Source organism: Siphonobacter sp. SORGH_AS_0500 (genome assembly GCF_002838835.1).
Lineage (GTDB): Bacteria > Bacteroidota > Bacteroidia > Cytophagales > Spirosomataceae > Siphonobacter.
In genome coordinates, this window is the sequence record NZ_NHPP01000025.1 from 1 (window position 1) to 54,733 (window position 54,733).

Sequence of the window (54,733 nt, forward strand, 5' to 3'; positions counted from 1 at the left end):
CGGTTTTTTGTGGATGATGACGGCGTAGCTTATATGTATTTTGGCGGCTTGTGGGGGGGACAGTTACAGTCGTATCGGGCGAATACGTACGATGAAAAGCCATACCGAGCCCACGGGTAATGAACCAGCTCTGGGGCCGCGTGTAGCCCGGTTAACGGACGATATGCTGGAATTTGCGGAAGAAGTCAGGGAAATAAGTATCGTGGATGAAAAAGGAGAGGTACTGGTAGCCAGTGATAACGAAAGACGGTTTTTTGAAGCAAGCTGGGTACACAAGTATCAGGGGAAATACTATTTTTCTTACTCCACCGGAGATACCCATTTAATCTGCTATGCCATTGGCGATAACCCGTATGGCCCTTTTACCTACGCTGGAAAAATTCTGGAACCAGTGGTGGGATGGACCTCTCATCACTCCATCTGTGCGTTTGAAAACAAGTGGTACCTGTTTTATCACGATTCCAGTTTATCCAATGGGGTTACTCATTTGCGAAGTATTAAGGTAACGGAGCTTAGGCATGATGAACAGGGATTGATTCAAACCATTATTCCTTACGTAACCGAACGTAGCTAAGTAAAAAGTAGTCTATTTTTTGAAGAAAGGCGGAAGCCAACCGGGTTTGCGTCTTTCTTTAACCCAATAATCGTTCTACCTTTCGCCTCACATTCATCCGATTCTGTGCCTCTGCTTATGCTGCGACGATACCTCTGCCTGCTCTTATTAATAATTTCTGTCACTGGTTTTTCACAGCATAAGCCGACCTTAAAACTTTGGTATACAGAACCCTCTGGAAAAGTTTGGGAAAATGCCTTACCCCTCGGGAACGGCAGACTGGGGGCGATGGTGTATGGAAACGTGGGTACGGAAACGATTCAGCTTAATGAACATACCGTCTGGAGCGGTAGCCCCAATCGGAATGATAATCCTAACGCCCTCTCGGCCCTACCAGAAATTCGGCGGTTGATTTTGACCGGAAAACAAAAGGAAGCCGAGCAACTGGCGAACCAGTCGGTTTAACCAAAAATCGCATGGTCAGATGTTTCAGCCCGTAGGTAATCTAAACCTTAACTTCGACGGCCACGATTCCTTTACGGATTATTCCCGGGAACTGGATATCGAACAGGCGGTTGCCCGAACGTCTTACCGGGTTGGAGAGGTGACCTACACGAGAGAAATGCTGGCTTCATTTCCCGATCAGGTGATTGTGATGCAGCTAAGGGCCAGCAAGCCAGGAAAACTATCCTTCACCGCTTCTTTTTCTTCTCCGCACCCAAAAGCCGAACGTCACACCACTCCTGCCCGGGAACTAACCCTTTCCGGGATTACCTCCGATCATGAAGGCGTGAAAGGGCTGGTGAACTTTCAAGGCATGGCCCGGCTTAAAACCGTAGGCGGAACCCTTGCTCGAACGGATACTTCGCTTACGGTAACGGGAGCGAATGAAGCAACGCTTTATCTTTCTATTGCTACCAATTTCAACACGTACAAAGACCTCAGCGGCCAGGCAGACGCCCGGGCTGCTGCGTATCTGAATAAGGCTTTCACCCAATCGTATGCGGCCCTGCGTAAAGCACACGTTGCGACTTATCAAAAGTTTTTTAATCGGGTAACGTTTGATCTCGGAACGAGTGATGCCGCCAGCCAGCCTACAAACGAACGGCTCAAGAACTTTCGCTTTACGAATGATCCTCAACTGGTTACGCTGTATTACCAGTATGGACGTTACTTGCTGATTTCGTCTTCGCAACCCGGCGGACAACCCGCCAACTTGCAGGGTGTCTGGAATCATCGGATGAGGCCGCCCTGGGACAGTAAGTACACCATCAACATCAATACGCAGATGAATTACTGGCCCGCCGAAAAAACGAATCTGTCCGAAATGCACGAACCCTTGTTTCGGATGATTCGGGAACTGGCAGAAACGGGGCAGGAAACGGCTAAGGTGATGTATGGGGCGGGTGGCTGGATGGCTCATCATAATACCGACCTCTGGCGGATTAACGGGCCTGTAGACGGGGCCTTCTGGGGCATGTGGACGGCAGGCGGAGCCTGGCTGAGTCAGCACCTCTGGGAGCATTACCTCTATAGTGGCGACCAGAAATTTCTGGCTTCTGCGTATCCCATTCTGAAAGGGGCGGCCCAGTTTTACGCGGATTTTCTGGTAGAACATCCCAAGTATCACTGGCTGGTGGTGGCTCCGGGAACTTCGCCCGAAAATGCTCCCCAGGCTCACGGTGGGTCGTCGATTGACGCGGGCACTACCATGGATAACCAGATTGTTTTTGACGTATTCAGCACCGCGATACGAGCCGCTGAACTCCTGAAAAAAGATGCGGATTTTGTGGGAATGTTAAAACAGAAACGCAGCCAACTGCCTCCCATGCACGTGGGTCAATACGGTCAGTTACAGGAATGGCTCGACGATGTAGACGATCCCGAAGATAAGCACCGCCACGTTTCGCACTTGTACGGGTTGTTTCCTTCAAGCCAAATCTCAGCGTATCGTACCCCTGATCTGTTTAGGGCTGCCCGCACTTCTTTAGTGCACCGGGGCGATGTATCTACGGGCTGGAGCATGGGCTGGAAAGTAAACTGGTGGGCCAAACTACAGGACGGTAATCATGCCTATGCATTGATTCAGAATCAGTTAACGCCGCTTGGCGTTAACAAAGAAGGAGGAGGTACCTATACCAATTTATTTGACGCCCATCCCCCTTTTCAGATTGACGGAAATTTTGGCTGTACCTCCGGTATTACTGAGATGTTGCTGCAAAGTGCCGACGGGTCGGTTCATTTGTTACCTGCCTTACCCGATGCCTGGCCTCAAGGCAGCATTGGAGGACTGCGAGCCAGAGGTGGGTTTGAAATTCTTGCTCTGGAATGGGAACAGGGTCAACTAAAGAAAGTGGTTATTCGGTCTACACTAGGCGGAAATCTTCGAATTCGAACGCCCCAGGCATTGAAAGGGGCTGGTGGATTAAGCCTAACACAGGCGACGGGCTCTAACACCAATCCCTATTACTACACCGAGGAAATTCCAGCGGCAATAGTTTCGTCCCAGGCCCCACGTAATAGCCTTACCCTCAAACCAACATTCCTGTACGACATACCCACCCGAAAAGGTGAAGAGATTACGCTAGTTAGCCAGTAAGGTAGCGTATGATTGTAAACGCGGGTATCAGGTAGAGCAAAGCGAAAGTTTCTGGACAGGCAAACCTGACTTCACCAGAAACTTTCGCTTTGCTAATGAATCACTTTTTGTTTTCCTGCTTAAAAGATCAATCGTGCCTCGAATGAATGCCGGGTTGAAAGTTTAGATCATGGATTTATTTGACTAACTTTTGGACTTATTTGAGAATACTTGGCTCCTGTGCCTCTGATGATCGGGTATTGCCCAGAAGCAGGAGTCTATTCTTGAAAAACTGCTATTCCATTCCATAGATAAGCTCAACACCTGTGTTTATCTAGCAGCAAGTAGGCATGAAAATCTTGATACGTTTTTTCCTTCTAGTTACACTAGCTATCCTGAATAATGCTGGGGTGTTAGCCCAGAAATTACCCTTGGAATTCAAGAGTTATTCGAACAAAGATGGCTTATCCTCCAGTACAATCTACGGCTTGTGCAAGGATCATTTCGGTTTCCTCTGGTTGGCTACCGAAGATGGACTCAATCGTTTTGATGGAACGAATTTCAAAGTATACCGGCATGATGCTGAAAAATACAAGGGTTTAAAGGTCAATCACATTACGGTTCTTTTTGAAAGCAATAACGGCGATTTATGGATTGGGACCAACGGAGGTTCGCTTAGTTATTATGACCGTCTTTCCGACTCTATTATTCCGTTTGAAGAAGTAGGGGACAAAAAGAAAATACAGCCCGCTATTACCCACATCACGGCTGATGATAAAGGGAATATCTGGATTACCAGCTACGGAGCCTTGTATATCATCGATCCGATTACGAAAAAACTTCTGGTGCAAAAGCCCTATCAGGCAATCATGAAGCATTTTGAAGGGCAGACGTCACTCTACACCTTTCAGGATCGGAAGCATCAAATGTGGATAGGAACGGATCAGGGTTTGTGGTTGTATGACAAAAACTATACCCTCATCAGACACTACACGCATGAGGACGATAATCCCAACAGTTTAACGCATAACTACATTTCTGCGATTGTTCAGGATAGCCGTAATCAGATTTGGGTAAGCACCATTGGCGGCTTGAGTAAGCTGGAAGCAGAGGGGAGTGGGTTTAAGAATTTTAATGATTCCCCCGGTAAAAATTCGATCAGCAGTAACACCATTTACGCCCTGGCCGCCGATGACAATGGCAAACTCTGGTTGGGAACGGACGAAGGCCTGGACGTGCTGGATTTGGCTACGGAGAACATCGTCAGTTATGGCCCTGACAGCCGCGATCCCCATAGTTTGAGTAGTCGATCCATCCGGTCCATTCTGGTGGATGAGAAGGGAATTTACTGGATTGGTACGTATCAGGGCGGGCTTAACCAATATGACAAGAGTCAGAGCCATTTTAAATTAAAACAAAGCAATGCTTTTGATCCTTTCGGCTTAAAATCGTCCACCGTTACTTCCTTTGCGGAGTACCGAAACCGTGTTTTTGTGGGAACTGATGGGGGCGGACTGCATGAATATATACCGCAGAAGGACCTATTCAGACAAATTCAGTTACCCGATGACAGCAAAAACATAAGTCATGACTTAAGCGTGCTGGCTTTGGCAATGGATCGTAACCAGCAATTGTGGGTAGGTACTTATTTGAACGGACTATTTTGCTACCAGCCAGACACACAACACTATACTCAATTCAAAAAGGGAAACGGACCAAAAGATCTGAATAGTAATGCCATTTTCTGTCTGAAAGAAGATCGACAGGGCAACCTCTGGATTGGGACGAACGGTGGGGGAATTAACATCCTCAACGTCAAAACAAATACCATAGAAAAACTGGTTAGTCAGAGTGACAATACCGATGACATAACCAAACCTTCCAATAACTACATCCGGGCGTTTGAAGAAGATAAATCCGGACGAATCTGGGCAGGTACCTTTGGCGGCGGTATTTCGTTGTATAATCCCAAAACCAAAACCTTTTCCTTTTACAAAAAAAAGAACAGCGGTTTACCCAGTAACTATATTCTATCCATCAAAGAAGATTCTAAAGGTACCATCTGGGTTGGAACCAATGGAAATGGGTTAGCCTATCTTACCCCGCAAAGCAAGAAGTTTAAGGTATTATCAGAAAGCGACGGCCTGATTAATGGGGTAGTGCTGAAAATCATCGAAACCCCAACCGGCGAACTTTGGCTCAGTACGAATAAAGGTCTGAGCTGTTTCAATCCCCTGAACAAACGATTTAAAAATTATACGCACCACCATGGTTTACAGGGCGGAGCTTTTGTCCTGGGCTCTGGGTTACAGCTTTCTACCGGAGAGCTTTATTTCGGTGGACAGAGTGGCTTTAATCACTTTAAACGGTCGGATATTAAGATTAATAATCAAATACCGGAAGTGGTCCTGACGGAGCTGAAAATTGATAATCAGGCCGTTGTCCCTTCTCCTAAAGGACCTATCGATCAGTCTTTACTGACGGCCAGCGAAATCCGACTGGCCTACAAACAAAATTTCTCCATTCATTTCGAAGCCCTCAATTTCACCGTTCCCGAACACAATCATTACCGATACAAGCTGGAAGGAGTGGATAACCAATGGGTTGATGCAGGAAAAGAACACAGTGCCTATTACACAAACCTGAGCCCTGGTGAGTACACCTTTCAGGTCATTGCGTCGAATAATGATGGGCTTTGGAATACCGAAGGGAGATCCATTCGGATCAACGTAGCCCCTCCCTTCTGGCAATCCATTTACGCTTATGTATTTTACGTGCTGGTAGGCTTCGGTATTCTGTTTTTAATACGTCGCCGCAGCATTAATCAGTTAAAGCAGAAATTTGCCATTCAGCAGGAAAGACTTCAGGCCAGCCAGCGTCTGGAACAACAACGCAAAGAAGCCGAATACCTGCGGGAGTTCGATCGTATGAAAATTAAGTTCCTGACAAATCTTAGTCACGAATTCCGAACACCCATTTCGCTGATTGCGGGCCCTGCCGAAAAACTGTTAAAACTGAATATGGACGAAAGTGCCAGCAATCAGCTTAACCTGATTAATCGGAATGCTCGCAGGCTGAGTAATTTAGTAAATCAACTCCTGGATTTCAGGAAACTGGAAGAGCAGGAACTGAAACTTCACCTGAAGCCGGGCCAGATGGTGGCTTTTCTGAAAGACGTGGTAAACTCTTTCAACGACCTGGCCATCCGAAAGAATATCATTTTGTCTTTTTCCAGTGAAATGGAGGAAGCAACGCTCTATTTCGATGAAAATAAAGTCGAGCGAATCCTGTTCAATTTGTTATCCAATGCGTTTAAGTTCACCCCGGAGAAAGGGTCTATTCGTGTAAGCCTTGAAGAGTGTCTGGAAGAATCTACCGCTGAAGTGGCGTGTATAGCTGTGTCCGTCAAAGATTCAGGCATTGGCATTCCTGCCGAAGCTCAGAGCCGGATTTTTGAAAGCTTTTTCCAGCACGATACTGGTCCGGCTATCCTTAATCAGGGAACGGGCATTGGCCTTTCTATTGTCAAGGAATTTGTCAAAATGCATGATGGACACATCACTGTAGAAAGTGCCGTAGGACTGGGCAGTAAATTTACCTTTCGGCTACGGCTGAAACGCGAAGTAAGTCAGGAGCTTGCCGTGGTCAACGAGACCCTGGTTCCTGTCAATCAGGACTTAGTGCCTTTCCCTGTCGTGGAGAGTTCTGGTAAAAATTCGGATCAACCTTTGGTGTTGATTGTGGAAGACGATGAAGATTTCCGTTTTTACATCAAAGAAAACCTAAGAACGTTTTATCGGCTTTTTGAAGCAACCAATGGGAAGGAGGCTTGGCAACGAATTCTGTTTCATCACCCTGATATCATCGTCTGTGACATAAATATGCCCGAGATGAATGGTCTGGAGTTAACCCGAAAACTGAAAGCCGACAAGCGAACCAAGCATATCCCCATCATATTACTGACCGCTGCCATTGAAGAAAATGGGCCTTTGTCTGGTCTGGAGTCGGGAGCAACGGATTACATCACCAAGCCCTTTGATTTTGCCGTATTACAGGCAAAAATGAATAGCCTGATTGCCCTCAACCGGGTGTTTAAAGATACGTACACCAAGCAGGTCGTGATGACTTCACCCAATCCGGAAATTGTTCCAGAACGGGAACGTTTTCTGGAGAAAGTGCTGGCGTATATTCATGATAATCTGTCTAATCCTCAGTTATCGGTGGAAACCCTGAGCAGTCATTTATCCATGAGTCGAGCCTCTCTGTATAACCGATTACTTGAATTTACGGGTATGACTCCGGTTGAGTACATCCGATCCATTAAGCTTGAACGTGCCGCTTTGCTCTTAAACAAAAGCGACATGAACATTGCCGAGGTGGCTTATGAGATAGGTTTTGCTAACCCCAACTACTTTACCAAGGTATTCAAAGCTCACTTTAACATGACTCCGTCCGAGTACATCCAGAAAGAGCGGACGAGAGCGGAGGGTATTTATAAAATAACGAATGCTGCATGTTGCAAGTAATTATCGAACGCAGCCGCTGCCAGCGAAAAAGCTGGCAGCATTCTGTTACTTAGGCAAGTTACAATCTGCTGTTTTCCCTGGGAGTTAGTATTGCTGCCAGCGAAAAAGTTGGCCGGGCCACGCTGGCAGCATTGTGTTAAAGAGCAAACCAAAACGAACAATAGGCTATAAAAAAACAAGTGCTGAATGGATTTCCATTCAGCACTTGTTTTGATTAAGGAATAAACTCAAAGTAGAATTCTCTACAGGAAGCTTAGTGTTTCGGTGTGGGTTTTATAGGATTAATAACCAGGATTCTGTTTGCCGCTGACCAGTGGGTTATTATCTAACTCCGCAATCGGCAGGGGCAGTAATTCGTCTCTTTGCGACCGAAAATAAGCGAAGGGCTCCTGAGTGAAGTATCCTTTAGGACGCCAGCGGAGAATGTCAATACTCCGAATGCATTCAAAGGAGTGTTCAACCATTTTCTCGTGCATAACCGCCTTGATTACCTGGGCTTTCGTACTGGTTGGATACTGGCTTGTGGGGTACGCAGGCATCGCTACGCTTTTGCGAGCTCTGACCTGATTGAGGTAATTCACTGCCGCCGTCAGGTTTCCCAGTTCGGCTTCACATTCGGCCAGGTTAATCAGTACTTCCGCGTAACGGATAATCCGCTGATTATTACCACCGGGGTGGTAACTTGCCTTGGCTTTTCCCTCTTTGTAAAGGATCATGAATTTCCGAACGCTGACTTTTTTCCGAACGCCATTCACGGTGGATGAGTTACCATTTTGATCGGCATCCGTCAGCACATCCGCATCGTTGTTGTAACGGTCGCCAGTTTGGTAAAAACTGAAACTATACCGTGGATCGGTCTTGGCAGCTCCGGTCGCCGTGTTTTCAAACTCATTCAGCAGCTTGTCCGATGGAATCAGGTTTCGCCAGGCGACGGGGTTATACTCCTGATTCCGAATGGTTGACTGAGCGGAGTTCGGCGTATCATTACCGCCCCAGTTAAAGTCATTATCCCCTTTATCCACGTACACAACTTCAAATATGGACTCCGCGTTGAATTCAGTCTCTTCCTCGAAGTTATCCAGGTAACGATCCGTTAAGGTATACGCACCTGAGGTAGTGACCTTAAGCAGAGCTTCCTTGGCTCCGGCGTAATCATTGCGTTGCATCAGCACCCGACCCAGCAAGGCATTGGCAGCTCCGTTGGTGGCCCGTCCTTTATCCGTGGCAGATTTATTCGGTAACGTAGTGGCAGCCTGACGTAAATCTTCCACAATGAGGGTATACACGGCATTTACGTCTGCTCTGGCCTGGTAGTCTGCCGGCGTTTTCACGGGTGAGGTATACAAAGGTACGGCTCCCCAGAAGGTAACTAACTCAAAGTAAGCCCAGGCCCTTAGAAACTTGGCTTCTGCCACCACGCGGTCTCTTACGGCTGTATTATCCGTCACATTAGGCCCATTTTGAATCACGGTGTTTGCCCGGTGAATCACGGTATATAAACCATTCCACACCGAGTTCATCACGCTATTAGTAGGATCTGTATTTCCGCTCAGAATCTGAAAACGGGGCACCTCCAATTGACTACCTCCGGCGGCGGCGTCATCGCTGCGAAGGTCATGCAGGAAAAACCATTCCCGAGATACCAGTGAAATATTACGCACCGTCGCATAAATAGAGTTGGTACCCGCCAGAAGTTCGTCGCTGGTTTTAAAGTAATCGGTAGTTGACACCACGTTTTCGTTAATGGTATTCAACGCTTTATCATTACAGGAATAGAAGATGGGCAGAACAGCGATCACCCACATCGTCCGAATGGTTTGCTTGGATAATTTCATACGATTATGTATTAAAAAGTGGCCTGGATTCCTGCTTGAAATGATCGGGGAGTGGGGTATTGTCCGTAATCCACGCCATTCGTTAGCGTACCATTTTCGAACCAATCTCTGGGTCTAAACCAGAATACTTGGTAACGGTGAACAGGTTTTGGGCAGAAACATAGAGGCGTAATCTGCTGATGCCCAGTACACCCGTCTGCTTGGTCCAGGATTCGGGGGCGTTGTAGCCAATCATTACGTTTTTAAATCGTAAATAAGAGCCGTCTTCAATCCAGCGGGTGGAGGGCCGCACGTTCTGATTAGGGTCTCCGTTTACGGCTCTTGGCATGTCCGTGTTGGTGTTTGAAGGAGTCCAGGCATTCAACACGGCCACGTCGGCATTGAATAAGCGAGGCATCCCTTCCCGAATAATCCGGGCCGCATTAAAGATTTTATTTCCCTGTACACCCTGGAAGAACACGGTGAAATCAAAGTTTTTGTAGTTAGCTCCGTAATTGAGCGAGTAACTAAACTTCGGCAGGAAACTTCCAATGAAGGTGCGGTCATCGTCATTAATCACGCCATTGCCATCCAGGTCTTTAAATTTTAGATCTCCGGCAGCGGCTCCACTTTGCTTGGCGTGTGCCGTTACTTCGGCTTCACTCTGGAAAATACCTTCCACTACATATCCATAGAACGATTGCACGGGCTTACCCGCTACAGTATTCGTCAAAGGACCACCTCCGCCAAAATCAGCATCACCACCGGCAGTGATAGAGGCATTCTCATTATTTAAGCGTACGACCTGATTGCGAATCACGCTCAGTAAACCCGTTACATTCCAGGTGAAATCGCCCCGCGTTTTGCGATAGCTTGCCTGAAATTCAAAGCCCTTATTCTCCATTCCGGCTACGTTCGCCAGTGTACCTGCTCCACCAAACCCAAAGCTGGTTGGCGTAGGAACCGTCAGAATCAGGTTGTCCGTCTTACGCTGGAAGTATTCTGCTACGAAGGTTAAGCGGTTTTCCAGAAAGCCCATGTCCAAACCGATGTTTGCCTGTTTGGTTTTCTCCCAGGCCAGATTCGGATTGCTCAGCCCGTTATAAAAAGAGCCATTTCCATTGATAACGGTGCCGTTGAAGGGATAGGTAGACTGATTCCGCTGGATGGGCTGTAGGTAGGGGTAATTCCCCAGCAGCACCCCGTTAATACCCGTGATCCCATACCCTCCTCTGAGTTTCAGTTCAGAAATAGAGTTTACGTCTTTCATGAAGTTTTCCCGATCAATTCGCCAGCCTGCGGAAACGGCGGGAAAGTTCTCGAACTTATTACCGGGAGCAAAAACGGAGAGACCATCCCGGCGAAGCGAGGCGGCCAGCAGATAGCGTTCATTGAAATCATACGTGATCCGACCCACCATCGAGCGAATGAAGTTGGTTTCATAAATGCTGTTAGCCGTTACGTTGTTCGCTCCGTTCAGCGTTCTTACCACGTTCGTGCTCTGAGTACCGCTGGCCGTTTCATTCCGCACGTTCTGTCCCTGTGTTTCGTACACAAATGTGGCCCCCAGGTTATGGCCTTCGAATGATTTTTCGAAGGTTAACTGCTGGGTAAACAGTTGTGTATTGGTCAGCAGTCGCTGATTCTGAATGGAAGCCGTGGCGGCAATGGACGTTCCGCCGTCGTTGTGAATGGGCGTGTAGTTCTCGATGGCTACATTCGAATAATCCAGACCATAGGTGGAGGTGAATTTCAACCAGGGAGCTATCGTTACTTTCAAGTACGCGGTGCCCAAGATACGGGTTGTGTTATTGATGTTTTCTACGAGAAACGCCCGTTCAACCGGATTGACTGGATCGGAAGCATCAAAACTGTTTTGGGGACCCATAAAACCACCCAGATTGTTGGGATTATAGACAGGTAAGTAAGGCTGCATGCGAATGACGTTCACAATGGGCGTACGGTTGCCCTGAGAAACGTCGAATCGTTGTTTGGATTGGCTGATGTAGAGGTTTTCACCGAAGGTAAAGACCTTACTTAAGGTATGTTCCGAGTTCAGGCGATAGTTCAGACGCTTGAAATTAAGACCCTGGGCAATGCCTTGCTGATCGAAATAGCCCGCTCCGGTATAAAAACGCGAAACGCCATTACCGCCACTTAAAGAGACATTGTACTGCTGAAGGGGTTGATTTCTTCTGAAATATTCCCGTTGCCAGTTGGTGTTGGTCTGGGCAAACGTCTGGGAAGTGCCTTCGTAAACCGGTAGATTGAAGTTAGCCGATTCCAGCCGGGGGGTAGTGAACTGTTGGCTCCGTTCAGAGCTCTTTCGTACTGTAAATATTGCTGCGTATTCAGAAGATTAAACTCACGAGTTGGACTTTGAACCCCGAAATAAGCATCAAATGAAACCCTCGGACGATCTTGCAGTGCACCTTTTTTGGTAGTAATGATAATCACACCATTGGTAGCTCGGGAACCGTAAATTGCGGCGGAGCTGGCGTCTTTCAGTACTTCAGCTGATTGAATGTCGCGGGGATCGATGTTTGAAATAGCAGTGGGGAATCCATCGACTACGTACAGCGGATCAGAGGCAAAGCTGATGGAGCTAATACCGCGAATGGTCACAATGGGAGCACTGCCCGGCGATCCGTTATTGGTGACGTTTAAACCCGCTACCCGTCCCTGCATGGCCTGATCAATTCCTGCCACGGGTAATTCATTAAGGGCTTTGGAGGTAACAGAAGATACTGCTCCGGTAATGGCTCCCCGACGTTGAGTACCGTAACCTACTACGACTACTTCACTCAGCACTCGCTGATCATTTTTAAGAACTACGTCAACGGAAGACCGGGTACCTACCACGATTTCCTGACTGGCATAACCCACGTGCGTGATGACCAGCGTTGTATTATCATCAGGAATGGTTAATCGGAATTGTCCCTGTTCGTTACTAACCGTTCCCAGGGTAGAGCCTTTGATGGCTAGACTTACGCCCGGAATCACTTGTCCCTGCTCGTCTTTAACCGTTCCGGTAATCACCCGATCCATCCAGACTCTAGGCCCGGCTATCGCTTTATCAGGTATCGAAGCATGACGTAAATAGTCGGTTGCTGCACGGGACGGATGCATTTGTAACAGCAAACAAACCATTGGCGGAAACATCATCCATCGGACTGGATGTTCTCTAAATGTTACAGATTTACCCATAGCATTGGTTGAAATTTTGTGAAGTAATTGATTAGGAATAGAAGTCAGGTAGGGATCGCTAAGCGGTAGGTTGAGGTCCGCAAAGGCTCTCCCTTTCTGAACAATACACTGGAAGTTATGTGGGTGTTGGGCTGATAAAATGGTTGAACAAAACTAGAGGGAGAGAATAACCGGACGGTAGTAGAAATGTAAAAAAATATAGAAATAATGTAAATAATATGACTTAACGAGGGCTTATGTTTAACTAATTAAACATTTTTTCTGATTTTTTAAAGATTTCTATCCTAGCCTTTCTTGGGTTACTTCTACATTTGAGTCCGCTGACTTCTACGTTAAAACGAAGAAAAGACCAGTACCAAGCTTGACGGAAAAGTTACCCCGACGAGCAACCTCTATCACATCATCGTAGCGATTTTACAGAAACATGAGACAACCTATTTTGTCAGTTCTTTTTCTCTGCCTTTGGGGCCTGAATGTGGGAATAGCACAGAAGACAACTTTAGTAAATCCGATTTTGTCGGGCTTCTATCCCGATCCGAGTATTGTTCAGGTAGACAAAGATTATTACCTCATTAATTCTACGTTTTCCTACTTTCCTGGCATTCCGGTTTTTCACAGCAAGGATTTGAAAAACTGGAAGCAGATCGGCAATGTCATTGACCGCCCCTCGCAAATGGATTTCATGGGGGAACGGTTAACGCGTGGCCTGTTTGCCCCGGCGATCAGCTATCACAAAGGCACGTATTATGTAACCTGTACGGACATTGACCACGATGGTAACTTTGTGGTAACGGCGAAAAATCCGGCAGGCCCCTGGAGTAATCCGGTTCGTATTCCTCAGGTTCGGGGAATTGACCCTTCGCTGTATTTCGATGACAACGACAAAGCTTATATTCTCTATAACAGCGATGCTCCCGATAACAAACCTCAGTACTCCGGTCACCGAACCATTCGGATGTATGAGTTTGATTATCAGAATCTGAAAGTAGTAGGTGAAGAAAAGCAACTGGTAAACGGCGGGGTGGATATCAGTAAAAAGCCCGTGTGGATCGAAGGACCGCATATCCTGAAGCGAAACAACTGGTATTACCTCTACGCAGCCGAAGGGGGCACTTCGGTGAATCACTCCGAAGTAGTTTTCCGAAGTAAATCGGTTTGGGGCCCTTACGTACCTTACGAACACAACCCCATTCTGACGCAGAAAGGCTTACCCGAAGACCGGAAAGACCCCGTTACCTCGGCGGGTCACGCTCAGTTTGTGGAAGGCCCCGATGGAAAAACGTATTCGATCTTTCTGGCTGTTCGGCCCTACGAAGGCGATTTCTACAACACGGGTCGTGAAACCTTCATGCTCCGGTAGAATGGAAGGAAGACTGGCCGATCATCAACCCTAACCATAAGGAAATTCAGTATTCCTATCCGGTGAACTACGCAGAAAACAAGCCGAAAGATATGTTACCCCAGTCGGGTAACTTCGGCTATACGATGACCTTCGAAAAACAACTGGACCCTTCCCTGCTGTTCATGCGGACGGTAGATCCCAGCTCGTATACGCTTTCCAAAAAGCAGGGATTAACCCTGAAACTAAAGCCAGAAACCTGTATGGAAATGGGGAATCCTTCTTTTGTGGGTAAACGTCAGCAACACCTATATAGTACGGCAGAAACCGAACTGAGCTTTAGTCCGAAAGCGGAACATGAAAAAGCGGGGCTGGTGATTCTTCAGGATGAACATCATTTTTATTTCCTGAGTAAAGGCCAGAAAGATGGGAAACCAGTCATCCAGCTTTTCAAGAGTGTACCCCGTGAAAAATCGATGGAATTAGTAACGGAAGCACCCCTGAACACCACGGCTGACAAGGTAACCCTTCGCATTTCTTCGCAGGGCGATTCGTATAGCTTCTCGTATACAACGGATGGCAAAAACTGGCAAATGCTGAAAGATAAAGTGGATGGTAAGTTTCTGAGTACCAAAGTAGCGGGTGGATTCATCGGTTGTGTGTATGGCATGTACGCCACTTCTTCGGGCGAAAGTAGTACTAATACCGCTTCTTTCCGTTATTTGAAGTACGAAGGCAAGGACCCGATGTATAAGTAAGGGTAACTAAACTGCTTTGGGAATAGGTTACCTCACCCAAGCGATCCTCTATTCCCAAAGCAGTTTAGATGCGTTCTTTCAACATTTAATCTTTATCAGATAAACATGCGAAGAAGCTTTATTTTGCTGTGTTTGCTTTGTTCAGGTAGGCTTTTGTTCGCCCAGGCCCAGAATCCGGTCATCTTCGCTGATGTGCCGGATCTTTCCATGATTCGGGTAGGGGATACGTATTACATGAGTAGCACCACCATGCACATGAGTCCGGGTTTGCCCTTGATGAAATCCAAGGATTTAATTAACTGGCATTTGGTAGGTTATGCGTATGACCGATTGGGTGAAGTGGATGAACTGAATTTGAACAATGGTAAGAGCACTTACGGACGAGGTTCCTGGGCTAGTAGCCTACGATATCACAAGGGTACTTATTACGTTACCACATTTGCTCAGACAACGGGTAAAACCTATATCTATTCCACCCAAAACATTGAAAAAGGCCCCTGGAAAGAGGTTTCGTTCAAACCAGCGTATCACGATCATAGCCTGTTTTTCGACGATGACGGTCGGGTCTACATGATTTACGGTGGGGGTAAACTCAAGCTGATCGAACTCTCTTCCGATTTGTCGGGGGTAAAGCCGGGTACTACCGAACAGGTTATCATCGAAAATGCCAGCACGCCTTCGGGTACCGAAGGTGGATTACCCGCCGAAGGGTCCCAGTTATTTAAGGTGAATGGAAAATATTACCTGTTTAACATCACCTGGCCTAAGGGGAGCATGCGTACGGTTGTGATTCACCGGGCGGATAAAATTACGGGTCCGTGGGAAGGAAAAGTCTGCCTGCATGATTTAGGCGTAGCTCAGGGTGGCCTGATCGATACGCCCGATGGAACTGGTATGCCTATCTGTTCCGGGATTTTGGTGGCGTAGGCCGGATTCCGTATTTAGTTCCGGTTACCTGGGAAAACGGCTGGCCTGTATTGGGAGAAAATGGTAAAGTGCCCGAAAAGCTGGCCTTGCCCGCGAGCAAAGGACTGATTCCGGGTATTGTCGCCTCCGATGAATTCAGCCGCAAAAAAGGAGAACCGACCTTGCCGCTGGTTTGGCAGTGGAATCATAACCCCGAACCGAAGCTCTGGTCGTTCAGCGAACGCAAAGGGTTTTTACGACTGAAAACCGGAAGAATCGATACTTCCTTTACTCAGGCACGTAATACCCTCACCCAACGGACCATCGGGCCGGAATCGTCGGGAAGCACTGCTCTGGATGTATCACAGATGAAAGATGGTGATTTTGCGGGTTTAGGATTGTTACAAAAGGATTATGGGCTGGTCGGTGTGAAAGTTACGCAGGGGAAGCCTTCCGTAGTAATGGTTAAAATGAAAGATGGAAAACCCGTAGAGCTGCAAGCTATTCCCCTGAATCAGAAGGTAGTGTATCTGAAAGCCGAATGCAATTTCCGGGATCGGAAGGATACGGCTCACTTCTTCTACAGCCTTGACAACAAAAGCTGGACACGTATCGGGGAATCGCTAAAAATGCCCTATACCATTCCGCATTTTATGGGGTATCGGTTTGGCCTGTTCAATTACGCGACGCAACAAACGGGTGGCTACGCTGATTTCGATTATTTCCATATTAGCGATACCATTACTCAGCCCTAAATTCAGATTAGGTGGATCAAAGAACAGGAATTGGTTTAATCAGACAGAGAGCAAGCAAGTGCATTGCTCTGGATGACCACCGGGGTTTCAACGAATGAAGCTGTTTGTCATCTCGAACGTAGTGATAGAACTTGCATAGAACTGGGATAAGTTACTAATCCAGAGCAATCCGCAGGCTTAGGAAGAGCCTTCACTTCGCTCTGGATGACAGAAAGAGTAGGGCGGTGAAATGAAAATAACCCGTCTGTTCCTGCAAACGGAGGGAAAGCCAACGCAAGGCCGCCCTATTGGATTTAAACGGTCAGTCTCTATAACCATGCTTTGGATGGAGCTCTAAGCCTTTACTACTTGCTATGAAAAAGATCGGTATCATTTGGGCCGTAATGTTAGTACTGTTCTGCCGTGAGCATACGGTTGCTCAGGACCCTAACTTTCACATTTACCTCTGTCTGGGGCAGTCAAATATGGAAGGTCCTGCTGCCATTGAAGCTCGGGATACGACCGTAAATGCCCGGTTTCAGGTATTGGCAGCATTGGATTGTCCTCAGCTAGGACGGAGTCAGGGCCAATGGTATCCGGCTAAACCGCCTTTGTTTCGGTGTAATACCCGACTTTCCCCTGCCGATTATTTTGGTCGCACGATGGTTGCTCATTTGCCCGAAACCATCCGAGTAGGCGTAGTACCCGTGGCGGTAGCAGGAAGCAAGATTGAAATTTTTGATAAAGCTGAGTATCAGGCTTATCTGGACTCTTCAGCCGCGGAAAGACCGTGGATGATCAACATGGCGAAGGCTTATGGAGGGAACCCCTACGAACGTTTGGTGGAACTGGCCCGGCAGGCTCAAAAAGTCGGCGTAATTAAAGGCATTCTGATTCATCAGGGGGAATCCAACACAGGCGATAAAGCCTGGCCAGCGAAGATTCAGAAACTTTATGATAATCTGCTGGTGGATTTGGGATTGGCCCCGAATTCCATCCCCTTACTGGCGGGTGAAGTGGTCAATCAAGATCAGGGTGGAAAATGTGCCAGCATGAACGCGATCATCGCGACGCTGCCCCAAACGATTCCGAATGCCTACGTAATCTCATCGGCGGGCCTTCCGGCGGTTCCGGATAAACTTCACTTTACCTCCGAAAGCATCCGACAATTAGGCAAGCGGTACGCCGTGCAGATGCTGTCGTTGCAGGGGTATGGGGTGAGGGAATAATGACGTTGTTGTTTTGTATAAATATTTGGCAGTAAGGAGTTTATGGAGAATAGGTATGGCGTCCCTCATGCTTGACTGGTTATTCAGTCCGTATGTATTCCATGCCGGGCATCGCATGCCGGCCGCCCATCGTTGACTTCATACTGCTCCAGCCACCGCATTGCGGAGAGAGCTGCCATGGAAGGGTAGGCGGCTTGAGCACGGCATTCGGGTTTATGCCGTCGACAATGCCAAATGGCTAATAACCAATAGCTATTTAGTCGTGGAGAGGTCCAGCCTGCAAGGCTCACGGGCTATACTAGTCGGCCGTGTCTGCGGTACCAACCGTCTAGGTGAATGACGAGGTTTCAACCCATCAAATGAAACAGGCTTTTTGTAATAAAGGCTCTCTTTACTCTAAACCCCTTTAATCTATGAAAAACAATTACCTGAAGCCCCGGCTAATCCGATGGTTGTTCAGCGGATTATTAGCTGGCCTGATAGGGGCTTCCCCGGCCCAGCCACCGAGGGGACCGCTGGTGGTATCGCCCGAGGTTCATGCGGATCACACGGTTACGTTTCGCTATCTGGCCCCAACGGCCCGGGAGGTAAAGCTGAGTGGGCAGTTTGAAAAGACGGCTGTTCCGCTGACGAAAAATGACCAGGGCATCTGGAGCGTAACGGTAGGCCCGGTAAAGCCTGATATCTATCCCTACAGTTTTCAGGTCGATGGCGTGACCGTTATGGACCCGGCAAACGGGGCGTTTTTCCCGAATGAGCGATTCAAGGCCAGTCTGGTCGATGTACCGGGCGATACGCCGCTGATGCATGCCTTGAAAAACGTACCGCACGGCACGGTATCATACGAGTATTACCCCTCGGCCGAAGGCACGACGGGTTCGCTGGTGGTGTATACGCCACCGGGATATGATCAGAATCCCACGAAAAAATACCCGGTATACTACCTCATCAGCGGCACCACGGATACGGAGGAAACCTTCTACAAAGTGGGTCGAACAAATCTGATTCTGGACAACTTGCTGGCCGAGGGGAAAACCAAACCGATGATCATCGTGATGCCCTACGGCAACATTGCCGCTCGGGTAGCGGAACAAAAGGGTGGAGCCAAACCTGCGGATCCCATCGTACGCGACGATGCCGACGCCGTCAATCGGGCGAATGCTTTCGGCGACGATCTGATCCAGAACATCATTCCCTACATCGAGAAAACTTACCGAACCCTGGCGAATCGGGAAAACCGGGCCATCGGCGGATTCTCACGGGGTGGAGGACAAACCCTCCGGGCCGCCTTTGGTCACATGGATACTTTTGCCTGGGTGTGTGCCTACAGTTCGTACCTCTCACCCGCCGAAATGGAAAAGAGCTACCAGACCATTGCCAGTAATCCGGCCCAAACCAATCGGCAACTGAAATTACTGTGGGTAAGCGTCGGAAGTGACGATTTTCTCTACAAAGGCACCCTCGAATTCATGGATTATCTGAAGTCGAAGAACGTCAACTTCAAAAGCCGGATTACGGACGGAGGACACACCTGGATGAATGTCAAAGCTTACCTGGCAGAAACCGCTCCCTTACTCTTTCAATAGACGCAGCTTACCGCTATGAAAAAAGTCATCTATCTTCTGTCCCTACTGCTGGGATCGAGTTTTGCGGGAATGGCTCAGCGTCCGCCCTCCATCAGTTCTCCCGAAGTACATCCCGATCATCGCGTCACATTTCGCTATTTCTCCCGGAATGCCAAAAAAGTGACATTAAATGGGGAATTTCTGTCGGCTCCCGTAGCTATGACCAAGGATACGTCCGGCCTCTGGAGCGTAACCGTACCGCCAGTGAAGCCTGACGTGTATCCGTATAGTTTCTCGGTAGACAGCGTTCAGATCGCTGATCCCAACAATACTTACATTTTTGCCAACGAACGATTTAAACGAAGTATCGTCGATATTCCGGGGGATCAGCCGCTGGTGCATTCCTTGCAAAACGTACCTCACGGTAAAGTCAGCTATCGATACTATTCATCAGCAACGCTCGGGCGAACGCGGAACGTGCTGATTTATACGCCACCCGGTTTTGACCCTAACGGTAAAACAAAATACCCGGTGCTTTACCTGATTCACGGCGGTTCTGACACCGAAGAAACCTGGACGAAAGTCGGACGGGCTCACTGGATTGCCGATAATCTGATCGCTCAGGGAAAAGCAAAACCCATGCTGATTGTCATGCCGTACGGAAATGTTCGCCCCAGTCCCATGGCTGACTTCACAAAGGACCTGGTCAACGACATTATTCCGTTCGTGGAAGCCAATTACCCCGTTTACAAAGACAGTAAAAACCGGGCGGTAGCGGGCTTTTCGGTGGGCGGTGGTCAAACGCTCAACATTGGTCTGACGAATCCCGACAAGTTCGCCTACATCTGCTCCTACGCTCCGTATACCGCCACGGAAGAGTTTGCCAAAAACTTTACCAACTGGTCACCCAATGCGGAGCAACTGAATAAACAACTCAAATTATTTACCATCAGTGTAGGAACGGATGACTTTCTCTACGAACCAGTAAAACAGAACATTGCGATGTTTCAGGGGAAGAAACTAAAGGTTACGCCCCTTATCGTATCGGGCGGCCATACCTGGATGAATTGTAAATTATACCTCGCTCAAACTTTACCTCAGCTTTTTCAATAAACCCTCAGTTAGTTCTGGCAATGAACGGGTTAACCGAGGAAAGTTTTCTAGTAAACGATGTAACCTCTAAGAAACAAATCTATGATTCGGAACACAATCGCGGTCGTGCTGGCCTATGCGTTGGCTCAGACCGCCTGCTTTTCACAAACAACCGTAACGGAGGATTTTAAACCCTCCACTTTGAATCAACCCGGTCAGGAATACCCGCAGGTCAACTCGCAGGGGTATGCCCGGTTTCGCATCAAGGCCCCTCAAGCGGATAGTGTGCGAGTGAGTCTAGGCCTGGGCGGGAAAGGCGGAACGCTGCTTACCAAAAGCGACGACGGCTTTTGGGTAGGCACGACGGCCGGACCCATGGATGAGGGTTTCCATTATTACAACGTAACCATTGACGGTGGGAAATTCAATGACCCCGGGGCTAAGAACTATTACGGCTCGGTACGCTGGGAGAGCGGCATCGAGATTCCCGCCCATGATCAGGATTTTTACGCCCTGAAAGATGTTCCGCATGGCCACGTACAGCAGGTGCTTTTCCCGTCTAAAAGTACAAATACCTCCCGCCGGGCTTTTGTGTATACGCCACCGGGATACGAAAAGGAATCCTCAAAAAAATATCCGGTATTATATCTCCAGCACGGCTGGGGCGAAGATGAAACCGCTTGGAGTAATCAGGGACATGCCAATCTGATCATGGACAATCTGATTGCCGAGGGAAAAATCAAACCCTTTATCATTGTGATGACTTACGGCATGACGAATGAAGTGAAAATGGGCGGCATCCGTAATTTCAAGATTGAACCCTTTCAAACGGTGTTGGTCGATGAGCTAATTCCGTACGTAGATACGCACTTCCGAACCCTGGCTAACCGCTCCAATCGGGCGATGGCCGGACTGTCGATGGGGGGCATGGAAACGCATACCATCACCCTCAACAAACCCGAAGTGTTCGGCTATTACGGCCTCCTCAGCGGTGGATTGTATACGCCGGAAGAGTTAAAAGATCAACCCAAAGCCCATTTGCTTTTCATCAGTTGCGGCAGTAAGGAGCGACCCGAAGCCGTGAAAAAGGCTGCTGAGACTTGAAAAAGGCGGGGTACAACGCCGTTTCCTACGTCTCCGCCAATACCGGCCACGAATTCCAGACCTGGCGACGGAGCCTCCACGAACTGGCTCCACTGCTGTTCAAGAACTAACCTAATCCACTGACTACTTCCGGATCATTATCCTTCCGAAGGATCGGTTTATCTATCCATTCCTTATGAACCTTAAATTCCTATTCCTCAGTACCTTTTGGGTCGTAACCTGGGGTGCTGCCTTGGCTCAGCCTACGGTCAAAGAAGCCCCCAAAGGTTTTGATGTGGCCCGATCTGATATCGCTCACGGCAAACTGGATACCGTAAGCTATGATTCAAAAACGGTGGGCGTCAAGCGGAAAGCTTTGATCTATACGCCGCCCGGATACGCCAAAAACAAAAAATATCCCGTCCTGTATCTGTTGCATGGGATTGGCGGCGACGAGAAAGAGTGGCTAAACGGCGGCAAACCTCAGGTCATTCTGGATAACCTGTACGCCGAAAACAAACTCGAACCGATGATCGTCGTTATGCCTAATGGGCGGGCCATGAAAAATGACCGTCCGATTGGTAATATTTTCGATAAGGAAAAAGTAGAAGCGTTCAGTACCTTTGAGAAAGATCTACTGAACGATCTGATTCCCTTTGTCGAGAAAAAATACCCCGCTTTGAAGGACCGCGAACATCGGGCCATTGCGGGACTCTCGATGGGGGGCGGGCAATCGCTCAATTTCGGCTTGGGCAATCTGGACAAATTCGCCTGGGTCGGCGGCTTCTCTTCGGCCCCCAACACTAGAAAACCGGAAGAGCTGGTACCCAATCCGGAAGAAGCAAAAAAGAAACTAAAGCTGCTCTGGATTTCCTGCGGCGATAAAGACAACCTGATTACCTTCAGCAAACGCACGCACGACTATCTATTTGAGAAGCGGGTGCCGCACGTATACTATGTCGAACCGGGCGTACATGATTTCAAAGTCTGGAAAAACGGGCTGTACATGTTTTCCCAGTTTCTCTTCAAGCCCGTTGATGTAGCGTCCCTTTCCAAATACACGGTGCTGGGCACGTCGGCGACTACCAATATTCGTAACGCCTCGTATCCGCAGATTTTACCGGATAATCGGGTGGTGTTTCGGGTAAAAGCTCCCGAGGCTCAGAAAGTACAGGTAGACCTGGGCAAGAAGTATGATATGGTGAAAGATACCAGCGGATTCTGGACGGTGACGACGGATTCCGTAAGCCGGGGATTTCACTATTATTCCCTGCTGATTGATGGAGTGGCCGTAGCTGATCCGGCCAGCGAATCTTTTTACGGCATGAGCCGGATGGCAAGTGGTATCGAAATTCCGGACCCGGACGGCAGTTACTTCGCCCTGAAAGAAGTGCCGCACGGCGACATTCGGATGAAGCGGTATTTTTCACCCGTGACGAATAGCTGGCGGCGGGTTTACGTGTATGCTCCTCCGGGCTACGATAAGAATGCCGGCGAAACCTACCCGGTTCTGTACCTCTTGCACGGCGGTGGGGAAGATGAACGCGGCTGGGCGACCCAGGGTAAAACGGATCTGATTCTGGACAATCTGATTGCCGACCAACAGGCAAAACCCATGCTGGTTGTTATGCTGGACGGAAACGTGAGTATGGGCGGCGGACTGGCGGGCTTCAACGAAAATGTACTGAAAGCCTTCGAAAGTGAATTGAAGCAAGCGGTGATCCCCCTGATTGAAAGTAACTACCGCGTCAAAAGGAGCCGGGTAACCGAGCCTTGGCGGGTTTGTCGATGGGCGGTCTTCAAACGCTGTACGCGGGCGTGAAAAATACCGATCTCTTTTCGTATCTGGGCGTATTCAGCTCGGGCTGGTTTGCCAACAATCCAACGCTCTCCGACCCGCAATATGCCTTCATGAAAACCAATGCTTCAACCATCAATACCAACCTGAAACAGCTCTGGATTTCGATGGGGGGCCCCGAAGACATTGCGTTCCAGAATTGTAAAATCATGCGACAAAAGTTCGATGAGCTAGGAATCAAGTATCAGTACAGCGAATACCCCGGCGGGCATACCTGGCCCGTCTGGCGGCACGATCTGTACTCGTTTGTTCCTTTGTTATTTAAGTAAAGTGCTGCCCCTCCAACCCCGAAAATTCGCTGCTTTTGACTTTTTATAAGGGTACTGGCAGTGAAAAGAAAAATCCACCTCACCGGGTGGATTTTTCTTTTTGTTAAAAAGCTGTCTAGGATATAGAATCGAAGATCAGGGCTTTTGAAACTTTGAGGGATAAGGCACCCACCTGCCTTATCATAGGAACGAGACGGAATGGATTTAAACTAAACCCCTTATCTGTCATCTCGAACGAAGTGAGAGACCTTGGGTGGAATGGGGCGGGTTTAGTCAGTTAGCACCTGACCCAACAAGCTCGCAAAAGATCATAAGATTACTCGCTTTGCTCTGAATGACAGATGCTGATGATAATGTGATTATCATCAGCACTAAACTAGGCACCGCCTTGTCCCCGGATGAAATCCGGGGCTATTCATATTCAACCCCGCTGGGGTTGTTTTTATAATAGGTTTACAACCAATAACCCCGGAGGGTTCAACACGGATAGCCCCGGATGAAATCCGGGGAAGCAAGCAAGTAAGCTCCTCCGCTTCGCTCTCGCTGACAGATCGCTGCATAAACTTTTATTTTTAGACAGTCGCTAGGATTTGCAAACTACTGATCCGTTCGGAACGGAGAGGCGGGTAAGCCTTCTTTATTGTAAAGATTGGCGTGAACCGGGTTGTCGGCCCAGGCATAACGAACGTACTGTGGATTAAGCACTTCATCGCTCCAGACTACTACTTGATCCCCCTCAATCCGGGCTTGTGCCCAGACAAACTTCTTGTCACTACCCGCAATCGCGAAGTCACCCAGGGGTTCGCCGTCAATGGCCTGCAAGCCACTTCCGACGTTCGTGAAGCTGAGTTTTATTTTATTTCCCTGTATCGTGGCCGACTGAAACAGCGGTCCGGAAGCGACTATATTTTCGTGATAAACTGTTTTTAGGGCCGTTCGGGCCAGGCGTTCGCCCACGTCTTTTTTGTTATCGGGGTGAATATCATTCCATTCCCCCAAGTCAATCGCCACGGCCATCGCCGTATTCGGCACCGAAAGAGCTTTCAGTTGAGCTTCCCGCATCAGGGCCCAGTTACTCTCGCCGGGCAGGTATTGGTAATCCATGTAGCCGGGCAGTTGTACGTACAAAAAGGGTAGCGATTCCTGTTGCCACAGCCGCCGCCAGTTTTGAATCAGGGCGGGTAACAGTTGAGCATACGCCTGTGGTTGTCCGGCATTACTTTCGCCCTGATACCAGCAAAACCCTTTGATTGCGTAGGGAAGTAAAGGGAGCAACCATGGCATTAAACAAAGCCGTCGGCTGATTCTGAGCATTCAGGCCTCCCTGGAACTCCGCCCCGAGGGCTGGGGCTTGAACCACAGAGGCCAACTTTATACTGCCACGTTCCTTTCAGTTCTACGGTATCGGTTCCGGCGAAAAGGCAGTAGGGTTTATCCGGTACGAAACCACCTTTGCCTCCGGTATTCGTTACCCGAACCACGATGGTGTTTTTCCCTGCCTTTAGTATGTTTGCGGGGACAGGATAACGTCGCTGGGGGTATTGATAAGCCGTTTTTGCAATCAGAATACCATTGATGTACAGCTCATCCGCATCGACAATCCGACCCAGAAAAACCTTGGCGGCTTTCCCCACCATCGTCGCCGGAAGTTCCAGCTCCCGCCGATACCAGACGATACCGTTCAGGTCTTTCACTCCCTGATCTTCCCAATAGCCGGGAACGTTGATGGGCCGCCAGCCTTTGGAGGAGTCATTGACCTCGTACACTTCGGGGAGCTTCCAGACCCGCATCGGTCGGGGCTGCGGGGTCGTGACTCGCCGCATCAGGCTTTGAACGTAGGCTGTGTCTTTATTTTTTTGCAAAGTGGCGACTGCGTCGGGAAAGTTTCGCAACCCCTCTTCACTCATCCAGGCTTCAATGGGCGTGCCTCCCACGCTGGCATTGATGATACCAATCGGGACTTTATACTTTTCATGGAGTGTTTTCGCGAAAAAATAGGCAACTGCCGAAAAGGGCCGAACCTCCTCACCCACAGCGGCTTTCCATTGTCCCTGCGGCAACTCGGCCTGCGGGCTTTGAAGGTTGGTCAGCGTTGGTACCCAGAATTGCCGGATTTGGGGGTAATTAGCTGTTTTAATTTCCTGAGCGTAGGTAACATCATGAATATTTAATTGATGCACCATGTTACTCTGACCACTGCAAAACCAGACATCTCCCAGTAAAATATCCTGAATGGTAATCCGATTACTCCCGGCAATTTCCATCTGAAAAGGCCCACCAGCGGGTAGGGCGGGTAGGCCTATCTGCCATTTACGGTTCGATGATGTAGTGGTCTTATACGTTTTGTTTTGGAAACGTACGGTTACTTTTTCGCCGGGTTTGGCCCAGCCCCAAATCGTTAATGGAGTGTCCCGCTGGAGGATCATGCCGTCACTAATGAATTTCGGCAAACGAACCTGAGCGGAAAGCGAAAAGCCAATGAGAACAAGAAAATAAAAAAGGAAAGCTGATTTTTTCATGAAGGTATCGATGAACGAGAATGCTGGCGAGAGCAGCCAGATCACGGAAAGAGTATGGCTACTAAAATACAAGGTAGGCCCTGAGAATGCTAGAACTTTTCAGCTAAACTTTTGCTCAAAGTGTATAGGACTGTCTAAAATGTATAATTGTATAATCCTCATGCGAAGCATAGCTTCTGAAACCCTCTTCGACTGAAAACAGGAAAGCAAGATCAGTAGGTTTATTCGCTTTGGATGACAGGTTTGTAGGGGGAACGGCAGGTGAGAACCTGCCTCATTGAAGGAACGAGATGGAACCTCGCACCAGTGGGCCATGTCAGTCTCTATGGTTTAAACCCAAAATCCCTAATAAAGCCGCCTACCTCACAGGTTCCCCAGTAGCGACGCGACTGTATCTGGGTAAGAGGCGGTTTTTGGGTACCTCTGTATTCCTTACCTACGCCGTGGTTGGTGCCTTACCAAACAATGTTTGCGTACAAACGACTGGGGACTGGTGAGACACCAGCCATGGCGGAGAGAGTCAAAGGCGATACAGTCGCGTCTCCACTCTTTAAAAACCAAAAAGGCTTTTACTAGATTACAGAGTCTCCCACAGTCGCCGGCTCTAGCGGAGCGACTGCGAGAAAATGAAAGGGACAAATCCATAGACTTCAGTCCCACCGATGCCAGCTTTTTCGCTGGCATCATTCGTCTAACATCCAATTGTTGATATCCATTCCGCAGTCACTCGGCTAGAGCCGAGCGACTGCGGGAGCGACTCGGAGGCATCAGTAAGGTCCTCCGCTCTGCTTGACAGATTAAAATAGAAAATTTTTTAACGAATAGGATATGATGATGAAAAGGCAAATTATATCACTTAAAATAATGATCGATGAGTCACGTATATTTTTCAATTAAATCTTCATGATTCAGATCGCTCCTAAGAGATATATCAATAAAAGTGATGAATATTGCCTTTAAATAATAATCTATTATATCTGATTTTAATAAGATTGGTCATGAGATTTTGCTTATTATATTATTGAGTATAAGAAAATATAATGAGGATTTAAAATTCATAATTATTTATTATGTGAATCTTAAATTTTACATTCTTTAAATGCTCATTCATGCTTTGTAATTTTTAGTATATTTGAAGAATTTCTGCCGTGGAACAGGTAATTAATAAAATAATTTAAAAATGAGAGAAGCGTTTGTGGCTTATTACCGAGTCTCCACTCAAAAGCAGGGAAGGTCCGGGTTAGGACTTGAAGCCCAGAAGCAGGCCGTTGAAAATTTTGTGACTTCCAGAGGGGAGGTGCTTACCAGCTTTACCGACATCGAATCCGGAAAGAAAAATGAACGGCCCCAACTACAGGCCGCCATCGCCCACTGTAAATCTAATGGAGCCACCTTACTCATCGCGAAACTGGATCGATTGACTCGTAATGTAGCCTTTGTCTTTACCCTTCGGGATTCGGGGGTGAACTTCGTGTGTTGCGACATGCCAGAAGCCAATACCCTCACCATTGGTATCCTGGCTACCATGGCTCAGCACGAGCGAGAGCTGATTGCAGATCGAACGAAAAAAGCTTTGGCCGAAAAGAAAAAAAGGGGTTTTACTTTAGGTACTCCGGCTAACTTAACGGAACAAGCTAAACGCAAAGGAACACTCCATACGCAATTGAATGCCCAGGCCGATCAAAACAACCGCCGGGCCGGAGCGTTCGCGAAGAAACTACGGGATTTTGGGTATAGCTGGGCCGAAATTGCTCGCCAACTTAATGCGAATGGATTTACTACTCGTAAGGGGGAAGCTTTCAGATTGTGCAGGTTCAGCGGGTTGTTAAACTATTTAAATAACTCATTAATTAGCTTATAATGGTGCATAGTAATGACGTAGACGATAGAGGAATTGACTTTGCTTTACATTTAGGTTAAGAGAAATATATCAATGTTTAATCGAAAACCATTTTAGAACTAATACTTATTTTTAGGAGATCATTATTTGACATGATACTATTTGTCGTATTTGACGATGATAAATGAGATTTGTAAAGATAGAAATTATGGATTAAAAGAATTAGCTGACTTACTGATTACTATTTTTTATAAGATAATATCCTTATTGGAGTTATATCGGGAATTAACTTTAATAAATATAGAGCTTAATAATAATCGTGGATAGTTATAGGGTTAAATCAACTAGTATATGATTTTGAATTGGTATTGAATAAATTTTACTTACTATAGAGAATGCAGCAAGTCATTCCATTTTTTTAAATGACTTGCTACGTTTTATCTTACTACTTCTTCAATCCATGTAAAGTAGCATAACTAGATACGGTAAGGCGATGTACTCCAAGGATTCGTGCAATAGCACTGTACGAAAAGATTGCCGGTTCAGCAATCTCTTTATAAAAATATTCTGTTTTGCGATCCCCGAGTCTACCTGCTTCGAAATCAATAAACTTTTGAACCAATCGCTTGTTCTGGGCGAAGACTCGTTCAAAAATACTTCCATCAAAAATGAACCACTCGTAAATGTTGGAAGCAATTACGTGTTTAATTTCTATGTTCTTACCAGTGATGCGTTCCCGTAAATAATATAAATGTAGTTCCTAGAAAGCTTTCGTATTAAGCTTTCCAAGGCTTAACATTTCTGCCTTATTAGTGGGCTTTTTAATTTCCAGTATAACGCCTACTGAAGTGTGGGAAGAGTTTCCATTGTGAATGACTAAATCATTACGACCCTTCGTGTTGATATAATGGTTAGGCGAGTAATACGTGGCTTCTAAAAAACGAGAAACAATATTCTTATGAAACTCTTCAGATTCCAGCTCATGAACCTGATCTAGCACTTGGATCAGGTTCTTTTTGAATTTTTTAATATCAATTCGATTAGGCTTAACTTTTAGAAAGGCTTTGTTAATTACCTGGCGGGGTTTCAGTAAAGAAAAACTCATAATCGTTGATTTCTATTGGTGCGGATTTGGTCAATTATAAAGTCAACCAAAATAAGAAATATAATCAATGATTAGATCTATTTTATATTTAATATTAACCTGAGCTATAAGGGTTAACTTAAAAATATATTACTTTCTACTTACGAATGAGTGAAGTTCTCTATGGATAGAAGGATGAACGATACTCGACGTTGTTCCGAGTAGGCTAAATGAGAACTGACCCACTCGTCGATATACCGATGAGAAATAAGTTGTTTGAACTCTTCTACGAGATAGGTCCGAATTGTTCCGGTGGTTTGAGCAAGCTCTGCCCAGATTGTATTTCTGTTATTGAGTAGGTAAATTATATCTTCAAAATCTGTACTTAGCCTTCCATCGTTTCCTCCCCGGCTTTTGAAAGCTTCTAGCTTTGTAGCTAAGAAATAAACCGGATGGAAAATACGGATAGTAATGCCTTCATCAATAGAAACATGGATTGCTTGCTTGAAGCCTTCCGCGTACCATCTATTGCTAAAACCTAGTATTGCCCCAGATGTAGGCATAACGTCTACTACTATTCCTTGTATTTTATAACGGCATATAACGCCCGATTCCGTATCATGAACAAACCTTTTTTTGCGAAGCTTTTCTTCAATAGTAGCATATTCATTGTAATGAGCTAGCTCAATCAGAATGTCTACATCATTGGTTGGGCGAATTTCTTCTGCTGGACGATCTTTGTAAAGAGAAACGGTTGCTCCTCCCACAAAAAGTACTTCATCCCCTAACTCCTCCAGAGCCAAGTAGACCGCTTTGATTCTCGTTATATTTTGTTGATGGCTCATAAAATGGACTTTTCTAATTCTTCTTTAGCAATGAGTATTTCTCTGGCTTGGCCAACTCTGAGAATATCAATGCTGGCTAACATTTTGTAGAATATCTCGTCCTTTTGAATGGCAGCAGGAACTCCAGGGTATAAGGGTTTGATGGCTTGCCCCCTGGTATCTCCGTCCTCATAAGGCCAGACCAGCTCTTGGCTGCTTATTAATTTTTCTCTAAAATAAGGATGAGAGTGGGCAGTTTTTATTCCAGTAACTAGAGAGCCAGGATTGACGGGGAAGGTATAGGGAAGTCCAAATTGTAAAAACTCGTATAAACGTTGCCTGAATACCTTTTTTCGGTCTTCCTGATAAAGTCCTGAAAATGCACTTCTTCTTAAAGACTGAGATATCTCAGACAAGCTAATATCTAAAGCAACGCTTAAATCACGATATTGCCAGGGCTTGTTCTCGTTGGAGAGTAGTACTATCTTCAGGAGAATAGCAATATCGTGCGGTCTCATACCCTTGTGATCATTCATGATTCAAATATAGCACTTGTTTGCTGTTTGCAAATCGCGAACAGCAAACAAGTGCTATATTTTTATATATCCAAAATAAAAAGCAATTAAGGCAAAGGGATTAAACTTCAACTATTTTGAGCGGTCGTCATGTAAATTCTTAGATTCGGATACTAGTACTTAATGTATGGTATAAACTACATAGGTATCCTCTTGCCCCCTGCCTGTTTACTAAGGTCTGCGGCTTGCATAAACGTAAAAATTTCCAGGGTTTGTTCGGGCGTTACCGGAGCTTTTCCGGTTTTAAAAAATTGAATGATTTCATCAATTAGAGGTCGATAGCCACTGAATGGGCCTAAGGTAGCGATGCCTTTTTCTCCGAAGGCTGTTCCGGCGATGGAGGCAGTCCCTTTGCGAATGCCCCGAACGGTTCCAATTCTTCCGTCACTCCAAACGCCCGTGATTAAATCAGTGTCCGGTTCGTGTATTCTACTCACGCTTTTACAGCCCGAACCCATCAGGGTAAAGAGCATTTCAACGCCGTGAATGCCGTACCAGGCCATATCCAAATGGTTCTTGTCAATCTCGGCGGGGGTATACACATCCGCTCCCAGCACTTTACCTATCGTCCCTTTCACTACCTGTTGGACACTCGGCTCAAAGCGTAAAGCCGAGGAAGAAAACACCGGCGTTTGGTAATCCGAAGCTGCTTTGAAAATGGCCTGGGCACCGGCCAGGTTGGGAGCAATGGGTTTATCGATAAATACGGGTTTTCGGGCCTTCAGAACGGGTAATACCTGAGACAGGTGCGGCCTACCGTCGTTGGTTTCCAGCAGTACATAATCTACTTTCTCAAGTAAGGCTTCAATGGAATCGACTAATTCGACGCCTAACTTTTTAACGCCTTCGATGCTCCCGGCTTAAGCTTTAGGCCGAGGGTATATCCTTGCTACCTTCAGGATAAGCGGCTACGACTTTAAAGCCATCATACGAACCTTCATTAATCAACTTTGTAAAGATTTGACTGTGAGAGGTATCTAGCCCAATAATTCCGATACGGTTCGCCTCTGGTGGAGACGTTTTGTGGAAAAGAAAAGGCAGGCTGCAACCGGCAAGTGTACTGGTTTCGAGAAACTTTCGTCGGGTTAACATGAACGGTGAACGAATCTTTAGAAGTGAAAATATAGCGAAAATCTGGAGCTTTAAACGTGATCTGAATCTGCCCTGTCAGTTGAATTTTTGGATTCATTTGAGCCGTCGTCAGGTGGAATTTTACGGAAGAAAAGCGAGATTTAAAGCGTTTCTGTTAGCACAAAAACATAATTCTGATTACATTGCTTTGTTTCTTTTTGAAAAGGATGGAGTCAGATCTACGGATCGAAAGACACGTTCTGATGGAACGGAACTTCCCGTTCCGATCAGCTTATTGAATGAATAATTACGATGACTAAACTAGTCGAGTCACCCAAAGCTTCCAGTAAAAGTTTCGATCCTAAACGTAGCATTCTGAGTTATTTTGCTAATGTTGGTAATGCCATCATTCCTGAGCTAGGGAAGGAATTATCCATTAGTGTGCCCAAGGTTACTTCGGTTGTCAATGAATTGATAGCGGAAGGGCTGGTGCAGGATTATGGCAAAATTGAATCGTCGGGTGGTCGGAAGCCTAACCTGTATGGAGTGGTTCCTCATTCGGCGTTTTTTCTGGGGGTGGATGTAAAGCAGACGCATATCAACATAGGCTTACTGGACTTGCAGAAAAACCTGCTGAAAGTAACCGAACACCTTCCCTTTGTTCTGGACAACACGCAGGTATCCCTGGATACGTTGTGTGAGCATATCAATGCATTCATCGAAGAGTTAACCGTGCCACGGACGAAAATTTTAGGCATTGGCATTAATCTCTCGGGCCGCATTAATTACGAAACGGGTTACAGTTATAGCTTTTACTTCTTCGAAGAACGTCCGCTGAGTGAGGTCATTGAGAAAAAGTAGGAATCAAAGTTTTTCTGGAAAATGACTCACGGGCTATGGCCTACGGGGAATTTTGTACGGGCATAGTAGACCGGGAACAGAACGTATTTTTTCTCAACCTGGATTACGGCATTGGCGTGGGCATACTCATTGAAGGCCAGTTGTATTACGGCAAATCTGGTTATGCGGGCGAACTCGGACACGTGCCTATTTTTGATAACGAAATTATCTGTCATTGTGGTAAAAAAGGGTGTCTGGAAACCGAAGCTTCGGGTTGGGCTTTAACCCGCATGTTTCGGGAAAAACTCAATGAAGGATCAACCTCGGTGCTGACCCGCAAGGGATTATCGCCGGATCAAATTCAGATGCAGGACATCATCGCCGCCGCCCTCAACGACGATGTATTAGCCATTGAACTCATTGCCAAACTCGGCGAAAATGTGGGTCGGGGCATTGCTTTCCTTATTAATGTGTTTAATCCTGAGTTAGTGATTTTGGGCGGCAGTCTGGCTCAGACGCAGGAATACATTCAATTACCCGTTAAAACTGCTCTGAATAAATATTCCTTAAGTCTGGTGAATAAAGACACGGAGGTAAAGATGTCCAGTCTGGGCGAGCACGCCGGAATTATCGGGGCCTGTCTGCTGGTAAGGGATCGCGTTCTTTCGCTTATCTAAGCTCTCCTTATTAGTCATCCCGAATAATTTGCTTTGGGATTATCTTCCTGATGGAGAGAGCGTTGTTCGTCCGCGACTTTGTCGCGGATGGCTGAGAAAGGCGTCTGTGACACTCAGTATTACCAACGCTTTTTCGGGTAACGCTGATGAACCGTAAACGCCCTCAACGATCATCTTTAACAAATAGAGAGACAAGTGAAGGTTGTCTCTCTATTTTAGTAAAACTAGCTTCTCAGGTCTGGCTTACTTGGTAGATACGGAGCGGGAAGGTTCCATGTATACCCAGTCTACGTAGAACAGTTCCTTTTTCGGTGCAGCCTGCGGATTGACAAACACGAAGTATAGGTCATGGAAACCCTTCGTTGGCTTTACCTGAGCTAGCATTTCCTTCCATTCGGGTCGGGAAGAGCCCGCCGCTGGTACGGTTAAACTGCTTACCAATGGCCCCTGCGGGCTATCGAGCCGCAACTCAATGGTGCCGCCAGGTGCCTGACTCTGAATCCGATATTTAAGTTGCTGAATCCCATTAAGATCCAATTGATTGAAAACCACATAGGTCTGATGGTAAATCTTGCGAATGTAAGAGACAAAATCCGTGCTGGCCGTAGCAATAATCACGCCGACATTACCCCGGTCATTATCTTCCATCTGAAGCAGTGGATTTCTCAGGAGCAGATGCTTCCGAGTGGTAAGGGCTTCAATCCCATGAGCTCCCTGATCGGTATATTGAGCCAGGAAAACATACGCTCCTTCGGCGGATTTTCCTTCGTGTCCTGTCAAAGTAAGGCTACCATTCGAAGGAAGCTTTTTTTGCTCATCCCCCAGCGAAAGAATGTAACTGACCATTTCCTGAGCATCGGCTTTGGGTAGGTCAGGGTGAGGACTCATGGCATATTTACCCCAGACACCGCTACCACCCTTGATGACTTTTTCGGTAAGGGTTTCTAGCACTTTCGTTCCTTTATATTTTTGGGCAATTGCCTGCAAACTGGGGCCAATGGATGCGGAAGCCAAAGCATGGCATGATTTACAATCTGACGCTTCGAAAAGACTTTTCCCCTGGGCGTGAGCAGAAATCTGGTGCGTATTTCCGGTCAATACACTCGCAATATCTTTTCCGAAGGGTAAGTAGGTAAAAGAGATTTGCGTGCGTTTCGGATCAATCCGCTGGTCTTCCGGGTCTTTAATGCTGACCCGATAATCCAGTTTACTTTTATCCCAGTAAAAGCTCTGATTTTGAGCTGACTGAATCTGGACAGTAGGAGGAGTGTTACCTACTTTCACCTGAACGCTGGTCGTACTTTCCGCTCCTTTGGAATCGGTTACTGTTAGTAAAACAGGATGAATACCGACTTTCGTGAACACATGGGTCAGCTCTTTCCCCGGATAGGTTCTGGACCCCACCTTCCAGCTAAAACGCAGGCTGTCTTCGGGATCGTAGTCTTTAGAGTGGGCTGCTGAAAAGCTTACTTTCAAAGGGGCAGCTCCGACCGTCTGATTGGCCTGAATGTCAGCAATGGGTCGGCGATTACCTTCGGCGTATTCAATGCGGTAGAGTCCGGCATCCGCATTATTGGCAAACCAGTTGGTGCCGTAGGCAAGCAGGTAGATCGAACCATCCCGGTTAAACTGCATATCAATGGGAGCCACGTAGTTCAGATGGCTCAGGAAAGGCTCCATGCTTTGATAGTTACCCTTTTCGTCTAAAGTAACAGCCATAATCCAGCGACGAATCCAGTCGTAAATGAAGACCTTGCCTTCATAATAGGCGGGCAGACGATACGGAGCATTTTTAAATTCATCCTGGTAATAGACAGGTCCAGCCATGGCACTAGCTCCCCCTTTACCCACCAGAGGCCAGCGTTTGGAAGGCCCTTTGCCGTACCAGATCAGAGCGGGCTGGGCGGGAGGAAGCTCTTTAAGACCTGTGTTATGAGGGGAGTTATTGACCGGATGGGCGGGGTCCTGTTTAGGGCCTTCTTTTTTGGTAGCAAAGTCGTATTTAGGGAAGGCTTCGTTGTTTCCCAGAAAATAAGGATACCCAAAAAAGCCCGGTTTGCGAGCCTGATTGATTTCGTCGTAACTCAGCGTACCTTCTTCAGCGGGAACCTGCGTATCCGGGCCCACGTCACCCCAGTAAACAAATCCATTTTTGGGATCTACGGAAATGCGGAAGGGGTTTCGGCAACCCATGACGTAAATTTCAGGCCGACCTTTTAGAGCCATCTTTGGGAAAAAGGTTACCATCGGGAATGCTGTAGGTTCCGTCGGCTTCGGGTTTAATACGAAGAATCTTCCCCCGCAAGTCATTACTATTGGCCGTAGAAGCCTGATCGTCCGACAGCTCGCGACCGGGACGTTCGTCGGTAGGGTTATGCCCCTCTATTTCCTCGGCATTGGTATTATCGCCCGTGGCTAAATACAACTCGCCCTGTTTTGAGAAAGTGAGGTAACCCGCTGAGTGACAGCAATATTTTCGCTGGGTAGGAATTTCAAGTAATACTTTTTTCGAAGCGGTAACAAGCTGATTATCCCGGAATTCATAGCGAGCGAGCTGACTTACCCAACGTTCTCCCCCCACGCCGTAGTACAGGTAAATCCAGTGGTTTTGTTCGTAATTCGGGTCAGCCGTAATGCCTAGAAAGCCATCTTCAATGCCGCTAAAGACATTCAAAGTGGCAATTTTAAGCAGTTGTTTCTGGGAGGCGTCGTATTTTCTAAGGCTGCCTTTTCGCTCGGCAATTAGGACATCGTTATTCGGTAATATCGCCATGCCCATCGGCTCATCCAAGCCCTGAACGAGAGGAATGGACGTAAACCTGCTGCTGTCAGGTTGAGCCTGAATCGCGGTTTTTTCGAAAAAGTATAGCTGGTCAAGCAACCCAGTATACCCAGAACTAGCACTGGAATTTTCATAAAGCAAACGAATAAAGAGGTTAATAAACCTGGATTATTTAGCCCGTTTTTCCAGGTCGGCTAAGGAAACTTCCAGAAGCCTGCCCAGCGGTTTACCCGCCCGGTACGCCAGTACCTTGATCCGGTCAGAACCTTTGGGAAAGAGGAATGGCTGCGTATACAAAGGAGCGTAAGAGTCTGGTAACGTGTTATCCGTCGTATAGTAAAGTTGAGTTCCCGGGATCTCGTGTTCCAGTACAATCTCCAGCGAACCCGAAGGATGTTTCTGAACGCTTACGAAAGGATTATACACACTGCGGGCATAGTTAACGCCCTGTTCATCGAAACGCTTGAAATGATTTTCTACCCGGCTTAGAAATTCCGGGAAATCTCTTTTTCTGCGGGGCGACCATAAAATTTCAGCGATGGCAAAAGCCCGGGGCCAGGTCATGTATTCCACGTGCCGGGCGTGGGGGACGTTTTCCGTCCACAAATTCCCCTGACCCCCCAATACCAGAGTTGCATCTACACTATCGGGCAGTGGTTCCAGCGTATACGTAGTGGATAACTTCAAATTTCCGTAGGAAGCCGGTTCTGCGGCAGGATCGCCCTGGTACAAATCCAGGTAAGAGAACTGGAAGGGAGTCATAATAACCGGGTGATTTTGCTTTGCCGCTTCAATCCCCCCGCGTAAGCCATGCCAGCTCATAACCGTAGCATCGGGAGCGAGTCCGCCCTCCAGAATTTCATCCCAGCCGATGAGTTTTTTACCCTTGGACTGCACGATTTTCTCGACCCGTTTGATGAAATAACTCTGTAATTCCTCCACGTTTTTAAGTTGATGCGTTTGCATGGTTTGCCGGCAGCTTTCGCATTTTTCCCAGAAACCCTTGTACGCTTCGTCGCCTCCCACGTGGATGTAGGGAGCGGGGAAAAGCTGAGCTACTTCCGTAAAGACCTGATCAATAAAAGCGTAAGTGCTTTCATTACAGGGATTTAAAGTATTGTCCTTCAACTTATAAAATTTACCGTTGGGGGGGACTTCGGCAGGGGCTTGTTCACAGGTCAGGTGCGGGTAGGCGGCAATGGCCGACATGATATGACCGGGCATGTCTATTTCAGGAATAACCGTGATGTGTCTTTGCTGAGCGTAGGCCACCACCTCCCTGATGTCGTCCTGGGTATAAAATCCGCCGTAGGAAGGGACTTCTCCTGATTCAGGGTTAGCAATGTCCCACCAGCGACCCGTTCGGGGCACTCGCCAGGCTCCTACCTGCGTCAGCTTGGGAAGACTCTTGATTTCGATTCGCCAGCCCTGGTCGTCGGTTAAATGCCAGTGAAAGACATTGAATTTGTAACGGGCCATCTGATCAATGTATCGCTTCACAAAAGCCTTATCAAAGAAATGGCGGCTCACGTCCAGCATAAGCCCCCGCCAGCCAAACCGGGGTTGATCCCGGATGTGTAATGCCGGAACAGGGTAGGACGAAGCGGTGTACGAAACGGGCAGTAATTGACGCAGGGTTTGTAAGCCGTAAAAAAGCCCCGCCATTTGTGTAGCCTTCAGCGTAAGGCTTTTAGGGCTGATGTGAAGGTCGTATCCTTCACGACCCAAGCTCAGCTTCGGGGTAATCTCAAAGAAAACCGTCGCTCCTGCGGGAGAAGAGGCTGATTTCAGAAAAGGGAGTTGCTCCTGAATCAACGCTCGTACTTCGGGGTTACTGGCGTAAAATCGTGTCTGAGTACTCAGCATAAAAGTACCCGAACCCATCTCAAGGCTTTCAGGTACAGGAATCAGAGCGGGCGTCTGCCCTTTTCCGAGCCCAGGGAAAAACAATAAGCAAAAAAGAGAAACGAAAATACATAGGTTTAGAGTTAAGAGCCTGCAAAGCCCGGTTAAGCAGGCCACTGGGTTTCAATGCCCTGGGAGCGAACGGTCTTTTGAAATTCTTCAAGCAATGAAGATTTTTCGTACACCGCCCTGGGTATCACCTGTTTTTGACGGGCAAAGGCTACCAGCATACCCACGGCTTCGCCAATGCTCCATTCCACGGGATGTAGTCGGTAACAGCCATTGGTAATGTGAGTGGTGCCAATGTTTTTATTGGCGGGCAGGAGGTTACGAACCCGCTGCGGAATCAAGGCTCCGAGCGGAATCTGAAAGGGCAGCGAGCCAAAATCAATGTAGTTATTCTGGGCCGTGCTGGGATGCAGGTCGATGTGATAATATCCTACGCCCACACTGTCTTTAAAGGGGGCGGCCAGCGTTTCTTTTTTACCCGTAACCTGGGCTCTCTGTTCGGCTCCCACGTGTTCTTCCCGAATGGTAAAGGCTGCTTTAATCCGTCGGGATTCGCGGATGTACGGATATTTGGCAAGTCCATCTTCCGTGCCCATAATATCCTCCCGGAGCCGGAGTCCCGCCCAGCCCGCTCCGCCGTCGGGGCGAGGAGCTTCGGTTTGCAACCAATACAACAGGGAAAGGCTTAACTGTTTGGCCCGATTGACGTGGTGCGTAAAATCTTTTTCACTGGCACCAATCAGGTTACCCAGGGTGTAATCATTCTGGGGCCAGTTGACGAGGGTAATGTCTCCGGGAAAAAATCCGGCTTTAAAATTGGCCTTGTTAATGATCCTCCGGTAATTCCACAAGTTCAGTTTATCGCCCGTAGCAATCCCTTCTGGATGGAAGCCCAGAGCTTTGGGGACCAGCGTTTTCGGATTGGAGTACGATAGATCGAGCAATTTCCCCGACCAGGCTGGCGTAAATTTAGGCGTGTAATTGGACCAGAAACTGTACTCTTTGGGTTTGTCAATGACAAAAGTGGATCCGGGAATGTAATCCAAAGCCATGCACATGGTGAAGGCCTGAACGTTATTGGGGTCGGCTTTTTCGGGGGCATGTAACTCATTGGTTTCTTTTCTGGATTCCGCTCCGGTAACGAATTCCGTTCGGGTCAGAGGTAATAAATCACCCAGTTCAGTTGCATCCACAAAATAAGGAGCCGTCAGAACTATCGTGGTACCTGTGGGGCGGTGGATGGCTTTCAGAGCTTTTACTTCATCGCCCTTCACGTCAGCTGCCGTTACCTTATAATTCAAAAGAATGCGTAATTGTCGGGAACTGAGGTAAGGGTTTAGCATCTGCTCCAAAACGGCCAGAGCTACCTTAGGTTCATGGCAAATTTTAGAAACGGTTCCATCGCCTGGATTGAAATACGTGCGGGATTTAGCGGCCTCCGTTAACGGATAAAACTGTTGATAATAGCGACGCACGGAGGTTCTGAATTCGCGGTACAGGCGAGTTGCTCCGTGCGTTTCAATCCAGTCGTGTTCATCGGGAGGAACGCCCTGTTGGGTTACCTGTCCGCCAATCCAGTCGGTTTCTTCGGTGAGAATAACCGTCTGCTGATTTCGTAAAGCCGCTAAAGCTGCGGCACAGCCACCCAGGCCTCCTCCGGCAATGACAACATCGGCGGTGTATTCCTGACCGCTGGCCTTTGAAAAAGAAGCGGCTTGCCCCGACAGGGGAAAGGCCAGAGCGGAGGAAGCCATTAAGCCCCCACTGCCCAGGGACAAACGCTCGATAAAATGACGACGATTCATACGTAATTATAAAAAAGAAGCTTCCCCCAGCTAAATCTTATCTGGGGGAAGGAAAATTTACCAATTAGGATTCTGCGTAAGCTTCGGATTAATATCTCGTTCGGTCTGAGGAACGGGTAATAGTTCCAATCGGGGATACCAGTACCGTTGTTCCCGCATGAACCGTTGGGATTCGCTGTTGTTATAAACGGGAATGTTATTCAGATCATGAGCTGCGGAGCTGGTGAACGTAGGAGGAGCGGCAAGGGTGGTTGCCGTTTTAGGAACGCCCACAATCTTCTGCGGCATGACCAGCTCTCCGATTCCGTACCGACGAATGTCAAACCAGCGGAAGCCTTCCATGGCCAGCTCCGCTACCCGTTCCCGACGAATGAGCTGACGCAGTTTCGTGGGACTGGTTCGAACCTCTGCTTCTACTACGGGCTGTTTGGCTCGCTGCCGGACTTGATTGATCGCATTGATTACGGAATCATCCACCTGATTTAACTCGATTTTAGCTTCAGCGTACAGCAGAAGAATTTCAGCGTATCGCATCAGAATAAAGCCTACCCGCGAAGTAAAGGCATTTTCTTCGGTTAAGGTATACTTGGCGTGCAGCAAACCTACTCCACTTTTGCCGGGACCAAAGGCGTTATCAAAATCGGCATTGGTGCGGGTAATCCAGCTACCGTCCGTATTTCGAAACGAGGTGGTATTCTGATAAATGGTGTAAACCAGCGTCTGCAAATTCATGCGGATGGTATCACCGGGCAAGGCTACCGTATACTTTAAGCGAAGATCGCGGTTACGGCTGGGTTTGCTGGGGTCATAAACCGTAGATTCATCAATCCGTTTGCCATCTTTGGCTTCAAACATATCGACGAGTCTTTGTTGGGGGAATCGTCCCGATTGCCCGCCCGCTGACCGGGAGATACTGCCCAGCGGCAGGTACGTAATCGAATTGGCATCGGCTTCCGAGTGCAGGACATGAAACATGATTTCTTTGCCCGCATTACTGAGTTGTCCGGTTCTGGTGAATAAATCCCCAAAGTTTGGATTCAGACTCAATCCTGCTCCGTCGATGATTTGTTTGGAAGCATTCGCCGCAACCTGGTATTCTTTATTATACAAAGCGGTGCGAGCTTTCAAGCCCAGAGCAACCGCCTTACTAACCCGTCCGTAGTCCGCTGGGGCCCAGGCCAGAACGCTACTTGCTGCGTCGAGTTCATCGTAAATAAATTTGATGATCTCGGCTTTTGACGTTCGGGTTTGTGTGTAAAATTCTTCTGGCGATAAAGGTTTCGTGAGTAAGGGAGCATCGCCAAACATAAAAGCCAGGTAAAAGTAAGCATAGGCCCGTAAGACCCGGGCTTCGGCCTGCAAGCGGTTATACGTAGCCGCCGGAACATTCCCTTTCCCTTTTTCCATGCCTTCAATCATCGTGTTCGCTCGTTGAATGGTCGCATAGGCAAAGGTCCAGATGTTTTGGGCGTGAGCGTTGTACACATCAATATTGCCTTCGCCTAAATCAAGTCCACGCAGCAGGGCTAAATCCGTCCAACCATCCATCATGGACTGATAGGGCGTGTTTCCCGTATTCCAGTAGGCCGAACGGTATAGGGCTGTTAAGGCTCCGTTCATTTCGTTCTGGTTATTGAAAAACTCACCCGTAGCCGGGGCATCCAAGGGGGCCTGGGCTAAGTAATCTTTGCAACCCGAAAACAGGGTCATCGATACGCAAAGGCTTAGTATAGAGAGGAATCTGTATTTCATGAGGGTTAAAAATTAAGATTTAAACCGACGGTGTAGGTACGCATGATGGGGTAAAACTCACCACCCGTATCCCGTTGTTCAGGATCGAAACCGGGGAAGAAGTTAGTCCAGGTAATCAGGTTCTGGCCGCTGAGGTAAATACGAGCCGATTTGATTCGAGCCTTATTGGTAAAGCCCGTAGGCAGGGTATAGCCTACCACCATATTTTTGAGACGTAAGTAAGCCGCCGAACGTACCCAGAAAGAGGAGGTTACGTAGTTGTTGGGCATACTGTTAACGGTCAGACGCGGATAGGCAGCATTGGTGTTGTCAGACGACCAGGAATCTTTCTGATACTCAAACATGGTCCCCTGGAAGTTGGAGGAGAAGAACGGGCGGGCCGCCGTTCCCGACAGGTAATTATCCTTTTTCCCTACACCCTGAAGGAAAACGGTAAAGTCAAATCCTTTATACTGGCCGGAGAGGTTAAGACTGTATTCGTAGCGTGGGAAGTAGTTACCCAGGATGGTGCGATCATACCCATCGATTTTTCCGTCTGGCTTGCCCTCGGGGCCGCTGATGTCCCGGTAGCGAATATCACCGGGAGCGGTGTTGCCGTAATGGAAAGGGGCATTTTTTACTTCTTCTGCCGTCTGGAAAAACCCATCCGCCAGATAGCCGTAATACGAATCCAGAGCAGAGCCTTCCTGCTGAATGGTAGCTCCGTTGATGATAGGTTTACCGCCATTGCGTAACAGCGTATTTTTGACATCCGAAGCATTTAATTGAACCTGGTAACTAAAAGCTCCGACTTTATCACGCCAGCCTAGTCCTAGCTCCCAGCCTTTGTTTCGCATAGAACCGGAGTTTACAAACGGAGCGGTTAAGCCCACATACGAAGGAATGGGGACCAACTGAAGCATATCGACAATATCCCGCTGGAAGAAATCAGCCGTCAGGTTAAGTCGTTTTGAGCAGACTCATGTCAAAACCCAGATCCAGAATCCGGGAGGTTTCCCAGCGAATTCCTGCATTAGCCGCGTTCGTAAGAGCATAACCAGGCACGACGACATTACCGAAGTAGTAGTTATAAGCCGTTCCCGAATTAAATAAAGCGTAGGTCGGGTAGTAGTCTGCTACCCCGCCACGAATCAGATTTTGGTTACCCAGAGATCCGTACGAAGCCCGGATTTTGGCTTCGCTAATGGTAGAGCGAAGACTTTCCCAGAAGGATTCCTGAGAAATCCGCCAGCCGCCAGAGACGGAAGGGAAGAGCTTCCACCAGTTGTTTTCCCGGAAACGGGAAGAGGCATCCCAGCGGCCATTGACTTCCAGCAAATAACGCTCGTCATAGGTATAATTCAGTCGAGCGTAAGCCGACACCATGGAAAAGCGGCTTTCGCCTCCGTTCAGCGTCTGTCCTAACTGATCACCACTACTTAGGTAAGGACGGTCGGGCGAGAGTAAATTCTGACGGAAGGTGTTGATAAAGCTCGTTTTGAAATCTTCTGTGCTGAAGCCCGCCAGACCCGTAAAGGCGTGTTTACCCAGGGCTTTGGTGTACGTGGCCTGGGCCCGGAATAGATTTTGGTTATTCTGGGAAATGTTATCGGAGAGTGAGTTAAGAGCGGGCCACGAACGTTGATAAATCATGGTATTATTAGCCACGTCCGCTGAATAGATGTCGTACTGATCGACGAAATTGCGAGCCCGATTGGTGTAATAGTTCGAGCTGTAGGTGGCTAGTAATTCCAGCCCTTCGATGGGGGTATAGGTAAGGGTTCCTTTGATGATGCGGGAATCCGTTAAGCTACGGTCAAAACCACCGTCCTGGGCCTTGGCGGCAGGGTTAGAGTTAGCCCAGCCTTCGCCCCACTGTCCGGTATCGAAACGGCCTGGGGTAATGGCGGGAAGCCCAATCATCTCACGAATCAGGTACTGAGGCGAAGATTGTCCCGGCCAGAGTCGGTTGGAATTATTTAATACCAGATCCACCGAGGCATTCAGCTTTTTCGTGATACTAATATCCGTGTTAAAGCGAAGGTCCAGGCGTTTGTAATTGGTGTTCGCTGTGAGTCCGTTTTGATTTAAAAAACTGCCCGAAGCAAAGGTTTTAATGCGATCACCACCCACGGAGAGGGTGAGGCTGTGGTTTTGCATCAGCCCGGAATTGGTCAGCACCAGTTTTTGCCAGTCGGTGTTGAAAATGGTTTTATTATCCGGGCCTGTGTTCTGGTAAGCCGCAATTTGCTGGGTAAAAGTGGCGGGAAGTCCGCTGTTAGCCTGGGCTACATCCCAGTACATCATGTGTTCCAGAGCACTTACTTTCTTCGGTAAATCCGTAGGACTTTGCTTCAAAGCGTAGCTATTATAGCTGATGTTAACGCCTTTGGCTCCGCGTTTGGTCGTGACCAAGACCACCCCATTGGCGGCTCGGGAACCGTAAACGGCGGCAGCGGCGGCATCCTTTAAAATGGAAATGCTGGCGATGTTATTCGGATCAATGGCATCCAGACTCATCTCCACGTTGTCCACCAGAATCAAAGGACTCTGACCCGCATTGATAGAGCCTACGCCCCGAATGCGAATGGTGCCAGCATCCCCGCCGGGTACGCCCGACTGCTGGGTAATGGTTACGCCGGGAGCGGCTCCCTGCAGGGCCAGGGAAGTAGAACCTACCTGACGATTGGTGAGGGTTTTGGGTTCGATAATGGCCACCGATCCGGTCAGATTGACCTTTTTCTGAGTGCCATAGCCCACCACGACTACCTCGTTTAATTTCTTGGATTCTTCACTAAGCACCGCGTTATACTCCCCGGCTCCATTAAAAGGAACTTCCTGCGTAGTGGTGCCGAGGTAAGAAAAGACCAGTATCCCCGAAGGGCTACCGGGTCTGAGCGTATAGCGTCCATCGGTGTCCGTGGTGGTACCTGTAGTAGTGTTTTTAACAACTACCGTTACTCCGGGTAGGGCCTCTCCATTATCCGCCGTTACCCTGCCTCTTACGATCAGACTTTGTGCTGAAAGTGTACATACTTGCATCAGCACCAGAAAAAAGGCTAGCAGCCATTCCCGGTGCCGGGATTGGGTAAAATTCATCATCGCATGAAGTAAAATATGAGGTGAAACTAGGTTAATTCTTCCGCGAACAATCCAGATCAAAATCAATCAGAGCTTCAAAGGTGCGGTGCCAGGGAAGACTGAATTGCAGATGCTGGGGTCGTTGGCAGAAAGAAGCAAAAGGTTTAGAGGTAAAGTAATCCTGCTCAAGCGTTTTCAAATACCCTTGTAATCGATCCAGACAGAAGGCTTCCACCTGCTTGTTCCGGCTTTCATCCAGAATGAGTGCTCCTAACCCGGGTTTACCAAAGCGGCGGTTGGCTTCCGGGCGAATCAGCGTGTGGAAATAATAATCATCCAGAACCCGGTTGAGTAAAAACCATTGCTGGGCCGAGTACAGGGCGGTTTTGGGTTGTTTAAAACGTTGCGAAGCCAGGTAATACGTAACGCCTTGGGGTAAAGCCGTTCCCAACGTATTTCCGGCGGTATTCCAGGATGCATACCCACTCAAGGCGGGTAGTAACTGGTGTTTGATGAGTAATGCTGAAAAAACGGAATCTCCGCCCTGCACATTCCCAACGGGATCAATGTCTGCTACGATAACGTGCTTTCTCGAAGCCAGCTTTTCTTTGATTTCGTTTACAAAAGAGATCGCTCGTTGAGGCTGCTGACGGGAGGTATATACGTATAACAAAATCTGAGCGTCTGCTTCCTTGTCAACCTGGGTAGCTCCGGCGGATTCAATCTGATAACGCACCGAAGTCGTCAGCGGACGGTCTTCAAAAGGCATCGCCCGTTTGGAGAGGGAATCCGACGAATAATAGACTTTGATTTTAGGAGTAAAAGCAGCCTTTTGGGTCAGGAAACGAGCTAACAGCAACATAGATACCTCATCCGTACCGGGTTGTAATGCTACTTTCGCCTGAAGGTTTTGCTGGTGGATCTGCTCCCGTAAGCGTTGCCCTTCCGCGATGTGAACACCCTGGGGTTTGGCATCATCCTGCGTGATGAGCAGGTAATCAATCATTCCTTTTTTTACCCATTCAATGGCTTTCTGATTGATGGTATGGTTGCGAAGCCGTGCCTGTTGGTAATCAGCCAGTGCCGTTGCCGGAATAACCTTCGCTAACTGAGCGGTTTCTTCCTGACGGGAAGGGTCAGGGGAAATTTCGGCCCAACGAGCTAACTGGGCCCGGTAAGCGTCATTCTTCATATCAGCCGAAGGGGCTAGTCGCATCAGTACACTCTGAGCATAGAGAGGCAGACGAGGAGCTTTTTCCCGGAGTTTGGCAATAATCTCCAGTCGCTTTACTGCCGTTTCCAGCGGCACCTGATGAACGCGTGACCCCACAAGTCCGCCATACGCTAGCATATCCAGGCAAACAATGGCCGCATCAAAGGACGAAAGATCCTGGGAAAGAATCCACTGCCCAATGCTTCCGACTGGCCCGGTGTGGTAAACTGGCCCAGCATCGCCAACGGTGGGGCTACGACTTCGGCCCCGGCAATTTGCCCCATTCGCTGCGTGAATTGCAAACAGGGGGGACGGTCATCCAGGGGAATTAGCAAAATCCGGTTTTTCCCTGGTTTCTGTGCCGTTACGGAAAAACTCCAGAAGATCATCAAAAACAACAAAGAGCGAATCATGCGGTATAGGTTTGCTCGGGTTTATAGCCCTTCATTCCAAAAAAAGTGATGTATGCGTAGCAAATCAAGGGTAATACAAAAGCAATCGACCAGTTGTAATGATCAATGAGATACCCCTGTCCGTAGGAGACAATGGCTCCTCCTGCAATGGCGGTGGACAGGTAACCGGAAGCCTGTGAGGTAGCCGCTCCCAGCCCTTTTACCGATAGTGAAAAAATGATGGCAAACATCACGGAGTTACATACCCCCAGGGCAATCATACTCCAGATAGCCACATATCCATTCGTATTCAGCGAGCAGAAAATTAACGCCATGGAAGCGAAGCCCAGAGCGGTTAGCAGGCGTGCGGGAGCCACGGATTTTAAGACCACAGAGCCAATCAACCGACCGGCCAGCATTCCTCCCCAATAGAAAGCTACAAAGGTATTGGCTTCATTTTCAGATATTTGGAGAGTATCGGCAATGTAGTTGGTAAGAAAGGTCCCGACGGATACTTCGGCTCCTACGTAACAGAAAAGCCCTAAAACGCCGTAACGTAAATGGCGGTAGGTAAACGGCCCTCGGGCTTCTTTCGTATGAGAATGATTAGCGGTTAAAGTGGGTAATTTCAGTTTCCAGACGGCTACGGCAATCAACAGAAGCACCAGCGAAATGCCGAGATAAGGGTAATGCACAGCCTCACTTGATGCATGTTCGAGTGGGCCCAAAATGAACGCAGAACCAAAAAGAGGGGCCGTGGTTGTCCCGATGGACCCAACCCCCTGAATGAGTGTTAAACGCGAAGAGGCGGTTTTCGCGGGCCCCAGAATGGTAATGTAAGGATTCGCGGCTACCTGTAGTAGAACCATACCAATGGCAATGACAAACAAGGCCCCCAGAAACAGGTAATATTCATGCAGGAGAGCCGCTGGTAAAAACAGGGCAGCTCCCAGGGAAGCAATCATAAATCCCCTAACCATCCCTGATTTATAGCCTACTTTTTCAACGATTTTCCCGGCTGGAATGGACATGATTCCGTAGGTGAGAAAAAAGTAGAATTGGACCAGTGAGGATTGAGAGTAAGATAAATCAAATCCCTTTTTGAAAAAAGGCACCAGCGTATCGTTCAGACAGGTAATAAAACCGATCATAAAGTATAAAACCGCCAGCGATACCAGAGTTGGTTTATAGGAAGTTACCTGTGAATCCTCACTGGATTGCGTAAACTCAGAAACGGGGATGTTAGCCATAGTCTAATCCTGATAAAGCGGGCTTTCTTTTTTTGTGGCAATGGCCCGAAGCGTCTGGCTGCATTGATACAAACCTCGGGGTACGTGAAAACAGCCTTTCCATTTGCCACCTTTCAGCGGTAAAAGTACGTCACCCTGGCGATTCAGGTAACCAAACCACTCGGGGTATTCTGCATCTTTAAAATGAGTCCAGGTATACGCATGGATTTTTTCAAACCATTCCCAGCAACGTTCATCGTCCGTATGCAGGTACGCTTTTAAAAGACTAACCAGCGTTTCCACGTGCACCCACCAGAGCTTCTGATCCCATTCCAGTTGTTGAGGCGGATGTCCTTTGACATCCAGGAAATAGAAAATGCCCTCGTGTTCCGAATCCCAACCGTATTCGATCAGTGATAAGGTAAGGTCTTTAGCCTTGGTAATGAGTTCTTTGTCTCCCCGGCGTTCGGCTAAATCCATGATAAACCACATGGATTCCAGGCCATGCCCCGGATTAATCAAACGTCCTTCAAACGAGTCAGAAAAACGGTTATCCAACCCAATATTCTCGAGGATCAGGTTCAGGTCAGGGCGATAAAATTCTTCCATCACCGCATGAATCCCTTTTTGAATCGTTTCTTCTACCAAAGCCGGGTCCAGCAAATGCTCTAGTTCCAGCACCAGATTGCAAAGAATCATGGGTAAGGCGAAATTCTTCAAAGGCCTGCTTCCCGGATACTGCTTCGTATAAATGCCTTTGGGGTTAGCCTGTTTCGCGAGGATATTCAGGAAGGTTTCTTTGGCTACCTGGGCATATACCTCATTTCCGGTGGCTCGATGCAATTGGGCCAAACCCATCGCCGCGAAGCAGTCGGAGAAAATATTATAAGGCTGAATCAACGGAGTTCCCTCCTGAGTTAAGGAGAAATACCAGTTTCCGGCTTCATCACGCCCGTGTTTGAGTAAAAATTCGGCTCCCTGAACGGCACAATCCAGCCACTCTTTTTTAGGTTCTATCTGGTTATAGAGCATCGCGAAACACCATACCTGCCGTCCTTGTAGCCAAACGAATTTGTCGGTGTCATATACCTGGCCTTGCCGATCCAGACAGGTAAAAAAGCCTCCGTGTTGAGAATCAATGGAATGCTTCAGCCAAAAAGGGATGATGCCTTCAAGTAACTCATTCTCATAAAGAGTCTGGTAATCAAGTACCTTCATAAAATAGGTTCAGAATAATGGATCAATAGCGAAAGGGATGCTTCTCTGATAATAGAACACAGAAACTACGGCATACTTAATAATAATATTTATTAAGTATGCCGTAAATTAACAAAATGATAATTATATAATCAAAACAAAATAATAAAATATTTAAACAGGAACTTTGGCAAGGCCTTATAGATCGAGCGAAGGGATTGGATAATAATGTTCTGTTCAGTATAAAAAATGCAATAGATTGTTCTGAACGATTCTGAAGATGTGGAGCTGGACCAGATGGTCAAGTCTGACTCATGGCTTTACTAATGAACTCACGGTTTGATGGGGTTTGAAGTTTATAGACCCCAACATCTATGAGTAGTAAAGACGATGTTATCACCGGAAAATCAGCGTATACCTTGAAGATTGCAACATTTCCGGTAGTCTATGCACCATTTCATCCGATCCCTCGATTTTTAAATATGGTACTTTGCTAATAATAAATGTTTTTATAAGAAGCTTCTTTCGGATAAGGAAGGCATTCCTCCGTAGGATGAGAGCGAAGTCAGGCTTCTTGTACGAATACACTTTCTAAACCGTATGTATTATGCAACAGTATTACCTATGTATTCTCGTTTTTCTGGCGAGTAGTCTGGGGCTTAAGGCTCAGCAGACGTATTATGTTTCATCCCTCGGGAACGATGTGACCAACGACGGACTAAGTCCAGCGAGTCCCTGGAAAACCATTGCCAAAATCAATGCCACTACCTTCCAGGCGGGTGACAGCATTCTCTTTCGAAGCGGAGACGTCTTTCGCGGAGAAATACTGGCGAATCAATCCGGGACAGCGGGAGCGAGTATTACGTATAGCTCTTATGGTCAGGGTGCCAAACCCGTTATTAATGGCTCGCAGGTGATTACCAATTGGAGTCTTTATCAGGGTAATATCTACGTGGCCGATTACGCCAGTTCCCTCTCATCGCTGAACAACTTTTTCATCAATGGCGTGTCTCAGCAAATAGGCCGTTACCCCAATGCCGACGCTACAAATCAGGGCTACTTGCGAATCCAGTCAGGAAGTGGCAATAATGTTTTAACGGATAATACGCTATCAGGCCAAGACTGGACGGGAGCTACGGCTGTGGTTCGGGTTAATTTGTTTCTGCTCAACAAGCCCGTCATTCAGTCGCACGTAGGTAACACCCTCACGTTTGCGTCACCAGCTCTTGGCAACTATAAAGTAAATGCGGGCTATGGCTATTTCATTCAAAATCACCTGTTAACCCTGGATCAGCAGGGCGAATGGTACTATGACCGAACGGCTCAGAAAATCTATCTGTATTCAAACGTAGACCCTAATCAACTGCTGACGGAAGCTCCCGCTAGCAGTACCTGCTTTTTTGCCAGCGGAAAAAGTAACCTTAGTCTCCAGCAACTTACGTTCACGCAGTCCAATGAGTACGCCGTACGCGTAGACAGTGCCGCAGGAGTATTAACGAAGGGCATTCGGGTAGAAAACTGTCGTTTTGAAAATACGCATAACGGGGTCTGGGTAAACCGGGCTTCGCAGGTGGTGGTTTCCGCGAATGAATGTACAAATACCAACAACAACGCCATTTTCATTACCGCCAGTGAATACGAATGCAACCGCAACCGAATTACCCGCACGGCTTTGCGGGCGGGCATGGGCGAGCCTAATAATAACCAGTACAATGCCATCAATATGGTAGGACGAAATGCTCTGTCTGCCTGGAATTACATTGATAGCGTAGGCTTTTGCGGCATCCGGTTTGAAGGGCGTAATCTGATCGTAAAGAATAACCGCATTTCTAATTTTGCTCTGGTGAAATGTGACGTGGGGGGAATTTATACCTTCAAGGGTTTTGCCCCGGCAACGTACGGATACGGTAATAACCAGGTGATTGGTAATATCGTGAGTAAGGCCTATCCGAACCTCTTCGGAACGACATCGAAGGTAGTTAATTCCAATTATGCCACTGGCATATACATGGATGGGAACAGCTTCGGGAATCTGGTGGCGGGTAATACCGTGCATCAGGTCATGGGTGCGGCTCTGATGCTGAATGTAACCACCTCGTCGCATACCGTGCGAAACAATACTTTTTACGATAACATGTACGGTTTTGGCTATTTCCCGGATACCGTATTTGTGTCAAGAAACCACCGGGTTACTGGAAACCTATTTTATGCCAAGTTGGTGAGTCAGCAGGGCGGTATCTTGCAGACGGGAAGACAGCCCTTCCTGCCGATGGTCGGTACGTTGGATAGTAATTTTTATGCCCAGCCCTTCGAGAAAGATCCTACGTTTGTGCAGACCGTTCTTACCAATTCCACGCCCCGCATATCCAGAGCTTTAACGCTGGGCCAATGGCAGGGTCTTTCCTACGATGCACACAGTCAATTTGGAACGAGTATTATGCCCCCGTAACGATTCAGTCGGCAGGGGCCAATCGTATTACCAATGCCAATAACAGTACGTTTACCACGGGTCTCACCACGGGTGCTACGGCTTATACCCTGACACCTGTCAGCGGAACGAATGCCCCTACCTGGGATAACACCAATCAACTGGACGGAGGCTCTCTCCGACTAAACATGGACGAGGGGAATGGAACCAAATCCTCCCGGGTGGTCATCAATGTCGGGACGCTAACGTATGGCAAGTATTACCGGCTGAAGTTCTCAGCCAAAGGCAGTGTGGACACTACGGCTCTGCAAGTAGCCTTTCTGACCTCTGCTTCTTCCAATTTCGCCGTATGCAAGTTAAAAACGGTATTTCTATCCTCGTCCCGTCAGGAAGTTGAATTGTTGTTGAGTCCGAACTATACCAACGACAATACCTTCTTAAGCCTCACCCTGCACGATGCTCCCCGTAAAGCCTGGATTGATAATGTAGTATTTGCTGAGCTGGAAGTGACCGAACATTCCCCCGAAGATCAAATTCTTTTTCGGGTCAATCCAGATAGTGTAAGCCAGACCATTAATCTGGGAACGCAGACCTATAAAGACGTGCGTGGTGTAACGTATTCGGGTAATTACACGCTGGCTCCCTACACGTCCGTCATTCTTGAAAAACAAACCAGTACTCCATTACCTCTCAAATTGCTCAACTTTTACCTAAGAGACGAAAATTGCCAGGTAAAGCTATTCTGGAATACATCCGAAGAGCGAAACGTAAGCCAATTCATCGTCGAACACAGCCGTGATGGGATTCATTTTCAGCCGCTCACGTTCGCTAGTCCGGCGGGTAAAGTGCGGAACTACTATTCCTTGCTGGCTACTCCGCCAGCCGCAGAAATCGGTTACTATCGTCTGAAAATCATGGATCAGGATCACTCCTTTGCGTACAGCTCCATCATCTCAGGTTCGGTACATTGCCCGGAAACGGATGTGATTACTGTCTATCCGAATCCCGCCCAGCGGGTCATTCAGGTAAAGTTGAAGGAAGATCGCTCGGTACCGCTTCGGGTTAGTATTCTCAATCTCGCCGGTCAGGTAATGCTGGCTGAGCATGGGGTAATGGCCGTTGCCGGGAAGGGATTTGAATGCAATATTGAGTCCCTCACCCCCGGTGTTTACCTGCTGAAAATTCAGGAAGATTCGAAAACGTACATCCGAAAATTTGTAAAGTAAAGCATTCGTCGAAGGCCCTCCGTTCATACGGGAGGGCCTTTGGTGTGCCTTCGACCCTGTAAGCGATCAGGGAACATTCTGCCTACCAGAATACTCTGCCAACCCTTAATTCTTTCACCCGTGAAAAGAAAACCGCTAAAGTCTTTTCTGATCTTAATTCTTAGTTATGTAAGTCTTCTGGGCCTGCTGCTGTATCTGCTTAAAGTATTTTTGTAATTTTTGATTAAAAAATAAGAGTATAACAGGATAATTCAGACCTTATGGAAAAGACGTAATCTAACCGTATTTCAATGAGAAGCCTGCTCTTCCTTCTGGGGTTGAATCTGATGGTAGTTTTTGCCTTCGCACAACCCAAACGATCTGTTCACCCAGTCAGGGGCTTGCAGGAAGATCTCATTTTCAAACGATATGGTAGTGCTGAAGGTCTGCCGGATAATCGGGTTCGTTCGTTTCTTCAGGATAAAAAAGGTTTTTCTGGGTAGGAACCATGAACGGACTGGCCCAGTACGATGGGTATCGGTTTCGGAAATTTTACAAAAATAAAGACGCCATTGCGGGCAACTGGGTGTATGATCTTTGCGAAGACTCGCAGGGCTTCATCTGGATTGGAACCCGGGAAGGACTGAGTCGCTTCGATCCTCGTCTGGAAACGTTTGAGAATTTCAGAAATAATCCCGGCGACCCGACCTCGCTGTTTTGTAATCAGATTAATGCCCTGGCCGTAGATACGCAGGGGAAGGTATGGATCGGGACACCCCAGGGATTAAGTGTCTGGAATTCAGATAGTCGGCAATTCCAAACGATTCAGACGTATCCGTTGAATCGTCCCATTCGGCGGATCATCCGTTCGCAGGGCGATTACCTCTGGGTGGCGACCGCAGCCGGTCCCGTTCGATACAACAGCCGCAGCGGCCAGCACACATTTTATCCTTTTTCGGTGCAGCCCAATGCATATGGCGATCACTTCTGGTCTTTACTGGAAGACAACCAGCACTTGTATCTGGCTACGGGTGGCAATGGTTTATGGCGGTTGCCCTACGATTCCGTTGCTAAAAAATACGGTCCGTTTGAGCCGTTGAACCACTTCCCCAGCCAAACCCTGGAACGCACGCAGATTTTTGACATCTGTAAATCTCCCGACGGTGCCTTTTGGTTAGGTACCGATCAGGGCTTGGCCCGATTAACCCAGTTGCACACGCCCCAGGCTCAGCTTCAGTGGTACCGCACCAATGCGAGCAATCCCCAGAGTTTGAGTAATAACCTGGTGTATCGGCTGTATCTGGATCGAACGCAGGTACTCTGGTGCGGTACTGAGCAGCAAATGAGTTCACTCGACCTGAGCTTATTGCCTTTCCGGTCGTTCTCTTTTTCAACGGGATTAGCAGATAATCAGGTTCGTAGCATTGCTACCGATGCCCAAGAATCGGTCTGGCTGGGCATGAGTAAAGCGGGTCTGTACCGTTATTCCTTACTCGACGGATCTACGAAAAAATACGAGTTTGATACGCCTTTCTGGAACGATCACCGAGCTCTGCTGGTCAGCTCAGCAGGAGACGTATGGATGGGAACCCTCGGCGGAGCCCTGCGGCTGAAGAAAAGCCAGCAGATTGAAACCGAACTAAAGGGAGCCGCCGTGTTCTGTTTGCTGGAAGATTCCCGGAAAAACATCTGGCTAGGAAGTAACCAGGGGCTTTACCGTCATGGCTTTGACGGGACAAAAGTTCGCGTTCGATTAGGGAACACGGATACGGAATTCATTCGCTCCCTGACCGAAGATCAATCGGGCAAGCTGTGGATTGGTTTTGATAACAACGGGCTGGGTCGCTATGATCCGGTTACGGGAGCCTTTGAACGAGTGCAGGGAACGGATTCTGATCGCCTGGGCACGGCTATCTACACGCTGGTTGAGTTCCCTAAAATGTGATTTGGGCGGGCGTCCGAGTCAGGACTGCATCGGATTCAGCGGAAAGCTGCCGGGCGGTACCAGATTCAGACCTTCACGGAAAAAGACGGCCTCCTGCATCCTTCCGTCAATGGTATTATTCTGGATAAAAACGGCCTGCTCTGGATCAGTACAATCAAGGGACTCATGCGTTTTGATCCTGGCTCGGGCCGTTTTCAAACGTTTTTGCCGCATCAGCATTTCAATTATAACGTCATTACCCGCCTCAAAAACAACGCACTCGTCTACGGCTTAACGAACGGCTTTCTGTATTTTGATCCGCTTCAATTAAGCCGTCAGGTGCTACCTCCGAGGGCGGTTCTGACGGATTTTAAATTGTTTAGTGAAAGGGTAGGCATTGGCGAGGCAATCAATGGCGATACCGTTTTGAATCAATCCCTTCAGCAAACGCGAGCGATTACGCTCAATTATAAAAATAACGTATTCAGTATTGATTTTGCAGCTCTGGAGCTTACCAATCCCGAGGGAGCCAGGTATGCCTACCAGATGGAAGGTTTTGATAAAGCCTGGATTAACGTAGACCCGCAGCATCGTTCGGCTACCTATACCAACCTCAGTGCCGGGACCTACGTTTTTCGGGTAAAAGTGGCTAATAGTTACGGCGAGTGGAGTCGGCAACCCGCCAGCGTAACGCTTACCATTCTGCCGCCGCCCTGGAAAACCTGGTGGGCCATTGCGGGGTACATTCTGGTCTTTCATGGGTTAATGTTCGTCTTTATTCGTCACTTGCTTGCCCAGGCTCGTCAACGGGATGCTCTGGCCTTGGAACAGGCTGAAAAAGAGCAGATTAAAAACCTGAATCAGCTGAAGCTTCGTTTTTTACGTACTTCG

At 47.8% G+C, this 54,733-nt stretch carries 31 protein-coding genes and 9 pseudogenes; 19 read left to right on the forward strand and 21 right to left on the reverse strand.

Annotated features, from left to right (window positions below):
- Nucleotides 1–91 precede the first annotated feature (91 nt).
- From BWI96_RS20105 to BWI96_RS20115, 3 genes and pseudogenes are all read left to right on the forward strand, one after another.
- The gene (locus BWI96_RS20105) at nucleotides 92–574 is read left to right on the forward strand and encodes a hypothetical protein (RefSeq protein ID WP_198555325.1); all 483 of its coding nucleotides are present in this window, start codon (nucleotides 92–94) and stop codon (nucleotides 572–574) included.
- A gap of 117 nt (nucleotides 575–691) precedes the next feature.
- Nucleotides 692–3,152, forward strand: a pseudogene (locus BWI96_RS20110) (glycoside hydrolase N-terminal domain-containing protein).
- Nucleotides 3,153–3,490: 338 nt separating this feature from the next.
- Complete coding sequence (locus tag BWI96_RS20115; RefSeq protein ID WP_232793833.1) at nucleotides 3,491–7,657, forward strand: hybrid sensor histidine kinase/response regulator transcription factor; 4,167 nt, start codon at nucleotides 3,491–3,493, stop codon at nucleotides 7,655–7,657.
- Between the two features lie 281 nt (nucleotides 7,658–7,938).
- On the opposite strand, the gene BWI96_RS20120 is transcribed toward BWI96_RS20115, so the two are convergent.
- From BWI96_RS20120 to BWI96_RS22650, 3 genes and pseudogenes are all read right to left on the reverse strand, one after another.
- On the reverse strand, nucleotides 7,939–9,492 hold the full coding sequence (locus tag BWI96_RS20120; protein ID WP_106638308.1) for a RagB/SusD family nutrient uptake outer membrane protein: 1,554 nt from the start codon (nucleotides 9,490–9,492) through the stop codon (nucleotides 7,939–7,941).
- 82 nt (nucleotides 9,493–9,574) lie between these two features.
- Nucleotides 9,575–11,812 (reverse strand): SusC/RagA family TonB-linked outer membrane protein, encoded by a 2,238-nt coding sequence (locus BWI96_RS22045; protein WP_369804239.1) that lies wholly within the window; start codon nucleotides 11,810–11,812, stop codon nucleotides 9,575–9,577.
- A gap of 107 nt (nucleotides 11,813–11,919) precedes the next feature.
- Nucleotides 11,920–12,678: pseudogene (locus BWI96_RS22650) on the reverse strand (TonB-dependent receptor plug domain-containing protein); the annotation flags it as partial.
- Nucleotides 12,679–13,102: 424 nt separating this feature from the next.
- On the opposite strand from BWI96_RS22650, the pseudogene BWI96_RS20130 reads away from it, so the two are divergent.
- The 7 genes and pseudogenes from BWI96_RS20130 to BWI96_RS20160 all read left to right on the forward strand — a co-directional run bounded on the left by BWI96_RS20130 (nucleotide 13,103) and on the right by BWI96_RS20160 (nucleotide 23,511).
- Nucleotides 13,103–14,775, forward strand: a pseudogene (locus BWI96_RS20130) (glycoside hydrolase family 43 protein).
- 105 nt (nucleotides 14,776–14,880) lie between these two features.
- Nucleotides 14,881–16,436, forward strand: a pseudogene (locus BWI96_RS20135) (glycoside hydrolase 43 family protein).
- A 353-nt stretch (nucleotides 16,437–16,789) separates the two neighbouring features.
- Nucleotides 16,790–17,644, forward strand: a complete 855-nt coding sequence (locus tag BWI96_RS20140; protein WP_106638309.1) for a sialate O-acetylesterase — start codon at nucleotides 16,790–16,792, stop codon at nucleotides 17,642–17,644.
- Between the two features lie 413 nt (nucleotides 17,645–18,057).
- On the forward strand, nucleotides 18,058–19,230 hold the full coding sequence (locus BWI96_RS20145) for an esterase (RefSeq protein ID WP_106638310.1): 1,173 nt from the start codon (nucleotides 18,058–18,060) through the stop codon (nucleotides 19,228–19,230).
- A gap of 15 nt (nucleotides 19,231–19,245) precedes the next feature.
- Complete coding sequence (locus BWI96_RS20150) at nucleotides 19,246–20,322, forward strand: esterase family protein (protein ID WP_106638311.1); 1,077 nt, start codon at nucleotides 19,246–19,248, stop codon at nucleotides 20,320–20,322.
- A gap of 81 nt (nucleotides 20,323–20,403) precedes the next feature.
- Nucleotides 20,404–21,515 (forward strand): annotated as a pseudogene (locus BWI96_RS20155) (alpha/beta hydrolase).
- A gap of 65 nt (nucleotides 21,516–21,580) precedes the next feature.
- Nucleotides 21,581–23,511, forward strand: a pseudogene (locus BWI96_RS20160) (alpha/beta hydrolase-fold protein).
- 597 nt (nucleotides 23,512–24,108) lie between these two features.
- Here BWI96_RS20160 and BWI96_RS23500 read toward each other — a convergent pair.
- Nucleotides 24,109–26,030, reverse strand: a pseudogene (locus tag BWI96_RS23500) (sialate O-acetylesterase).
- A gap of 1,180 nt (nucleotides 26,031–27,210) precedes the next feature.
- Here BWI96_RS23500 and BWI96_RS20175 point away from each other — a divergent pair.
- A complete protein-coding gene (locus tag BWI96_RS20175) occupies nucleotides 27,211–27,891 on the forward strand; it encodes a recombinase family protein (protein WP_106638313.1) in 681 nt (226 codons plus the stop codon).
- Between the two features lie 739 nt (nucleotides 27,892–28,630).
- Here BWI96_RS20175 and BWI96_RS20185 read toward each other — a convergent pair.
- The 6 genes and pseudogenes from BWI96_RS20185 to BWI96_RS22675 all read right to left on the reverse strand — a co-directional run bounded on the left by BWI96_RS20185 (nucleotide 28,631) and on the right by BWI96_RS22675 (nucleotide 31,445).
- Complete coding sequence (locus tag BWI96_RS20185; protein WP_106638315.1) at nucleotides 28,631–28,975, reverse strand: hypothetical protein; 345 nt, start codon at nucleotides 28,973–28,975, stop codon at nucleotides 28,631–28,633.
- 140 nt (nucleotides 28,976–29,115) lie between these two features.
- Nucleotides 29,116–29,799 (reverse strand): hypothetical protein, encoded by a 684-nt coding sequence (locus BWI96_RS20190; RefSeq protein ID WP_106638316.1) that lies wholly within the window; start codon nucleotides 29,797–29,799, stop codon nucleotides 29,116–29,118.
- Entirely contained in the window at nucleotides 29,796–30,314 is a 519-nt protein-coding gene (locus BWI96_RS20195) for a hypothetical protein (RefSeq protein ID WP_232793836.1), read from the reverse strand. Before BWI96_RS20195 ends, BWI96_RS20190 begins: the two co-directional genes overlap by 4 nt.
- A 176-nt stretch (nucleotides 30,315–30,490) precedes the next feature.
- Nucleotides 30,491–30,979 carry a hypothetical protein gene (locus BWI96_RS22665; protein WP_232793837.1) on the reverse strand — a complete coding sequence of 163 codons (489 nt, stop codon included), beginning with the start codon at nucleotides 30,977–30,979 and terminating at the stop codon, nucleotides 30,491–30,493.
- A gap of 63 nt (nucleotides 30,980–31,042) precedes the next feature.
- A pseudogene (locus tag BWI96_RS22670) lies at nucleotides 31,043–31,204 on the reverse strand (Gfo/Idh/MocA family oxidoreductase); the annotation flags it as partial.
- Between the two features lie 16 nt (nucleotides 31,205–31,220).
- The gene (locus BWI96_RS22675; RefSeq protein WP_232793838.1) at nucleotides 31,221–31,445 is read right to left on the reverse strand and encodes a hypothetical protein; all 225 of its coding nucleotides are present in this window, start codon (nucleotides 31,443–31,445) and stop codon (nucleotides 31,221–31,223) included.
- On the opposite strand from BWI96_RS22675, the gene BWI96_RS20205 reads away from it, so the two are divergent.
- The 3 genes from BWI96_RS20205 to BWI96_RS22685 are packed head-to-tail and all read left to right on the forward strand — an operon-like array spanning nucleotide 31,444 to nucleotide 32,941.
- A complete protein-coding gene (locus BWI96_RS20205) occupies nucleotides 31,444–31,731 on the forward strand; it encodes a hypothetical protein (protein ID WP_106638317.1) in 288 nt (95 codons plus the stop codon). The two genes, BWI96_RS22675 and BWI96_RS20205, sit on opposite strands and share 2 nt — an antisense overlap.
- A 5-nt stretch (nucleotides 31,732–31,736) precedes the next feature.
- Nucleotides 31,737–32,285 carry a hypothetical protein gene (locus tag BWI96_RS22680; protein WP_232793839.1) on the forward strand — a complete coding sequence of 183 codons (549 nt, stop codon included), beginning with the start codon at nucleotides 31,737–31,739 and terminating at the stop codon, nucleotides 32,283–32,285.
- Nucleotides 32,286–32,320: 35 nt separating this feature from the next.
- Complete coding sequence (locus BWI96_RS22685) at nucleotides 32,321–32,941, forward strand: ROK family protein (RefSeq protein WP_232793840.1); 621 nt, start codon at nucleotides 32,321–32,323, stop codon at nucleotides 32,939–32,941.
- A gap of 243 nt (nucleotides 32,942–33,184) precedes the next feature.
- Here the strand turns inward: BWI96_RS22685 and BWI96_RS20215 are convergent, their stop codons facing one another.
- The 10 genes and pseudogenes from BWI96_RS20215 to BWI96_RS20255 all read right to left on the reverse strand — a co-directional run bounded on the left by BWI96_RS20215 (nucleotide 33,185) and on the right by BWI96_RS20255 (nucleotide 48,306).
- Nucleotides 33,185–35,167 carry a carbohydrate-binding protein gene (locus BWI96_RS20215; protein ID WP_232793841.1) on the reverse strand — a complete coding sequence of 661 codons (1,983 nt, stop codon included), beginning with the start codon at nucleotides 35,165–35,167 and terminating at the stop codon, nucleotides 33,185–33,187.
- The gene (locus BWI96_RS22690; RefSeq protein WP_232793842.1) at nucleotides 35,145–35,864 is read right to left on the reverse strand and encodes a sorbosone dehydrogenase family protein; all 720 of its coding nucleotides are present in this window, start codon (nucleotides 35,862–35,864) and stop codon (nucleotides 35,145–35,147) included. The genes BWI96_RS20215 and BWI96_RS22690 overlap by 23 nt, the downstream gene beginning before the upstream one ends.
- Nucleotides 35,865–35,891: 27 nt before the next feature.
- Complete coding sequence (locus BWI96_RS20220; protein ID WP_198555328.1) at nucleotides 35,892–37,745, reverse strand: beta-N-acetylhexosaminidase; 1,854 nt, start codon at nucleotides 37,743–37,745, stop codon at nucleotides 35,892–35,894.
- Nucleotides 37,733–39,442 carry an FAD-dependent oxidoreductase gene (locus tag BWI96_RS20225; protein WP_106638318.1) on the reverse strand — a complete coding sequence of 570 codons (1,710 nt, stop codon included), beginning with the start codon at nucleotides 39,440–39,442 and terminating at the stop codon, nucleotides 37,733–37,735. Before BWI96_RS20225 ends, BWI96_RS20220 begins: the two co-directional genes overlap by 13 nt.
- 57 nt (nucleotides 39,443–39,499) lie before the next feature.
- Nucleotides 39,500–41,194 (reverse strand): RagB/SusD family nutrient uptake outer membrane protein, encoded by a 1,695-nt coding sequence (locus BWI96_RS20230; RefSeq protein ID WP_106638319.1) that lies wholly within the window; start codon nucleotides 41,192–41,194, stop codon nucleotides 39,500–39,502.
- 5 nt (nucleotides 41,195–41,199) lie between these two features.
- Nucleotides 41,200–42,096 carry a hypothetical protein gene (locus BWI96_RS20235; protein WP_106638320.1) on the reverse strand — a complete coding sequence of 299 codons (897 nt, stop codon included), beginning with the start codon at nucleotides 42,094–42,096 and terminating at the stop codon, nucleotides 41,200–41,202.
- A 37-nt stretch (nucleotides 42,097–42,133) separates the two neighbouring features.
- A complete protein-coding gene (locus BWI96_RS20240) occupies nucleotides 42,134–44,275 on the reverse strand; it encodes a SusC/RagA family TonB-linked outer membrane protein (RefSeq protein WP_106638321.1) in 2,142 nt (713 codons plus the stop codon).
- A gap of 31 nt (nucleotides 44,276–44,306) precedes the next feature.
- Nucleotides 44,307–45,880: pseudogene (locus BWI96_RS20245) on the reverse strand (DUF4127 family protein).
- Entirely contained in the window at nucleotides 45,877–47,109 is a 1,233-nt protein-coding gene (locus tag BWI96_RS20250; RefSeq protein ID WP_106638323.1) for a sugar MFS transporter, read from the reverse strand. Before BWI96_RS20250 ends, BWI96_RS20245 begins: the two are co-directional and overlap by 4 nt.
- A 3-nt stretch (nucleotides 47,110–47,112) precedes the next feature.
- Nucleotides 47,113–48,306: an AGE family epimerase/isomerase gene (locus BWI96_RS20255; RefSeq protein WP_106638324.1), complete on the reverse strand. Its 1,194-nt coding sequence runs from the start codon at nucleotides 48,304–48,306 to the stop codon at nucleotides 47,113–47,115.
- 586 nt (nucleotides 48,307–48,892) lie between these two features.
- Between BWI96_RS20255 and BWI96_RS20260 the strand changes: the two genes are divergently transcribed.
- The 4 genes from BWI96_RS20260 to BWI96_RS20270 all read left to right on the forward strand — a co-directional run bounded on the left by BWI96_RS20260 (nucleotide 48,893) and on the right by BWI96_RS20270 (nucleotide 53,863).
- Entirely contained in the window at nucleotides 48,893–50,734 is a 1,842-nt protein-coding gene (locus tag BWI96_RS20260; RefSeq protein WP_106638325.1) for a right-handed parallel beta-helix repeat-containing protein, read from the forward strand.
- On the forward strand, nucleotides 50,674–51,939 hold the full coding sequence (locus BWI96_RS20265; protein WP_106638326.1) for a T9SS type A sorting domain-containing protein: 1,266 nt from the start codon (nucleotides 50,674–50,676) through the stop codon (nucleotides 51,937–51,939). Before BWI96_RS20260 ends, BWI96_RS20265 begins: the two co-directional genes overlap by 61 nt.
- A gap of 290 nt (nucleotides 51,940–52,229) precedes the next feature.
- Nucleotides 52,230–52,421, forward strand: a complete 192-nt coding sequence (locus BWI96_RS21755) for a hypothetical protein (protein ID WP_157830463.1) — start codon at nucleotides 52,230–52,232, stop codon at nucleotides 52,419–52,421.
- Between the two features lie 5 nt (nucleotides 52,422–52,426).
- On the forward strand, nucleotides 52,427–53,863 hold the full coding sequence (locus BWI96_RS20270) for a two-component regulator propeller domain-containing protein (RefSeq protein WP_106638327.1): 1,437 nt from the start codon (nucleotides 52,427–52,429) through the stop codon (nucleotides 53,861–53,863).
- A gap of 18 nt (nucleotides 53,864–53,881) precedes the next feature.
- Here BWI96_RS20270 and BWI96_RS20275 read toward each other — a convergent pair whose 3' ends face one another.
- Nucleotides 53,882–54,061, reverse strand: coding sequence for a hypothetical protein (locus BWI96_RS20275; protein WP_106638328.1), 180 nt, complete (start codon nucleotides 54,059–54,061; stop codon nucleotides 53,882–53,884).
- Between BWI96_RS20275 and BWI96_RS20280 the strand changes: the two genes are divergently transcribed.
- Nucleotides 54,029–54,733, forward strand: a 705-nt coding sequence (locus tag BWI96_RS20280; protein WP_304529116.1) for a triple tyrosine motif-containing protein, incomplete at its 3' end; no start/stop codon positions are given. The two genes, BWI96_RS20275 and BWI96_RS20280, sit on opposite strands and share 33 nt — an antisense overlap.

Bases quoted from the DNA above. Each gene is read 5' to 3' on its own strand.
- BWI96_RS20105 (WP_198555325.1), top strand. From the start codon at position 92: ATGAAAAGCCATACCGAGCCCACGGGTAATGAACCAGCTCTGGGGCCG.
- BWI96_RS20230 (WP_106638319.1), bottom strand. From the start codon at position 41,194: ATGAAATACAGATTCCTCTCTATACTAAGCCTTTGCGTATCGATGACC.
- BWI96_RS20235 (WP_106638320.1), bottom strand. From the start codon at position 42,096: ATGCTTCAGTTGGTCCCCATTCCTTCGTATGTGGGCTTAACCGCTCCG.
- BWI96_RS20190 (WP_106638316.1), bottom strand. From the start codon at position 29,799: ATGAGCCATCAACAAAATATAACGAGAATCAAAGCGGTCTACTTGGCT.
- BWI96_RS22675 (WP_232793838.1), bottom strand. From the start codon at position 31,445: ATGTTAACCCGACGAAAGTTTCTCGAAACCAGTACACTTGCCGGTTGC.
- BWI96_RS20265 (WP_106638326.1), top strand. From the start codon at position 50,674: ATGGCAGGGTCTTTCCTACGATGCACACAGTCAATTTGGAACGAGTAT.
- BWI96_RS20215 (WP_232793841.1), bottom strand. From the start codon at position 35,167: ATGGCTCTAAAAGGTCGGCCTGAAATTTACGTCATGGGTTGCCGAAAC.
- BWI96_RS22685 (WP_232793840.1), top strand. From the start codon at position 32,321: ATGGCCTACGGGGAATTTTGTACGGGCATAGTAGACCGGGAACAGAAC.
- BWI96_RS20255 (WP_106638324.1), bottom strand. From the start codon at position 48,306: ATGAAGGTACTTGATTACCAGACTCTTTATGAGAATGAGTTACTTGAA.
- BWI96_RS20145 (WP_106638310.1), top strand. From the start codon at position 18,058: ATGAAAAACAATTACCTGAAGCCCCGGCTAATCCGATGGTTGTTCAGC.
- BWI96_RS20120 (WP_106638308.1), bottom strand. From the start codon at position 9,492: ATGAAATTATCCAAGCAAACCATTCGGACGATGTGGGTGATCGCTGTT.
- BWI96_RS20140 (WP_106638309.1), top strand. From the start codon at position 16,790: ATGAAAAAGATCGGTATCATTTGGGCCGTAATGTTAGTACTGTTCTGC.
- BWI96_RS20225 (WP_106638318.1), bottom strand. From the start codon at position 39,442: ATGAATCGTCGTCATTTTATCGAGCGTTTGTCCCTGGGCAGTGGGGGC.
- BWI96_RS20175 (WP_106638313.1), top strand. From the start codon at position 27,211: ATGAGAGAAGCGTTTGTGGCTTATTACCGAGTCTCCACTCAAAAGCAG.
- BWI96_RS20185 (WP_106638315.1), bottom strand. From the start codon at position 28,975: ATGAGTTTTTCTTTACTGAAACCCCGCCAGGTAATTAACAAAGCCTTT.
- BWI96_RS20250 (WP_106638323.1), bottom strand. From the start codon at position 47,109: ATGGCTAACATCCCCGTTTCTGAGTTTACGCAATCCAGTGAGGATTCA.
- BWI96_RS20205 (WP_106638317.1), top strand. From the start codon at position 31,444: ATGAACGGTGAACGAATCTTTAGAAGTGAAAATATAGCGAAAATCTGG.
- BWI96_RS22680 (WP_232793839.1), top strand. From the start codon at position 31,737: ATGACTAAACTAGTCGAGTCACCCAAAGCTTCCAGTAAAAGTTTCGAT.
- BWI96_RS20195 (WP_232793836.1), bottom strand. From the start codon at position 30,314: ATGAATGATCACAAGGGTATGAGACCGCACGATATTGCTATTCTCCTG.
- BWI96_RS20270 (WP_106638327.1), top strand. From the start codon at position 52,427: ATGAACGGACTGGCCCAGTACGATGGGTATCGGTTTCGGAAATTTTAC.
- BWI96_RS20150 (WP_106638311.1), top strand. From the start codon at position 19,246: ATGAAAAAAGTCATCTATCTTCTGTCCCTACTGCTGGGATCGAGTTTT.
- BWI96_RS20240 (WP_106638321.1), bottom strand. From the start codon at position 44,275: ATGATGAATTTTACCCAATCCCGGCACCGGGAATGGCTGCTAGCCTTT.
- BWI96_RS20260 (WP_106638325.1), top strand. From the start codon at position 48,893: ATGCAACAGTATTACCTATGTATTCTCGTTTTTCTGGCGAGTAGTCTG.
- BWI96_RS21755 (WP_157830463.1), top strand. From the start codon at position 52,230: ATGAGAAGCCTGCTCTTCCTTCTGGGGTTGAATCTGATGGTAGTTTTT.